This window comes from Flavobacterium sp. (assembly GCF_965277525.1).
Classification (GTDB): domain Bacteria; phylum Bacteroidota; class Bacteroidia; order Flavobacteriales; family Flavobacteriaceae; genus Flavobacterium.
Genome location: NZ_CBDIDC010000005.1, coordinates 1209568 through 1267238, shown reverse-complemented (window position 1 = coordinate 1267238; position 57671 = coordinate 1209568). Strand labels below are relative to the sequence as shown.

General features: G+C 34.7%; 56 protein-coding genes (1 of these 56 running past the window's edge). 25 read left to right on the top strand and 31 right to left on the bottom strand.

Annotated elements, in window-relative coordinates; all coding sequences use genetic code 11:
* Positions 1–9: 9 nt before the first annotated feature.
* The 7 genes from ACQY44_RS13865 to ACQY44_RS13835 all read right to left on the bottom strand — a co-directional run bounded on the left by ACQY44_RS13865 (position 10) and on the right by ACQY44_RS13835 (position 11182).
* The gene (locus ACQY44_RS13865) at positions 10–291 is read right to left on the bottom strand and encodes a F0F1 ATP synthase subunit epsilon (RefSeq protein WP_428230919.1); all 282 of its coding nucleotides are present in this window, start codon (positions 289–291) and stop codon (positions 10–12) included.
* 83 nt (positions 292–374) lie between these two features.
* Positions 375–1886: a F0F1 ATP synthase subunit beta gene (gene atpD, locus ACQY44_RS13860; RefSeq protein WP_099709938.1), complete on the bottom strand. Its 1512-nt coding sequence runs from the start codon at positions 1884–1886 to the stop codon at positions 375–377.
* Positions 1887–2118: 232 nt separating this feature from the next.
* A complete protein-coding gene (locus tag ACQY44_RS13855) occupies positions 2119–3588 on the bottom strand; it encodes an SGNH/GDSL hydrolase family protein (protein ID WP_428230918.1) in 1470 nt (489 codons plus the stop codon).
* Between the two features lie 93 nt (positions 3589–3681).
* A complete protein-coding gene (locus tag ACQY44_RS13850; protein ID WP_428230917.1) occupies positions 3682–6474 on the bottom strand; it encodes a TonB-dependent receptor in 2793 nt (930 codons plus the stop codon).
* A gap of 306 nt (positions 6475–6780) precedes the next feature.
* Complete coding sequence (gene glmS, locus ACQY44_RS13845; RefSeq protein ID WP_428230916.1) at positions 6781–8631, bottom strand: glutamine--fructose-6-phosphate transaminase (isomerizing); 1851 nt, start codon at positions 8629–8631, stop codon at positions 6781–6783.
* A gap of 10 nt (positions 8632–8641) precedes the next feature.
* Entirely contained in the window at positions 8642–10354 is a 1713-nt protein-coding gene (locus tag ACQY44_RS13840) for a DUF4270 domain-containing protein (RefSeq protein ID WP_428230915.1), read from the bottom strand.
* A gap of 21 nt (positions 10355–10375) precedes the next feature.
* Complete coding sequence (locus ACQY44_RS13835) at positions 10376–11182, bottom strand: glycogen/starch synthase (protein WP_428230914.1); 807 nt, start codon at positions 11180–11182, stop codon at positions 10376–10378.
* Between the two features lie 78 nt (positions 11183–11260).
* Here ACQY44_RS13835 and panC point away from each other — a divergent pair, with 78 nt between their 5' ends.
* From panC to ACQY44_RS13810, 5 genes are all read left to right on the top strand, one after another.
* A complete protein-coding gene (panC, locus tag ACQY44_RS13830) occupies positions 11261–12139 on the top strand; it encodes a pantoate--beta-alanine ligase (protein ID WP_428230913.1) in 879 nt (292 codons plus the stop codon).
* A gap of 14 nt (positions 12140–12153) precedes the next feature.
* Entirely contained in the window at positions 12154–12504 is a 351-nt protein-coding gene (gene panD / locus ACQY44_RS13825; RefSeq protein WP_026727479.1) for an aspartate 1-decarboxylase, read from the top strand.
* 206 nt (positions 12505–12710) lie between these two features.
* The gene (locus ACQY44_RS13820) at positions 12711–13865 is read left to right on the top strand and encodes an alpha/beta hydrolase (protein ID WP_428230912.1); all 1155 of its coding nucleotides are present in this window, start codon (positions 12711–12713) and stop codon (positions 13863–13865) included.
* Complete coding sequence (gene radA, locus ACQY44_RS13815) at positions 13865–15226, top strand: DNA repair protein RadA (protein ID WP_428230911.1); 1362 nt, start codon at positions 13865–13867, stop codon at positions 15224–15226. The genes ACQY44_RS13820 and radA overlap by 1 nt, the downstream gene beginning before the upstream one ends.
* A gap of 194 nt (positions 15227–15420) precedes the next feature.
* Positions 15421–17385, top strand: a complete 1965-nt coding sequence (locus ACQY44_RS13810; protein ID WP_428230910.1) for a transglycosylase domain-containing protein — start codon at positions 15421–15423, stop codon at positions 17383–17385.
* Positions 17386–17486: 101 nt separating this feature from the next.
* Here ACQY44_RS13810 and ACQY44_RS13805 read toward each other — a convergent pair whose 3' ends face one another.
* From ACQY44_RS13805 to ACQY44_RS13795, 3 genes are all read right to left on the bottom strand, one after another.
* The gene (locus ACQY44_RS13805; RefSeq protein ID WP_428230909.1) at positions 17487–18524 is read right to left on the bottom strand and encodes an aldo/keto reductase; all 1038 of its coding nucleotides are present in this window, start codon (positions 18522–18524) and stop codon (positions 17487–17489) included.
* A gap of 202 nt (positions 18525–18726) precedes the next feature.
* Complete coding sequence (locus ACQY44_RS13800) at positions 18727–19671, bottom strand: OmpA family protein (RefSeq protein ID WP_428230908.1); 945 nt, start codon at positions 19669–19671, stop codon at positions 18727–18729.
* A gap of 134 nt (positions 19672–19805) precedes the next feature.
* Positions 19806–20567, bottom strand: a complete 762-nt coding sequence (locus tag ACQY44_RS13795; protein WP_428230907.1) for an exodeoxyribonuclease III — start codon at positions 20565–20567, stop codon at positions 19806–19808.
* Positions 20568–20685: 118 nt separating this feature from the next.
* On the opposite strand from ACQY44_RS13795, the gene ACQY44_RS13790 reads away from it, so the two are divergent.
* Positions 20686–22497 (top strand): GNAT family N-acyltransferase, encoded by a 1812-nt coding sequence (locus ACQY44_RS13790; protein WP_428230906.1) that lies wholly within the window; start codon positions 20686–20688, stop codon positions 22495–22497.
* 81 nt (positions 22498–22578) lie between these two features.
* Here ACQY44_RS13790 and ACQY44_RS13785 read toward each other — a convergent pair whose 3' ends face one another.
* From ACQY44_RS13785 to ACQY44_RS13760, 6 genes are all read right to left on the bottom strand, one after another.
* Positions 22579–22956, bottom strand: coding sequence for a DUF805 domain-containing protein (locus tag ACQY44_RS13785; protein ID WP_428230905.1), 378 nt, complete (start codon positions 22954–22956; stop codon positions 22579–22581).
* A gap of 224 nt (positions 22957–23180) precedes the next feature.
* Entirely contained in the window at positions 23181–23456 is a 276-nt protein-coding gene (locus ACQY44_RS13780) for a TM2 domain-containing protein (RefSeq protein ID WP_428230904.1), read from the bottom strand.
* 52 nt (positions 23457–23508) lie between these two features.
* Entirely contained in the window at positions 23509–23820 is a 312-nt protein-coding gene (locus tag ACQY44_RS13775) for a DUF2752 domain-containing protein (RefSeq protein WP_428231200.1), read from the bottom strand.
* A gap of 127 nt (positions 23821–23947) precedes the next feature.
* On the bottom strand, positions 23948–24331 hold the full coding sequence (locus ACQY44_RS13770) for a DUF4234 domain-containing protein (RefSeq protein WP_428230903.1): 384 nt from the start codon (positions 24329–24331) through the stop codon (positions 23948–23950).
* A gap of 18 nt (positions 24332–24349) precedes the next feature.
* Complete coding sequence (locus ACQY44_RS13765; protein WP_428230902.1) at positions 24350–24721, bottom strand: DUF805 domain-containing protein; 372 nt, start codon at positions 24719–24721, stop codon at positions 24350–24352.
* Between the two features lie 180 nt (positions 24722–24901).
* The gene (locus ACQY44_RS13760; protein WP_428230901.1) at positions 24902–25846 is read right to left on the bottom strand and encodes a 2-hydroxyacid dehydrogenase; all 945 of its coding nucleotides are present in this window, start codon (positions 25844–25846) and stop codon (positions 24902–24904) included.
* A gap of 106 nt (positions 25847–25952) precedes the next feature.
* Here ACQY44_RS13760 and ACQY44_RS13755 point away from each other — a divergent pair, with 106 nt between their 5' ends.
* The 4 genes from ACQY44_RS13755 to ACQY44_RS13740 are packed head-to-tail and all read left to right on the top strand — an operon-like array spanning position 25953 to position 28344.
* Positions 25953–26093 (top strand): hypothetical protein, encoded by a 141-nt coding sequence (locus ACQY44_RS13755; protein WP_428230900.1) that lies wholly within the window; start codon positions 25953–25955, stop codon positions 26091–26093.
* Positions 26094–26645, top strand: coding sequence for an aspartate/glutamate racemase family protein (locus tag ACQY44_RS13750; protein ID WP_428231199.1), 552 nt, complete (start codon positions 26094–26096; stop codon positions 26643–26645).
* A 15-nt stretch (positions 26646–26660) separates the two neighbouring features.
* Positions 26661–27806 carry a Na+/H+ antiporter NhaA gene (nhaA, locus tag ACQY44_RS13745; protein ID WP_428230899.1) on the top strand — a complete coding sequence of 382 codons (1146 nt, stop codon included), beginning with the start codon at positions 26661–26663 and terminating at the stop codon, positions 27804–27806.
* Between the two features lie 4 nt (positions 27807–27810).
* Positions 27811–28344, top strand: coding sequence for a hypothetical protein (locus tag ACQY44_RS13740; protein WP_428230898.1), 534 nt, complete (start codon positions 27811–27813; stop codon positions 28342–28344).
* Positions 28345–28583: 239 nt separating this feature from the next.
* Here ACQY44_RS13740 and proC read toward each other — a convergent pair whose 3' ends face one another.
* The 9 genes from proC to ACQY44_RS13695 all read right to left on the bottom strand — a co-directional run bounded on the left by proC (position 28584) and on the right by ACQY44_RS13695 (position 38303).
* Positions 28584–29360 carry a pyrroline-5-carboxylate reductase gene (gene proC, locus ACQY44_RS13735; protein ID WP_428230897.1) on the bottom strand — a complete coding sequence of 259 codons (777 nt, stop codon included), beginning with the start codon at positions 29358–29360 and terminating at the stop codon, positions 28584–28586.
* 341 nt (positions 29361–29701) lie between these two features.
* Complete coding sequence (gene mgtE, locus ACQY44_RS13730; RefSeq protein WP_089353730.1) at positions 29702–31108, bottom strand: magnesium transporter; 1407 nt, start codon at positions 31106–31108, stop codon at positions 29702–29704.
* On the bottom strand, positions 31098–31877 hold the full coding sequence (gene rsmA, locus ACQY44_RS13725; RefSeq protein WP_230033791.1) for a 16S rRNA (adenine(1518)-N(6)/adenine(1519)-N(6))-dimethyltransferase RsmA: 780 nt from the start codon (positions 31875–31877) through the stop codon (positions 31098–31100). The genes mgtE and rsmA overlap by 11 nt, the downstream gene beginning before the upstream one ends.
* 121 nt (positions 31878–31998) lie before the next feature.
* Complete coding sequence (locus ACQY44_RS13720) at positions 31999–32193, bottom strand: hypothetical protein (protein ID WP_428230896.1); 195 nt, start codon at positions 32191–32193, stop codon at positions 31999–32001.
* Positions 32194–32230: 37 nt separating this feature from the next.
* Complete coding sequence (locus ACQY44_RS13715; RefSeq protein WP_428230895.1) at positions 32231–32542, bottom strand: DUF4286 family protein; 312 nt, start codon at positions 32540–32542, stop codon at positions 32231–32233.
* Positions 32543–32604: 62 nt separating this feature from the next.
* On the bottom strand, positions 32605–34386 hold the full coding sequence (locus ACQY44_RS13710; RefSeq protein ID WP_428230894.1) for a tetratricopeptide repeat protein: 1782 nt from the start codon (positions 34384–34386) through the stop codon (positions 32605–32607).
* A gap of 94 nt (positions 34387–34480) precedes the next feature.
* Positions 34481–35305 carry a prolipoprotein diacylglyceryl transferase gene (gene lgt, locus ACQY44_RS13705; RefSeq protein ID WP_428230893.1) on the bottom strand — a complete coding sequence of 275 codons (825 nt, stop codon included), beginning with the start codon at positions 35303–35305 and terminating at the stop codon, positions 34481–34483.
* Positions 35306–35403: 98 nt separating this feature from the next.
* A complete protein-coding gene (gene serS, locus ACQY44_RS13700) occupies positions 35404–36675 on the bottom strand; it encodes a serine--tRNA ligase (protein ID WP_428230892.1) in 1272 nt (423 codons plus the stop codon).
* A 218-nt stretch (positions 36676–36893) separates the two neighbouring features.
* Complete coding sequence (locus ACQY44_RS13695) at positions 36894–38303, bottom strand: tetratricopeptide repeat protein (protein ID WP_428231198.1); 1410 nt, start codon at positions 38301–38303, stop codon at positions 36894–36896.
* 192 nt (positions 38304–38495) lie between these two features.
* On the opposite strand from ACQY44_RS13695, the gene ACQY44_RS13690 reads away from it, so the two are divergent.
* The 3 genes from ACQY44_RS13690 to ACQY44_RS13680 are packed head-to-tail and all read left to right on the top strand — an operon-like array spanning position 38496 to position 40777.
* A complete protein-coding gene (locus ACQY44_RS13690) occupies positions 38496–38924 on the top strand; it encodes a MarR family winged helix-turn-helix transcriptional regulator (RefSeq protein ID WP_428230891.1) in 429 nt (142 codons plus the stop codon).
* A gap of 12 nt (positions 38925–38936) precedes the next feature.
* Positions 38937–40217 carry an MFS transporter gene (locus tag ACQY44_RS13685; protein WP_428230890.1) on the top strand — a complete coding sequence of 427 codons (1281 nt, stop codon included), beginning with the start codon at positions 38937–38939 and terminating at the stop codon, positions 40215–40217.
* 5 nt (positions 40218–40222) lie between these two features.
* Positions 40223–40777 carry a cysteine hydrolase family protein gene (locus ACQY44_RS13680; RefSeq protein ID WP_428230889.1) on the top strand — a complete coding sequence of 185 codons (555 nt, stop codon included), beginning with the start codon at positions 40223–40225 and terminating at the stop codon, positions 40775–40777.
* Positions 40778–40873: 96 nt separating this feature from the next.
* Here ACQY44_RS13680 and ACQY44_RS13675 read toward each other — a convergent pair whose 3' ends face one another.
* From ACQY44_RS13675 to ACQY44_RS13665, 3 genes are all read right to left on the bottom strand, one after another.
* Positions 40874–42418, bottom strand: coding sequence for a patatin-like phospholipase family protein (locus ACQY44_RS13675; protein WP_428230888.1), 1545 nt, complete (start codon positions 42416–42418; stop codon positions 40874–40876).
* Between the two features lie 357 nt (positions 42419–42775).
* Positions 42776–43318, bottom strand: coding sequence for a DMP19 family protein (locus ACQY44_RS13670; protein ID WP_428230887.1), 543 nt, complete (start codon positions 43316–43318; stop codon positions 42776–42778).
* A gap of 68 nt (positions 43319–43386) precedes the next feature.
* Positions 43387–43557 carry a hypothetical protein gene (locus tag ACQY44_RS13665; RefSeq protein ID WP_428230886.1) on the bottom strand — a complete coding sequence of 57 codons (171 nt, stop codon included), beginning with the start codon at positions 43555–43557 and terminating at the stop codon, positions 43387–43389.
* A gap of 345 nt (positions 43558–43902) precedes the next feature.
* On the opposite strand from ACQY44_RS13665, the gene ACQY44_RS13660 reads away from it, so the two are divergent.
* Positions 43903–44301, top strand: coding sequence for a hypothetical protein (locus tag ACQY44_RS13660; protein ID WP_428230885.1), 399 nt, complete (start codon positions 43903–43905; stop codon positions 44299–44301).
* Positions 44302–44418: 117 nt separating this feature from the next.
* Positions 44419–45396, top strand: coding sequence for a DUF6414 family protein (locus ACQY44_RS13655; RefSeq protein WP_428230884.1), 978 nt, complete (start codon positions 44419–44421; stop codon positions 45394–45396).
* A gap of 57 nt (positions 45397–45453) precedes the next feature.
* Here ACQY44_RS13655 and ACQY44_RS13650 read toward each other — a convergent pair whose 3' ends face one another.
* The gene (locus ACQY44_RS13650; RefSeq protein WP_428230883.1) at positions 45454–45795 is read right to left on the bottom strand and encodes a hypothetical protein; all 342 of its coding nucleotides are present in this window, start codon (positions 45793–45795) and stop codon (positions 45454–45456) included.
* A gap of 175 nt (positions 45796–45970) precedes the next feature.
* Between ACQY44_RS13650 and ACQY44_RS13645 the strand changes: the two genes are divergently transcribed.
* The 6 genes from ACQY44_RS13645 (at position 45971) to ACQY44_RS13620 (ending at position 49805) form a co-directional block, all read left to right on the top strand.
* A complete protein-coding gene (locus ACQY44_RS13645) occupies positions 45971–46372 on the top strand; it encodes a helix-turn-helix domain-containing protein (protein ID WP_428230882.1) in 402 nt (133 codons plus the stop codon).
* An 88-nt stretch (positions 46373–46460) separates the two neighbouring features.
* Positions 46461–47222, top strand: a complete 762-nt coding sequence (locus tag ACQY44_RS13640) for an MBL fold metallo-hydrolase (RefSeq protein WP_428230881.1) — start codon at positions 46461–46463, stop codon at positions 47220–47222.
* 26 nt (positions 47223–47248) lie between these two features.
* Positions 47249–47701, top strand: a complete 453-nt coding sequence (locus ACQY44_RS13635; protein ID WP_428230880.1) for a hypothetical protein — start codon at positions 47249–47251, stop codon at positions 47699–47701.
* Positions 47702–47742: 41 nt separating this feature from the next.
* Positions 47743–48264 carry a hypothetical protein gene (locus ACQY44_RS13630; protein WP_428230879.1) on the top strand — a complete coding sequence of 174 codons (522 nt, stop codon included), beginning with the start codon at positions 47743–47745 and terminating at the stop codon, positions 48262–48264.
* The gene (locus tag ACQY44_RS13625; RefSeq protein ID WP_428230878.1) at positions 48261–48818 is read left to right on the top strand and encodes a YdeI/OmpD-associated family protein; all 558 of its coding nucleotides are present in this window, start codon (positions 48261–48263) and stop codon (positions 48816–48818) included. The genes ACQY44_RS13630 and ACQY44_RS13625 overlap by 4 nt, the downstream gene beginning before the upstream one ends.
* Positions 48819–48905: 87 nt before the next feature.
* On the top strand, positions 48906–49805 hold the full coding sequence (locus ACQY44_RS13620; protein ID WP_428230877.1) for a PhzF family phenazine biosynthesis protein: 900 nt from the start codon (positions 48906–48908) through the stop codon (positions 49803–49805).
* A gap of 32 nt (positions 49806–49837) precedes the next feature.
* Here ACQY44_RS13620 and ACQY44_RS13615 read toward each other — a convergent pair whose 3' ends face one another.
* Both ACQY44_RS13615 and ACQY44_RS13610 read right to left on the bottom strand, forming a co-directional pair.
* On the bottom strand, positions 49838–50968 hold the full coding sequence (locus ACQY44_RS13615; protein ID WP_428230876.1) for a DUF664 domain-containing protein: 1131 nt from the start codon (positions 50966–50968) through the stop codon (positions 49838–49840).
* Between the two features lie 143 nt (positions 50969–51111).
* Positions 51112–51339 carry a CDGSH iron-sulfur domain-containing protein gene (locus ACQY44_RS13610; RefSeq protein WP_056248078.1) on the bottom strand — a complete coding sequence of 76 codons (228 nt, stop codon included), beginning with the start codon at positions 51337–51339 and terminating at the stop codon, positions 51112–51114.
* A 612-nt stretch (positions 51340–51951) separates the two neighbouring features.
* On the opposite strand from ACQY44_RS13610, the gene metG reads away from it, so the two are divergent.
* From metG to ACQY44_RS13590, 4 genes are all read left to right on the top strand, one after another.
* Positions 51952–54009, top strand: a complete 2058-nt coding sequence (gene metG / locus ACQY44_RS13605) for a methionine--tRNA ligase (protein ID WP_428230875.1) — start codon at positions 51952–51954, stop codon at positions 54007–54009.
* Positions 54010–54146: 137 nt separating this feature from the next.
* Positions 54147–55595 (top strand): T9SS type A sorting domain-containing protein, encoded by a 1449-nt coding sequence (locus ACQY44_RS13600; RefSeq protein WP_428230874.1) that lies wholly within the window; start codon positions 54147–54149, stop codon positions 55593–55595.
* Positions 55596–55905: 310 nt separating this feature from the next.
* Complete coding sequence (locus tag ACQY44_RS13595; protein ID WP_428230873.1) at positions 55906–56793, top strand: DMT family transporter; 888 nt, start codon at positions 55906–55908, stop codon at positions 56791–56793.
* A gap of 233 nt (positions 56794–57026) precedes the next feature.
* Positions 57027–57671, top strand: the 5' portion of a protein-coding gene (locus ACQY44_RS13590; RefSeq protein WP_428230872.1) for an HAD family hydrolase. The gene runs 63 nt beyond the window's last position; only the first 645 of its 708 coding nucleotides appear in the window; its start codon is at positions 57027–57029; the stop codon falls past the right edge of the window.

Sequence of the window (57671 nt, the reverse complement as noted above, 5' to 3'; positions counted from 1 at the left end):
TTAATCGTCTTAGTCAACTAAAACAATTACTTTATTGTCTTTCATTTCGATAGTACCTGACTCAATTTCTAATGTATAAGTTTGGTCATTTACTCTAGTAAATTTACTCGCTATTTCTTTAGAAAAATTAAAACCCGGAGCTGCAATTTTTACAGTTCCTTTTTCAAGAATAGAAACAATAGGAGCGTGATTATTCAATATTTGAAAGCTTCCATCAACTCCAGGCAATGTAACGGATGTTACTTCTCCTGAAAATAATTTTGCCTCTGGTGATACTATTTCTAAAATCATTTTTCTTTTAGTTATGAGTTATAAGTTATGAGTTATAAGTGAGCAGAAACTCAAAAACTTATAACTCACAATTCATAATTATATTAAGCTTCAGCTAACATTTTTTCTCCAGCTTCGATAGCATCCTGAATAGAACCTTTCAAGTTGAAAGCTGCTTCAGGAAGATGATCTAACTCACCGTCGATAATCATGTTGAATCCTTTGATGGTATCTTTAATATCAACCAAAACTCCAGGAATCCCTGTAAATTGCTCCGCTACGTGGAAAGGTTGAGATAAGAAACGTTGAACACGACGTGCTCTTGATACTGATAATTTATCTTCTTCAGATAATTCCTCCATACCTAAGATCGCAATAATATCCTGCAATTGTTTGTATTTTTGAAGAATCTCTTTTACTCTTTGTGCACAGTCATAATGCTCATTTCCTAAGATTTGAGGAGTCAAAATTCTTGAAGTAGAATCTAACGGGTCAACCGCAGGATAAATACCTAACTCAGCAATTTTACGAGACAATACAGTTGTAGCATCTAAGTGAGCAAACGTTGTTGCAGGAGCAGGGTCAGTTAAATCATCCGCAGGAACGTAAACCGCCTGTACAGATGTAATAGATCCTTTGTTTGTAGAAGTAATACGCTCTTGCATAGCTCCCATCTCTGTTGCCAAAGTTGGTTGGTATCCTACTGCAGAAGGCATACGTCCTAAAAGTGCTGATACCTCAGAACCTGCTTGTGTAAAACGGAAGATATTATCAACGAAAAACAATACGTCTTTACCTTGATCAGTTCCTGCTCCATCACGGAAATATTCCGCGATAGATAATCCTGAAAGTGCTACACGGGCACGAGCTCCAGGAGGCTCATTCATTTGTCCGAAAACGAAAGTAGCTTTAGACTCTCTCATTCCTGGCATATCTACTTTAGATAAATCCCATCCTCCATTTTCCATAGAGTGCATGAAATCATCACCATATTTTATAATTCCTGACTCTAACATCTCACGAAGCAAGTCATTTCCTTCACGTGTTCTTTCACCTACTCCTGCGAATACTGAAAGTCCACCGTGACCTTTTGCGATATTGTTGATCAACTCCTGAATCAATACTGTTTTACCAACACCGGCACCACCAAACAATCCAATTTTTCCTCCTTTTGCATAAGGCTCAATCAAATCGATTACTTTGATACCTGTAAATAAAACTTCTGATGAAGTTGAAAGATCTTCAAATCTAGGTGCTTGTCTGTGAATAGACAAACCATTTTCTCCTGTTTTTGGCAAGTTTCCTAAACCATCAATTGCATCTCCAATTACATTGAATAATCTTCCATATACATCCGGACCTATTGGCATTTGGATTGGATTACCCGTTCCAACTACTTCATATCCTCTGCTTAAACCGTCTGTTGAGTCCATAGAAATGGTACGCACAGTGTTTTCACCGATGTGAGATTGTACTTCTAGAACTAACAATGTTCCGTCTTTTTTAGTGATTTCTAGTGAATCATAAATTTTTGGAAGTTCAACATCTTTACCGTTGAAAACTACGTCAACTACTGGTCCAATGATTTGAGCAACTTTTCCTATTACTTTTGACATTACTTATGTATTTATTAAATAGCTATTTAGGTTTATCGAAAATACCTCTTTTTTCAGAGCGCAAAGATAATTTTTTAAAATATAAAATCAATATTTTTTTTATAAAAAATACTACGATTTTGTTTGATTCCTAAAAGGAAGGCTTCAAATACCGAAAACAGTAATTTTTATTTAAATAAAAAAAGCCACTACATTTTAGAAATGAGTGACTTTCGTACTAAAAAAATGGGCATTACTGAATCGTTGCCGGATATTGAATTGGATATAATCCCAAATCAACATGACGCAACGTAGATTCATATTTTGCATTAATGGCATCTATAAAAATATTGGCTATTAAACCATAGCCTCTTGCACTTGGATGCACTCCATCTAAAGAAAAAGCTCCACCCGTTACATAAGTAGACGACATGGTAAAGTTCCCAAAACGAACCCCTCCGCTGGACAACTGTGTCATCACAGCACCTGTATCTACAAAAGCCAAACCTTTTTCATCTGCAATTTTTTTAATTGTTACATTATAAGCATCTGTCGCTTTTTTTACTTCGGCAATTTCGTCTTTGGTCAACACCCAATTATCAGCCAATGGTACTGAAAGCCCATTTACTTTTGTTGCATCTCCTCCAACTGTGGTTCCAATAAATGTTCTGGCTGACAAAATTACCAAATCCTCTTTAGTTGCTTGTCTATAAGAAGGAAGACCGTAAGCCGCAAGATTCGTTAAATAACTATCCACAACAACCACAGCATTATTTCCCGCTATAAAATTTATTGTTCTCCTTGTTGCTTCTTCCTGAGTTAATAATTTATTGGCAACCATTTGTTTTAAGCCTCCATTATAAACCGCATAACCTGCATTTAATTGAGTAGCCAAAGCAGCCGTAAGCGGAGCCGGATTAAAAGGAACTGTAGTAAAATAAGGCAAAGTTGTAATGTAAGGCAAATTAGCCACCACTCCTTTTGCTCCTTTTGCCGTCAGACTCGTAACCAAATTGGAATAAACACTTGCAAAAACAGTTGGATCTGTAATATCACTACTTCCATAAGTAGCCGGATTCATATTTCCTGTCTGATCTTTTCCAATTCCTCCTGAAGTTGCATAAGCTAAAACATCATTCCCTCCAATAAACAAAGAGAAGAATGTTGGATTTTGCACTAACGCATCGGCTAAAATTGTAGTTGAAGGCGAACTGGCAAAACGAGCAAAATATGGGTTTGCAGCACCGCTCGCAACTCCCGCAACATTTCCGTAACCAGGCGCTATCAAATGAAAACTTTTTGCTCCGGGAACTCCCAAATTGCCAAATGTACCCGTAAGATGTGCTGTTACTTCTGTCGTTGGCTTTCCGGAAACATTAACCGGAGCCTGGCCGTTAAAATACAAACGTGTTGCAGCTACAACATTCCCGCCCAGGAGCAATCCGCCCAGATTGTCGTTCATCAACGGAGTAGCAAAAGCGCCCCCTCCGGCAGCAACAAACTGTTGCGCCATAATATTCGTATAAGACCCTTCCTGTCCTTTTTTGAAAAGAGCGTTATCACTATAACCTGCTGCAAAAGAATCGCCAAGCGCAATGTATTTCGTAAAAACCGCGGACCCGGGAACAACCGGCACTTCTGCCGGAGTATCACTACTATCATCATTATTACACGCTACCAAGGTTAAGGAAACCAATAATAGCCATTTCATATTTTTTATCATGTTATTAAGTTTAAAATTATTACCTCTTTCTGATTATTTTATTTAGAAAAAATTAAAAAGAAAGAACCTGCTTCATCTCACTACTTCGTATGATTATGGATTAATTGTCCAGGAAACAAACCATTGCTGACCAATTGCTCCGGCTCCAATTACCTGAATATAATCTGATCCAAAAAGATTCGTTGCCCCAACTTTAATAACTGATTTCAGTTTTGGAAAAGCATAATTCACCTGAGCATCAAGAACTGTGTTTTCCGGAACGATTCCATCCCCGAAGGAAGATTGCCATAAGTACTCCGTATTCCATCTCACATTAACATTAAAACCTAAATTTTTAATCACTTTAGCATTTCCAAGAGACGCTTTGATTCTATGTTTCGGTGTATTAAAACCTGCTATGAAACTTGGATCATCCGCTTGATTAAACTCAAATTGAGCATAATTATAATTTACCCCTAATTCAAAATCTTTATAAATCTTTTTAGACACACCAACTCCAAAACCTAGTGAAGAAACCTGAGCAGTTGTATTGGTATAAACCTGATACACTCTTCTGTCTCCAAACGCTAATGCCTGATAGGTTTGTTGTACAGCAGGATTAGAAGAATCCGTTCCTACAGTTCCATAGTATGGAGATATTACTCTCGCAGTATTCATAAAATCATTATAAATATTATAATATACATTTAGATCTATCGATAAATCATTTTGAACAACGGAACGATACCCAACTTCAAAAGCCTGAACCTGTTCCGGTTTCACCAATCCAATATTCGCCACCTGAAGATCACCAGGATTTGCGGAAGCTGCAAACGCCTGAACAGAAGCTACCGTATACGCATTATGATACGCATTTTGACCCGACATCCCTATTGTAGCAGGTTGCCCTGCTATTGCCTGACCTGCCGCACTCACATTTACTGTTTCCTGAAAACGATCTAAATTTTCCGGAGCCGAACCAATTAAAGCAAACGGCCCTAAATCTAAACCAATATATTGATCTTGTGTTGTTGGATTACGAAAACCCGTTTGATAAGACAATCTGAAATTATGTCTTCTGGATTCTCCTGCAGAATACACAAATGAAACTCTTGGAGAAACATTCCCATCAAAATTTTGACTTTTATCGTAACGCAAAGATCCGGTGAATTTTAATCTGTCATCCAGGAATTTTTTAGTCAATTGACCGTATGCACCGTATTCTCTATAACTAATCGGCCCATTATAATCTGTAAAAATTGTTCCTTCAGAATCCATTACATACTCTCTCCAGGAACCACCTACCTGAACTTCTGCCCATTTAATCATATCTCTAAAATTGTAATTCACATCAGAGTGATACAATTTTGAGTGATCGATAAATTTAGCTCCCTGAGTTAAATCCGGATTTGAAATAACCTTTGCAAGCGCACTATTAAATTGAGCGGATCCCGGCTCAAACCTAGCCGAACCTGTAGGTTTTGGGATAAATGAAATAGCAGCAGGAAGTACATTATAATCTGCAAAATTTCTGGCAATTGCAGCAGATTCATTTGCATTTGTTCCCATCACAGCACCAGATAACTGATACGCTGTTGCATAATTTGTAAACCACTCCTGATCTGACTTCGCAGCCCTGTTTACGTTCCAGGCAGCGAATCTCATATCATAAGAATTTCCGGCATCTTCATCAGTAGCGTATACTCTCGCAAAGAAATTTTTTCCTTTTACTTCGATTTTTCCTTGCTGCATCATGAAATCTTTTAAAGCATACCTATTGGCGCCTTGATAAATGGTACTCCCCAAACCAATTTTATATTGCATGATAATCTCAGTGTCATCAGCAAAAGGTTTTATATGAGCAGAAAAATCTGCTTTTACATTTTTTACTTTATTATCTGTCAAATCTTGCTCACGATATCCCGTTCTGCTTACCTGTCCTACATTTGGGATAAAAGTAGTTACCTCGTCACCGTAAATATTCAATCCATCATAGTTTTGATTATTGGCATGACCTACAGAACCACCAGTCATACTTCTTGTATCAGCAGCAATCCATTCTGTCGCCTCCATATATGTGAAGTTGGCTTTTAATGCAAAATGTTTTGTAAATGCTTTTGCCGCTCTTATCCCAAAATCATTATAGTCGTTAGTTCCTGCAGCTTTCTGGGTTGTTTGCCCATATTTATAATAAACACTAATTCCTTCATCCGTAAAAGGACTCTTACTATTCATAAACAAAATACCATTAAAAGCATTTGCACCATATAATGCAGAAGATGCCCCTGGCAAAAGTTCGACATTTGCTACATCTAAATCCGAGATCCCGATCAGATTTCCTAACACGAAGTTTAATGCCGGGGAAGAATTATCCATTCCGTCCACCAACTGCATAAAACGTGTATTGGCCACAGAGGCAAAACCGCGTGTATTTATAGATTTAAAAGAAATACTACTCGTATTGAAGTTTACTTCTTTTAAATTTTCTAAACCATCATAAAAAGTGGGAGCAGTGGTACTTCTAATTTCCTGAATTCCCATTCTTTCAATGGTAACAGGCGATTCAATTACCCTTTCAGGTGTTCTGGAAGCAGAAACTACAATTTCGTTTAGTTTGGTTTCTTCGTCTTTTAAAGTCACATTCACTTTTTGGCTGACCGATGTGACACTGATTGTTTTAGTTTCAAATCCAACTGCCGATACTTTAATTGTAAAAGGCAATTTAACAGCAGTACTCAATTTAAATGTACCGTCAAAATCGGTTGAAGTACCGCTTCGATCTCCTACAATACTAATATTAGCACCAGGAATAGATTGTTTGTTACCATCAGTAACAGAACCAGTAATTGTATTCTGCGCAAAGGATATTCCGCTGAACAACAACATAATTAGTAAATATACTCTCATTTAGGTTTGTTTTTGGTTAGTTTATCTAGCCAAAATACAAATATTTTTAATATTAATAAAAAAATGTTAAAAAAAATAAATATTCTATATAAAATTAGTTACAATTTTAACTATTCATCAATGGGTTTTGTTAGATTAAAATCAAATAACAAACTACAAAACCCAAAATACTATGCACACATATAATTTTTAATCAAAAAAAATGAGGATTTAATAAAAATATAACACAAAGAAAAAAAATCTGACAATAAAAAAAAGCGAGATATAAATCTCGCTTTTTTAACATATAAAATATTTTAATAAAATCTACTCTACAGTAACTGATTTTGCTAAGTTTCGCGGCTGATCAACATTACAGCCTCTCATCACAGCTATATGATAAGAAAGTAACTGTAATGGTATCGTCGTAATCAACGGTGATAATGCATCTGAAGTTTCAGGAATTTCAATTACATAATCCGCTAATTCACGAACCTGAGTATCGCCCTTAGTAACTACAGCGATAATTTTACCACTTCTTGATTTTATTTCCTGAATGTTACTTACAATTTTGTCGTAGTGCCCTTGCTTAGGTGCAATAACAATAACTGGCATATGCTCATCAATCAAAGCGATCGGCCCGTGTTTCATTTCTGCAGCAGGATATCCTTCAGCATGAATATAAGAGATCTCCTTAAGTTTTAAAGCTCCTTCTAATGCTACCGGGAAGTTATACCCACGACCTAAGTACAAACAGTTTGGCGCATCTTTGAAAGCTGCAGCAATCTCTTTTGCTCTCTCATTTGTTTCTAATGCTTCAGCTACTTTTTCCGGAATTAATTCTAATTCCTGTAAGTAAGCGTGAAAATCAGGATTTGACAAAGTCCCTTTTGCTTTCCCTAATCTCAGCGCAATCATCGTTAAAACTGTGATCTGAGTGGTAAAGGCCTTCGTTGAAGCTACACCAATTTCCGGACCTGCATGTGTATAAGCACCTGCATGACTTTCTCTTGAAATAGAAGAACCAACAACATTACAAACTCCAAAAACAAAAGCTCCGTTTTCTTTAGCCAACTTAATAGCCGCCATAGTATCAGCTGTTTCTCCAGATTGAGAAATTGCAATGACAACATCGTCTTTGTTGATAATTGGGTTTCTGTATCTAAACTCAGAAGCATATTCTACTTCTACCGGAATACGGGTAAATTCTTCAAAAATATACTCTGCTACCAAACCTGCATGCCATGATGTACCACAAGCAACGATTAAAATACGTTTGGCGTTTAAGAATTTTTCCAAATTATCCTCAACACCAGCCATCTGAACAATTCCCTGATTAGCGTGAAGCCTACCTCTGTAAGTGTCTTTTATAACACTTGGCTGTTCGTAGATTTCTTTAAGCATAAAATGATCATAACCCCCTTTTTCAATTTGCTCCAAATTCATTTGAAGCTCCTGAATATAAGGATCAACTAAAGAGTCATCTTTGATTTTTCTAACTTTAAGAGGCTTGTGCAATCTAATGTTTGCCATCTCACCATCTTCAAGATAAATAGCATTTGAAGTATATTCAATAAAAGGTGAAGCATCAGAAGCAATAAAATATTCTCCCTCACCAACACCAATTGCTAACGGACTACCTAATCGCGCGGCAACAATTTCGTTTGGATTTTTTTTATCAAAAACAGCAATTGCATAAGCACCCACTACCTGATTCAAAGCAATCTGAACAGCCTTACCTAATTTTAATCCTTCTTTCTTTTGAACTTCTTCAATTAAGTTCACTAAAACTTCAGTATCAGTATCTGATTTAAAAGTATACCCTCTTTTGATTAACTCTTCTTTAAGAGGGGCATAATTCTCAATAATTCCATTGTGAATGATGACCAATTCTCCAGAATTAGAAAGATGCGGATGAGAGTTTACATCATTTGGCACCCCGTGTGTCGCCCAACGTGTATGACCTATTCCTATAGTACCACTTGTATTAAAATTATCTTTGGCTTTAGCTTCAAGATCTGAAACTTTACCTTTTGTTTTACAAACTTTTACACCAGTTTCATCATCATATAACATGACACCGGCACTATCATAACCTCTGTATTCGAGTCGCTTTAGCCCTTTTATAACAATAGGATAAGCCTCTCTATGACCGATATATCCAACAATTCCACACATATATTATTTATTAATTTGGTTTCGTGTAGTAAACTTGCAACTGTAGTCTTTTAGCATAATTTGCATCAGTTGAAGGAATACTCCCTCCAAACAATATCGTCCCTAATGGACTCATTATTGAAGATCTTGGAGCATCTGAAAAGTATTCAGTTGGCTTATCAGAATCAATTAAGATTCTATTTTTCAATTTACCTGAAGTTATTGTATTAATATCTCCGGTCACCGCTAAACCTAATCTCACATTCTTTACAGTTGCATCTTTTATAAGATTACGAATATGACTCGTTAACCTAATTTTGTATGTTGTACCTCTTTTTGTAGTAGCATCTACATTAATGATCCCACTATAAATAACTTTAGTCATTTTAGCATCAGCTGTAATACTTGAAGTTCCATCTGATAAATAATCTGCAATCGGTAAATTATTATCTAAATCATATAGATAAATTCTTTTTGGCTCATAAGCCCCGGCCATCTTATCTGAATCAATAGAAAAAACAAAATTAGCTTCATTAACTAACCACTTTTTATATTTAATATTATTTCTAATTTCATCTAATTGATCAGGAACACCATTCGGACTATTTACTAAAACTCCGTCGTCACTATAACTTATTAAATCCGTTTGACCAAAAAGCTTAATCACAGCAAGCGAACCCTGACCTCCCTTTAAATAAAGTCTTTCATCTCCGGTTTTGTAATTTCTATTTGCTACTGCATTTGCATAAACAGGATTTTTATTATCCTGATACAAACTAGCCTGAGCTCCGTTTAAATTAATAACTAATGATTTATCCTCCATCGTTTCATCAGGATCTGTAGTAATAGCAGTCTTAGCTTTGTACTTAATCGTGATTTTACCATTAGAGGCAGCAAAATTTAATAATGCCAAATTTGACGGGCTGCTTCCGGATTTTTCTACTTTAAAATATATACCTCTAAAATATTCCTGAAAAATAGCAGCAGAAGAAAGTTTTGAAGCCGGGGCTTTTAGAATTTTGTTTAAAAAGAATGTTTTATTCAGATTCAAACGCATTTCCGGCGCTACATAAGTATAAGTATATGTTTTTACAGCAGCAGCTGCATCGACTACTGTTGAATCTTTTCTTTGTGCAGCACTAAAAAAGAAGGCATCATTTTGTGCCGGATCAGTATCATCATTTAATCTTGCTCCAATTTTACTTGTATCAAAATTGATAGCATCTGTACCTGAATCCTGATCTGTATAATACAATTGAGCAAATTGCGAACCTCCATCAAAATAAGAAGAGCGCATCTGAACTCCTGACTCGTAAACACTTAATTTAATTTTCCCCTTAGGATCTCCATAAATAGAATCTAACGCATAAACATTACCTCCTTTAGGATCTGCAGCAGTTATATGATAAAAATACGGAATACTAAGTACTACACTTTCTACTTCCGGAGCCTCACCAATAGTCGGTGCATCTACTGCCAAAGCAACCTGAGACACAAAATTCGATGTATTGGTTCCAAAAACTGAATTATCATAAATACCCAAACCATTAACTGTCAATCCGTTTGACTGAACCGGAGTTACTTCCTGATTATACGCTAAAACATCATATTTTTCAGACTCAAGACCAAAATGATCGTCCCCGATCAAACCATCTCCAATCGCATTAAAATCTTTATCACAAGAATATAAAAGGACAACTGTTGCTACTAATAGAATTTTCTTAATAAAAGAAGTATTATACATGTTTAATAATAATGTTAAATTTTAAAGACCCATCGTTTTATAGAAATTTGTATACGCTTCAGCGAACGCATCTTTCGTGGCGAAAGGTAAAAAAGGTTTTCCTGAAGATTCTATAAATTTTGTTAAACTTGGGGATACATTTTCAGACGCTATAATCACAGCATCAGAGTGTAATATGCTAGCTTTTAAGATATTTTCGTAATTAGGCGTTTCTAAATCCGAGATGGCTTCGTGAGGCACGCCATCAAATTTTACCTTATTTATCATTTCTAAATCGAGATTTTCATCAAAAGATTGCCCATAAACAGAGGTAACAATTTTAGTTTCAGAAAATAAAGCTTCATTCTTATAATAGTGCTTCATATAAATTGGCAACATTGCAGCTAACCAACCATGAACGTGAATGATATCCGGAACCCAATTTAGTTTTTTCACCGTTTCAACAACTCCTTTAGCAAAAAATATCGCTCTTTCGTCGTTATCAGGATATAGAACTCCTTCTTCGTCAGCAAAAGTTGCTTTACGTTTAAAATATTCATCGTTATCAATAAAATAAACCTGAATTCTTTCTTTTGGAATTGAAGCCACCTTGATAATCAACGGCATATCTAAGTCATTCACTACCAAATTCATTCCTGAAAGTCTAATAACTTCATGCAACTGGTGTCTTCTTTCGTTGATATTTCCATATCTTGGCATGAAAATTCTTATCTGGCCTCCCTGATCGTTGATCATTTTTGGAACGTCATAAGACATTAAAGAAACCTCATTTTCAGCCAAATAAGGCACGACTTCAGATGATACATATAATATCCTCTTATCTTTCATAATAGTATTTTACTTAATTTTTGGTAATAAAAACGTTGCAAAATTACAAAAATTTATGCAGTTTATAACTAATATATTATGTTTGCACTAAATTTTAATAATACTGCCATGCATATTTTCTACGGTAAAGTAGCTCTGATAGCCTATTTAAAAACTATCAAAACCACAAATTCAACCATCGGATTTGTACCAACAATGGGCGCTTTACACCAAGGTCATCTGGCGTTAATGCAAAGATCTATTAAAGAAAACGACGATACAGTTGTGAGTATTTTTGTCAATCCAACCCAATTTAACAATCCAGAAGATCTTGAAAAATATCCAAGAACGCTTGAAGAAGACGTAAAAAAAATGCGCAACTTAAGTGACAAAATGATTTTATACGCACCCTCTGTAGATGATATTTACGAAGGACATACCATTTCGCAGTCATTTGATTTCGACGGACTGGAAAATCAAATGGAAGGAAAATTCAGACCGGGACATTTTAACGGAGTTGGCACCATTGTAAAACGTTTGTTCGAGATTGTCACTCCAACAAATGCTTATTTTGGAGAAAAAGATTTTCAACAATTGCAAATTGTAAAGAAAATGGTCGAAAAAACCAACTTACCAGTAAATGTAGTGGGTTGTCCTATTTTCAGAGAAGACAATCAGTTGGCCATGAGCTCCCGAAACGAGCGATTGACTCCTGAAGAACGAAAAGAAGCTGCTATAATATATAAGACACTCACCGAAGCAAAAGAAATATTCAAAACCAGCAGTCCCGAAGAAACTATTAAATTCGTAGAAAATTCTTTCAAAGACAACGAGAGATTTGACCTTGAATATTTTGTAATTGCTGACGAATCTACATTATTACCGATTGATCATAAAAGTAAAGACAAAAACTACCGTGCATTTATTGCAGTATTTGTTAATAATATAAGGTTGATTGACACCATTTCATTAAATTAATTTACCTTTGCAACATGCAAATTCAAGTTATAAAATCAAAAATTCATCGAGTAAAAGTAACTGGAGCTGATTTAAATTATATTGGCAGTATTACTATTGATGAAACATTACTGGAAGCCTCAAATATTATTGAAGGTGAAAAGGTATCTATTGTAAATATCAATAATGGCGAGCGTTTTGAAACTTACGCCATAAAAGGAGAGAAAAATTCAGGCGAGATCACGCTGAATGGGCCTGCTGCCAGAAAAGTTCAAAAAGACGATATCATTATCATTATATCTTATGCAACCCTGGAATTTGAAGAAGCAAAAACCTTCAAACCATGGATCATTTTCCCTAATGAAAACGATAACTCACTGACCTAAGCTTTCATTTTACACCTTGTAATCCTCTTTTCTTTGTCAAAAATTATTTTTTGAACAAACAAATCCTCTTTTACCTAAATCAAAATAGATCTAAGGCCCCACAACTTCGTTGCTTTTTTTAAATTCCTACATAAACAAAAAAGCAAATAAAGTATTATATTGCTACACTATTTCAATACTTTTCAATTCACTGAAATGCCCAAATCATGAAAAAAGTTTACTTACTATTTATTTTAATTTCAATTTCTGCCTTTTCACAGAAAAAATTCGACAACATTCAATCTGTCAAACTGGGAGAAGAAAGAAGAATAACCATCGGACTTCCTGCTTCTTACGAAGCCAATCCTGAAAAAAAATATCCTGTTTTATACTTATTAGACGGAGATTATTTATTTGATCCCTTTTCAGGAGCCATAAGTTATGGAGTCTATTGGGACGATTTACCTGAAATGATTATCATAGGTGTTCATCAAAATAAAGACGGCGAACGTTTCGAAGATACTACCACTGACCAGAATAATGGATTGCCTTTTGAGAAAGGTGCACAATTTTTTGAGTTTATTGGAGCTGAATTGGTTCCCTATATTGAAAAGAAATACCGTACAACACCTTTCAGAATTATTGCCGGTCATGATATAACAGCAAGTTTTATCAACTTCTATTTGTATAAAGAAACACCTCTTTTTAACGCTTACATTTGTTTAAGTCCGGAATTGGCACCTAAAATGGAAGTTCGCATTCCGGAGAAATTCGCTAAAATCAAGGAGCCATTCTTTTACTACCTGTCTGCAGCAGATGGTGACATCAAAAAGATCAAAGAACCAATAGAAAAATTAGACAGCAATATTAAAATCGCTAATAATCCGTTAGTAAACTATAAATATGATTTATTTAAAGGTACAACGCATTATACAGAGGTTTTACATTCGATTCCAAGTGCCTTATATCATATTTTCGAAGTTTACAAACCTATTAATTCTGCTGAATACAATGACAAAATTGCGATTCTACAAACAGGATATGCTGATTATCTGGAAAATAAATACACCACTATGTCTAAAGTTATGGGAGTTAAGATTCCGGTTAGAATGAGTGATTTTAAAGTAATCGAAAACATCATCCTAAGAAACAAAGCTTATGATGAATTAGGTAAAATGGCAGAAATTGGAAATGTTAATTATCCAAAAGCCATGTTAGGTGAATATGAGCTGGGATTGATGTATGAAAAAATGGGAGATCCGAAAAGGGCTTCAAAAAAATACCAAAATGCTTCTCAAATGGAGCCTATTGGCGATTTGAACAAAGACTTGATGTACGAGAAAATCGACCAGATGAATACACTTGCAAAAACCGGTAAATAATGTCAAAAGTTAAAACTTCCTTTTTCTGCCAGAACTGCGGAACCCAATATGCCAAATGGCAAGGGCAATGCAATGCCTGCAAAGAATGGAATACTATTGCTGAAGAAATCATTCAGAAGCAGGAAAAAGTAGCCTGGAAAAGCGAACCGACTTCAAACGGAAAAGCTCCGCGCCCTTTAAAAATCAATGAGATCGATTCTGCTCAGGAAATCCGTATGGATACAACTGATGGCGAATTAAATCGTGTTTTAGGGGGTGGAATCGTTCCGGGATCTTTAACCCTTTTGGGGGGTGAACCTGGAATTGGAAAGAGCACACTTTTACTTCAGATATCTTTAAAATTACCTTACAAAACTTTATACGTTTCCGGAGAAGAAAGTCAGAAACAAATAAAAATGCGTGCCGAAAGAATCACGCCCAACAGCGACAATTGTTATATTTTGACAGAAACTAAAACGCAAAATATTTTCAAACAAATTGAAGCGATTCAGCCTGAGATTGTTATTATCGACTCGATCCAGACTTTACACACAGATTATATCGAATCAACAGCCGGAAGTATTTCCCAAATCAGAGAAACTACTGCCGAACTCATCAAGTTTGCCAAAGAAACAAACATTCCGGTTATTTTAATCGGACATATTACCAAAGACGGAAACATCGCGGGACCAAAGATCCTGGAACATATGGTCGATACCGTTTTACAATTTGAAGGCGACCGAAACCACGTTTACCGAATTTTACGTTCTCTAAAAAACCGTTTTGGCTCAACAGCAGAACTTGGAATTTACGAAATGTTAGGCAGCGGTTTGCGAGAAGTAAGCAATCCCTCAGAAATTTTGATTTCGCACAAAGACGAAGAAATGTCGGGAACCGCGATTGCTACAACCATGGAGGGCATGCGTCCGTTGATGATCGAAATTCAATCGCTGGTAAGTACCGCAGTTTATGGAACTCCGCAACGAAGCACAACAGGGTATAATGCCAAACGCTTAAACATGATTTTGGCAGTTTTAGAAAAAAGAGCCGGATTTCGTTTAGGCGCAAAAGATGTCTTTTTGAATGTAACCGGAGGAATTTCTGTTGATGATCCTGCAATTGATCTGGCTGTTGTTGCCGCCATTTTATCTTCAAATGAAGATATTCCGGTAACAAAAGGCTTCTGTTTTGCTGGCGAAGTTGGGCTTTCCGGAGAAATTCGACCTGTAAATCGCGTGGATCAACGTATTCAGGAAGCCGAGAAACTAGGTTTCACTACTATCTTTGTATCTAAGTACAACAAAATTGCTTTAAAAAACACCGGAATCAAAATTGAGCTTGTAGCTAAAATTGAAGATGTAGCAGGCATTCTTTTTGGGTAATCTTATTTTTTTGCCACGACTCGAGCGATAGCGAACAGGTGAAGCAATTACACAAATTAAAAACGAATTTTTATTTAAATTTAATTCAAATTCATATGTTAATGCTACGTATAATTCGGGAAATTAGTAAAATTCGTAGTAAAAACTAATGTTCACAAAGCGAACATTCCTTAATTTTTTATGAAATTAACTTTATGAAATTTCCAAAACAAAAAATATACAAAGCACTTCTAATACTCGTAATAGTATTGGTAGTGCTTTTTTTAGGTTTCTACTTTTTTCGTGATGCACTTTTAAAACAGGCTATTTCGAAAGTAAAATCTAAAATGAACACCGAATACAACAGTACTTTTTCTGTAAAATCAGCCTCGTTTGATGGTTTGTCAGGCATTAAACTGACCGACGTAATTTTGGTTCCTAATAATGCCGACACACTATGCCACATTCAGAAAATAGAAACCAGCATTAGTTTGTCTAATTTATTGATTGGCAATGTTCAGATAGGAACTTTAAAAGTCAACAACGGTTATATACAATTGGTCAAAAAAGGAAACATCCGTAATTTTGATGCTTTTCTGAAAAAAGACAAAGCCGACTCTGATAAAAATGAAAAACGCAAATATGCTACTTTTGCGTATCGAATTATTTCAAAATTACTGAATCTGGTTCCAACAGACATGAAACTGGAGCATCTGAATTTCAGGATCGATGATAATGGTAAAAAGACTTCTATTGCTGTAAATAAACTCGTTTTAGACAACAAACAACTCGAAACCAATCTTCATGTTCAAAGCAAAGATTTTGATCAGCGCTGGAATATTAAAGGATTTGCAGACCCGAGAAATAAAAAAGCAGATATTCGTTTCTTCAATTTGGATACAGGTGCAATCCGGGTTCCGTATTTAGACGAACGTTATAATTTAAAAGCCAGTTTTGATTCCATTCGCCTGAATGTTCAAAACATAGAGAAAGACGGAAGCGAATTGCATATTGATGGCTTTACCTCCATCACCAATTTAAAAATCAATCACTCAAAAATTGCAAGCAAAGATGTCGTTATTAAAAATGCCCGTTTTGATTATCGCTTTTTATTAGGTGATAACTTCATCTCGATAGACAGTACTTCGACAATGCAGCTGAATAAGATAAAAGTGAAACCTTATATTTCGTACAGTACTGAAAAAGATACGATTTACACGTTGAAAGTGGATATCCCGAAAATGAAAGCGCAGGACTTTATCGTTTCATTGCCTGATGGTCTGTTTACGCATTTTCAGGGAATGCAAGCAACCGGAAATTTTGACTACAAACTGGATTTCAAATTCAATAAAAACAAACCGAATACGTTAGTTTTTGATAGTAAACTGAACAAAGAAGATTTAAAAATCACCAAATACGGAGAAGCTGACCTTAATAAATTAAACGGTGAATTTGTATATCGTGCTATCATCCAGAACGTATTACAACGCCCGGTTTTGGTTGGAAATGCGAATCCGAATTACACACCATTAGATCAGATTTCGCCTTATTTACGAAAATGTGTCCTAACAACAGAAGATCCGTCTTTCTTCTCACATCGCGGGTTCATCAATGAAGCTTTCAAGCAATCTATTTTAAAGAATATAAGAACCAAAAAATTCTCGCGCGGGGCTAGTACTATCAGTATGCAGCTGATTAAAAATGTATTCCTGACCAGAGAAAAAACTCTTTCGCGTAAGCTGGAAGAAATTTTACTGGTTTATATTCTGGAGAATAATCGTGTGGTAAGCAAAGAAAGAATGCTCGAAGTATATTTCAACATTATCGAATGGGGACCAAATGTATACGGAATTGGTGAAGCAAGTCATTTTTATTTCCAGAAAAATCCTTCTGCTTTAAATGTAGACGAATGTTTATATTTGGCCACTATTATCCCAAAGCCCCGAAAATTCATGTATCAATTTAATGATGAAGGAAATTTGAAGGATTATGCATTGAAGAATCAAAAATTCTTAAAGAATTTAATGTTTCGCAGAGGACTTTTAGTTCCTGAAGATACTCTTGGGCAACTTCCGGTTTATATTTCAGGAAATGCCCGTTCGTTAATACGAATTAAAGCTCCGGACTCTACAGCAGTTCCTGCAGATTCTTTAGCTATTGGAGATGAATTTGATTTGTAAACACAGATTTTACATAAAACGTTTATAAAAAAATTCCACAAACTTTCACATTTTAGATTAGTGAAAATTTGTGGAATTTGTGTTTATTCTAAACCTGTTAATTAAGGAGCCGGATCAGGAATAATAGCCTGAACTGCCGCAATTTCGGTTAAAATCTCTTTTGATAAAAACACATCAATGGTATCAATATTTTCTTTTAATTGTTCCATTGTTGTTGCGCCGATAATGGCACTGGTTAAAAAGGGCTGTTGCAATACAAATCCCATTGCCAGTTCTGTCAATGTCAAGCCGTGTTTTTTAGCGATTTCGTGATACAACTTAGTCGCTTGCGTACATTGTTCACTATTGTAACGTGTGTATTGCGGGAAAAGATTGATTCTTGCATTTGGATGTGCTTCTCCGGTTAAAAATTTACCGGTTAGAACGCCAAACGCTAAAGGCGAATACGCCAGTAAACCTACATTTTCATATTTACATACTTCAGCAGAACCAACTTCAAAAAGGCGATTCAATAAATTATATGGATTCTGAATTGTTTTGATTCTTGGCAGGTTTTGATATTTACTTTCTTCCAAAAGGCGCATCATTCCCCATGCATTCTCATTAGAAACACCAATGTGTTTTATTTTTCCTTCTTTTATTAAACCATCAAAAGTTTCAAGGATTTCTCTAAAATTATCTTCCCATACAGCATCGTAATCTTTAAAACCACGTTGTCCAAAATAATTCGTTTCCCTTTCCGGCCAATGCATCTGATATAAGTCGATATAATCTGTCTGAAGGCGTTTTAAACTGTTTTCTAAAGCATATTTAATACTTTCAGGAGAGAAATCCGGTTTTTCACGCATATAGGTAAAATTAGGATTTGGACCTGCAATTTTAGAGGCCAATACTACTTTTTCGCGATTTCCGGTTTTCTTAAACCAGGTACCTATAATTTTTTCAGTACTTCCGTAAGTTTCTTCACGAGCCGGCACTGAATACATTTCGGCAGTATCAAAAAAATTGATTCCTCTTTCAAGGGCATAATCCATTTGCTGATGTCCTTCTGCTTCCGTGTTTTGCTGCCCGAAAGTCATTGTTCCGAGGTTTATTTTACTAACTTTTATGTCGGTGTTGGGTAGTGTCGTGTATTTCATTTCTTCTTTTTAAGGTTCAAAGTTGCAGAGGTTCAAAGATACAAAGGCAATAACCAATGCAGAATAGCACAAAAGTTAAAAAAGTTACAAAATTGTTTCCATTTGGTTCTAAACTGCAGATATCTTTTAGCAAATTAAACAACAAAAGCCCAAAGTTAAAAAACTCTGAGCCTTTGTTCCTTTGAACCTTTGTTCCTAAAAACTAGTTTATACTATTCAACATTTCAGCAATTTCATCTAATCTTGGTGTTAGGATGATTTCGATTCTACGGTTTTTAGCTTTCCCTTCCGGAGTTGCATTGCTTGCAAGTGGAGAAAATTCGCTGCGACCGGCTGCTGTTAATTTTTGTTTGTTGATTTTTGTATTTTCACTTAAGATATTTACAATTGCTGTAGCTCTTTTGGTAGACAAGTCCCAGTTATTTGCAATTGGTCCTGAACCTGCATACGGATCATCATCTGTATGCCCTTCGATAAGAACTGAAAGATCAGGATTATCACCCAATACTTTTCCTAATTCTACAACTGCTCTTCTACCTTCAGTTCCAACAGCCCAGCTTCCTGAGTTAAAAAGTAATTTGTTTTCCATCGAAACATATACTTTTCCGTTTTTCTGTTCAACTGTCAAACCCTTACCTTCAAAACCGTTTAGGGCTTTAGATAAAGTCTCTTTTAGTTTGCGCATTGCTTCTTCTTTTGCGGCAATCATAGCCTCAAGTTCGTTTAAGCGACTTGCCGTTTTATCAAGACTCGCTTGTTCTTCGGCTAATTTTTTAGATTTTGCTTCTAACTGCGCTAACAATTCGCGGTTTTTAGCCATGTTTTTCTCCAATGCATCATTACTGTTTTTTTCCAGTGCATTGTATGAATCCTGCAAAACTTTAAATTTGTTTTGCGCTGCAGCTAAATCAGCTTTTTGTTTCGCTAATTCATCTTTTGTCGCATTTAAATCTTTGGTTAGATTATCGCGCTCTAATTCTAACTGATTTTTTGATTTTTGCAAATCGGTGTTTTGATCTGCAATTGAACGATTTTCTTTTTTAAGATCTGAATATTTTGTTTCAAGATCGTTGTAAATTTTCTTGGATACACAAGAAGTCATAGACATGGCTATGACTAATAATCCGATGGAGGCCTTTTTAATCATTTTACTTTTTGGGTTTTATTGGGGCGCATTAATAATACAAATTCCAAATACTCAGGATTTAGAAAAAATTCCAAATCCCAACTGTATCGTAATTTTCAAACTTGCTATTCCGTCAACAAGAACAATACCAAACTTTACTCAATTTCGACTAAAACCGGGCAATGATCTGAATGTACGGCATCCGGAAGAATCACGGCACGTTTTAATCTGTGCTGCAAAGAGTCACTTACCAGATTATAATCGATACGCCAGCCTTTATTATTTCCTCGGGCTCCGGCGCGGTAACTCCACCACGAATAATGATGCGGATCTTTGTTGAAATGGCGGAAACTGTCAATAAAACCGGATTTCATAAAACCGTCAAGCCAGGCACGTTCTGCAGGCAAAAATCCTGAAATGGTTTTGTTTCGAACGGGATCGTGAATATCGATAGCTTCATGGCAAATATTATAATCACCACAAATAATCAAATTAGGTATTGTTAGCTTTAGCTCGTTAACATAAGTTTGAAAGTCATCCATAAACATAAATTTATGATCTAATCTTTCGATATTGGTTCCTGACGGAAGATATAAACTCATTACAGAGCAATCGTCAAAATCAGCACGAAGGTTACGACCTTCAAAATCCATGTGCTGAATTCCGGTTCCGTAAACCACATTATTCGGTTTTATTTTAGATAAAATAGCTACACCACTGTAGCCTTTTTTGGTAGCCGGGTAATAATATTGATACGGATAACCGGCAGCGGTAATAGCATCAACGGGAATTTGTTCCTCCGTTGCTTTTATTTCCTGAAGGCAAATAACATCAGGATTAGCATGTTGCAGCCATTCGATAAAGCCTTTGGTTATTGCGGCGCGGATTCCGTTTACATTATAAGAAATAATTTTCATCAGTGTTTTTTTAAGGATTCCAAATGTAATAAAAAAGTGGAAAGTTTGTGTTTGAAACAACGAAAAGTAGAGTTTTTTGTTATCTTTGTTCGCTGCTCTAATAAATTAAAAATAGTACATGGGTTTAGTTACCGCGAAAGAAGTTGCAAAGGCAATAAATGTTGATAAGTACGGGGTTCTTGGTACTTTTTCAGGTTGGATTCTTATGAAGGTCCTTAAGATCTCTACCCTTAATAAAATTTATGATCATAATAAACATTTAGAAGATCTTGCGTTTTTAAACGGAGTATTAGACGAATTGCAAATTAAGTTTGAAATTCCGGAAGAAGATTTAAAACGTTTACCGAAAGATGGCGCTTACATTACCATTTCAAATCATCCGCTTGGAGGAATTGATGGTATTTTGCTTTTGAAATTAATGCTGGAAAGAGAACCTAATTTCAAGATTATCGCCAACTTTTTATTACACCGAATTGTTCCGCTTAAAAAATACATCATGCCGGTTAATCCTTTTGAGAATCACAAGGATGCTAAATCGAGTGTGGTTGGAATAAAAGAAACTTTACGTCATTTAAGCGACGGAAAACCGTTAGGGATTTTCCCTGCCGGGGAAGTTTCGACTTACAGAGATGGAAAATTAGTAGTCGACAAACCTTGGGAAGAAGGCGCTTTGAAATTGATCAGAAAAGCTAAAGTTCCAGTTGTACCTATCTATTTTCATGCTAAAAACAGCAAATTGTTTTATTGGCTTTCTAAAATCGATGATACTTTACGTACGGCAAAATTACCATCAGAATTACTAACGCAGAAAGATCGCGTGATTAAAGTTCGGATTGGAAAACCAATTTCTGTAAACGAGCAAAACGAATTTGAAACGTTTGAAGATTACTCAGAATTCTTAAGAAAGAAAACCTATATGCTGGCAAATCCTTTTGAAAAGGATACCAAATTATTGGATACAGCAAGTTTAAAAATCCCAAAAGCACCTAAAAAGATCGTAACACCTGCAAGTGAATCAAAAATGATTGACGAGGTGAACATGTTGAGAAATAGCGATTGTCGTTTATTGCAAAGTAAAAACTATGAGGTATTTTTTGCAAGAGCAAAATCTATCCCGAATGTCCTGCATGAAATTGGCCGTTTGCGTGAAATCACTTTCCGCGAAGTGGGGGAAGGAACGAATGAATCTATCGACTTAGACAAATTTGACCAATATTACCATCATATGTTTTTATGGGATGATGAAACCAAAAAGATCGCAGGTGCCTATCGAATGGGATTAGGTTCTGAAATCTACCCAAAATACGGTATTGAAGGTTTTTACCTGAATGATTTATTTAGATTCGAACCTGAATTGCATGATATGATGCACAAATCGATCGAAATGGGTCGTGCTTTTATCATCAAAGAATACCAGCAAAAACCAATGCCTTTGTTCTTGTTATGGAAAGGTATTATCCATACAACATTACGTTATCCTGAACATAAATATTTACTAGGCGGCGTAAGTATCAGCAATCAATTCTCTGATTTTTCAAAATCATTGATGATTGAGTTTATGAAGTCTAATTATTATGATCCTTATATCGCACAATACATTCATCCGAAGAAAGCGTATAAGGTAAAACTAAAAGATGCTGACAAGGACTTTATCTTCGATGAAGCAGAATCTGACCTGAATAAATTTGATAAAATCATTGACGAATTAGAACCAGGGAATTTACGTTTGCCAGTTTTAATCAAAAAGTACATCAAGCAAAATGCACGTGTTGTAGCTTTCAACGTCGATCCTTTGTTCAACAATGCCGTAGATGGTTTAATGTACATCAGAATCGCTGATATTCCTGAAAGCACCATGAAACCTGTTATCGAAGAGTTTCAAATAGAATTAGAGCGTAAATTATCCGAGAAAGAAGATATTAATTCATAATCAGATTTAAATATACAAAAACCCCATCTGCAGCTGCAGATGGGGTTTTTCATTTTTAATACCCTCAAAAAAGTAAGTCTGTTATTCCTTACCAATCTGATCTAATTCGTTTTCATTTTTAGGATCTGCACCATATTCGTTCACTCCTTTATCACCTTCTGTACATGCTAATATCAAATTATAAATTGGAATAAAAATAAACCATCCGCTTTTACCAACATCGTGCATTCTTCTCACAGAGACTGCAATAGAAGGAGCAATAACCCCCAGACTATACACTAGTCCCAATATTCCGGTTTCAGCTGCACCAAAAGTTAAACCTGATACACCATCTACAATACCCAAAACAATTGATATAATTGCATTCGCTAAAAAGAACATCCAATATTCTTTTCTTCTTGCTCTTCCTTTAAAATTTGTATAGTTTTCAAAAACCACTTTTTTGTACCACTCAATCATAATTACTTATTTACAAAATTATTCCCTACTCTTTTGGATTTTCAGTTCCTCCTTTTAGAAGCCTTGCTTCAAAATACAAGATTAATCAGTCTAAAATAAATGAATTGATGCTAAAAGTTTTTTTTATAATAAGAAAAGACAATCCTGAAGCTGGAGAAACACAATGAAATATAGTGAAAAACGCTGTAAAAAAAATCCCATATGCGTATGGGATTTTCTATGTTTTAAAACCAGCCTTTTTTACCAACCTGATAGGTTTGATAAAACTCTTCATCAGATCTCGTTAGGTAAATTATTCCTTCTATAATACCTATTAAACCTCCTATGCCGAATACAAACCCAAGAATCAGCTGAATAATTCCTTCTTTATTGTATCCCAAATAAAATTTATGAATACCCAAATAGCCTAATAAAATAGCTAAAATTCCGGCAACTATCTTTTTATTCTCCTGACGACGAACGGGAGGATTATTCCAATGTTCTGTTTTGGTATTTTCCATTTTTATAAAGTTTTAGTTATTGAATTCAATTTTGGTATTACGCATTTACATCTTAAAACCAGATCGACTGATGTAAGATAGCGTCAAAAGAATTATTCCGTACAAAAAAAATCAATCGTACGAAATGATAAAAGGCTAAAAAATAAGCCATATTACAGGCTAGTTTTCTATTGTATAAAAGGCTTGTAAAGTATTCTTTTTTGGTAATAATTTCTGTTATCAATATAATGATGGTTAGCCAGCAAAATACAATAACAAAAGGCCCTAAAATATGATAACTGACCGATTTGTAGATATCACCTTCGTAAAAGTACACCAATGATTTTGTTATACCGCAACCCGGGCACGGAAAACCGGTAACCATTTTAAAAGGACAAAAGGACTGATCCGATTCTAAATGGTCGTTGTGATTGTTAAGCATTAAAAAAAACGGAACTATCAGTGTAATTGCTGCACCGATAATTCCGTAAATTTTACGTTTTATTCTGTTATTATTTGTATAATCTGTTGATATCACCTTGTACTATCATTGCAGCTGCAAAAGGAAAAAAGAATCCTAAAACAATTAATAAAGTTGACTGGTCTTTTTGAAGCTCTCCTGTTCTTTCGTAAACTTTTGGTAACGCCTCTTTTCCCGCCAGGTAATAAAAATAAATATTTACCGGTGTACAGCATCCCGCAAAAATTGCAATAGGCTGCGAAATAACTTCTTTTCCCGCAACAGCATTCAAAACCTCAGAAACTTTAATGTTCCAATAAATTAAATATAATCCGCAGGTTAAAAAACCAAAAAGCAAAACCATAATAGGATCTACCTTAAATACCGGAATTGGCTCATTAAAATTATTAGACGTCTCTTGAAAATTGTTTTCCATTTCTTATCATTTAGTTATTTATGATTCAACGTTTCCTATCTCGTTGATTTCATCGAATTCGTTTTTAGGATCCGGACCATATTCATTTGCGCCTTTATCACCTTCTGTACAAGCTAATATTAAATTGTATATCGGAATAATAAGAAACCATCCGCTTTTACCCACGTCGTGCATTCTTCTGACACCAACTGCAATTCCCGGAATCAAAACTGCCAGACTATAAACATTTCCAACTAACCCTAAAGTAGGTGAAACTAATCCAAGGACGAAACCGAGAACAAAACTGATAAGAATGTTTGCCAAGAAAAACATCCAATATTCTTTTCTTCTTGCTCTTCCGTTAAAATTCGCGTAGTTTTCAAAAACCACTTTTTTGTACCATTCAATCATAATTATATAATTAGTTCGTTAATACCTACTCTTTTAGGATTTTCGGCTACTCCTTAATCTTTAAAATTTTGTTAAAATTCAAAACAATATTAAAAAAAAATACTTATAAAAACTAATTCTAAATAACTTTATTCTACAGAAAACACTTGTTATAAGTATCCAAACAAATTTACTTTGATTTTAAAGAAATACCTTTTTGATTTTATCAACGATCACTTGTGCCAGTCGTTCATGACTTTCAAACGTCCAACCTGCAATATGAGGCGTCAGAAGAACATTTTTAGCTTGTAATAAATATTGAAAAGCTTCCGGAGTATTTTTATCCTGAAAAAGCGTTTCAAAAGACAATTTCTCATACTCCAAAACATCCAAACCTGCACCCAGGACCTTTTTATTCTTCATCGCTTCAACTAAATCTGCCGTGACAATGTTTTTGCCGCGTGAAGTATTTATGATCCAAAATGGCTTTGTAAATGCGTTTATAAAGCCGGCATTAACCATTTTATCCGTTTCAGGAGTCCACGGAAGATGCAAACTCAAAACATCAGCTTTTTGCTGTAATTCCTGCAATGAAACTTGTCTGGCATTTTCATCACCAATATTTTCTAAAATATCATGAAACAAAACCTCGACTTCAAAACCGCGCAGTTTTTTCGCAAACGCTTTTCCCATGTTTCCGTAACCAATAATCCCAACAGTTTTACCGTCTAACTCATGTCCCCGATTACTTTCGCGATTCCAGTGTCCCGCCCTAATTTCGGCGTCGGCCTGATTTAGATTATTAAACAAGGATAAGATTACACCAAGCGAATGTTCGGCAACGGCATTACGATTTCCTTCCGGTGCTGCGATCAAATGAATTCTTTTTGCTTCGGCATAATCACAATCAATACTTTCCAAACCCGCTCCTACTCTGGCAATAAATTTCAGGTTGACAGCTTTATCCAAAAAGGTTTTGTCAATTTTAAACCGGCTTCGGATTACGATTCCGTTATAATCCTGAATTTTAGCTTCAATTTCTTCTTTTGAAGATTTAAAATCGGCATGATTTTCAAAACCTGCTTCTTCTAATTGTTGCCATAAAATGGGGTGATTGCTATCGATATGAAGAATTTTAATTGACATGAAATTATAACTTAAATTAGAAAAACAAAGTAACAAAAAAAATACGGCTTTCTGTTTTAATCCAAAAAATCGCTAATAAATGTGTAAATTCGCATAAAACGGTTTTATGAAAACAATTGGTTTAATAGGAGGCATGTCATGGGAAAGTTCTACATTATATTATCAGGTAATAAATAGAACCGTTCAGGAAAAACTAGGAGGTGTTCATTCTTGCGAATCCATAATGTATTCTTTTGATTTTAATTAAATTGCAGCTTTACAAAAAAATGGAGAATGGGATAAACTAGGGATTTTAATGACCGGAGCAGCTCAAAGACTTGAAAAAAGCGGAGCAGATTTTATTGTATTATGTACCAATACTATGCATAAATTATCTGATGAGATAGAAAAAAACATATCAATTCCTTTAATTCATATTGTCGATGCAACTGCCGAAAAGATTAACGAAGAAAATTTTAAAAAAATAGGATTGTTAGAAACCTCTTTTACAATGGAACAAGATTTTTTTAAAGGCAGATTGCTAAACAAATACAACATAGAAACTATAATTCCTGACCAAAAACAAAGACATGAGATTCATAGAATTATATACGAAGAGCTCGTAAAAGGAATAATAAGCAGCAATTCAAGAAAGATCTTTTTAGAAATAATAACCGATTTAATCCATCAGGGAGCTGAAGGAATTATATTAGGATGTACAGAAATAGAATTATTAATTACTAATGAATATACTAATGCTAAATTGTTTAAAACAGCCGAAATTCATGCACGAAAAGCTGTCGAATTTGCATTAGAATAAATACCAAATTTGAAAATGAAACTAACCAAAACTTTTAAAGCCTTTTTTAACAACGAGAAATCAGGAGGATTGCTCTTGCTTTTTGTTACGATTATATCACTTTATCTGGCTAACTCTTCTTTTCAGACAGAATATATTGCTTTTTGGGAAAAGGATTTAAACGGGCATTCGATCACACACTGGATCAATGATGGCCTAATGGCGATATTCTTTTTACTAATTGGTTTAGAATTAGAACGGGAAATTTATCACGGTGAACTCTCTAACATCAAAAATGCCTCATTACCTATTATGGCGGCTCTTGGCGGAATGCTGGTTCCGGCGGCGATCTTTCTGGCTTTAAATTTTGGAACTTCTACTCAAAACGGGGCAGGAATCCCGATGGCAACTGATATTGCTTTTGCCATTGGAATTTTATCGCTTTTAGGCAAAAAAGTCCCTTCATCCTTAAAAGTATTTCTAACAGCACTGGCAGTTATAGATGATTTAGGGGCCATAATTGTTATTGCTATATTTTACACCACATCAATCGCGTTTGTAAATCTAGCTATTGCGTTAGGAATCTGGGGACTGTTATTTATTTTAAACCGTATGAAAGTTCACAACTTGATTCCGTACTTAATTGGCGGTGTAGTGATGTGGTATTTCATGCTAAATTCAGGTGTTCATGCCACAATTACCGGAGTTATACTGGCATTTGTAATTCCGTTTGGCGATGGTGGAAAAAATTCTTCTTCGTATAAATTACAACATTTTCTACACAAACCTGTTGCATTCATTATTTTACCCTTGTTTGCCATTGCCAACACTTGCATTGCCATTCAATCAGACTGGCATGAAGGTTTGAGTCACCCTAATACTATCGGAATTATTCTGGGACTGGTTGTTGGGAAACCTCTTGGAATCGTACTTTTCTCTTCTATTGGTGTCAGTGCAGGATTGTGCTCGTTGCCTAAAAACCTCAAATGGGCGCATATTCTAGGTGCCGGAATGTTAGGCGGAATTGGTTTTACAATGTCCATCTTCATTACTATCCTGGCTTTTAAAGACCCCGAAACTATTGTTTTTTCTAAGATCGCCATTTTAATTGCTTCAATACTTTCAGGTACTTTTGGATTAATTTATCTCAAATATACTTTAGCGAAGAAAAAAAGAAACTAATATCATGAACTACATTCATAAAATCATAATTGTATTCTTCTCTGCGATGCTAATTTCAGCTTGTAGCAATAAGCCAAAAACTGTTGTCGACGAAAGGAAACCTGAAAAAATTGCTATTGATTCAACAATCAAAAAGAAAGAATCAATCGAAGGGTTTTACGAAACACAACCGGACCCAAACAGTACGGAAGAATGTGCAATTTCTGTTGAAATATTGAAAGCTAAAAATGGATATAGCTATGTCCTAAAAACAAAGCTCAGAAAACTAAAAGGCATTGCAAGTTTTACCAAAAATGAATCCGGAGAAAAATATATCACTTTAGAGGGTATAAAATGGGATGAATTTGAGGGAGACATCAGCCGTGAAGAAGAATCCGATTCTACCGAAACTGATCATAAAGAGTTAGAAATACCTGTTGGAATTGATGCCAGTTATGTCAAAGACACCCTGACGATTCAGAATTACGGGAATTCGATGAATTCATATACTAAGATTTCTGAATGTGGGAGGAAATATATCCAACTTATAAAAAAGTAAATTCCAATATTTAAATTCTAAATTCCAATTATCACAATATTGTCATTTCGACAGAAGGGAGAAATCGCATTATAAATGCTGTAAAGAAAATCATTAATCTTTGTCGAATAACCGTGACTTCTCCTCCGTTGAAGTGACAAAAAAGCGGGTTTACATTCTGCTAAAAAACAAGAAATCCCAAACCCCACACTTAAAAGTTGGAATTTGGAATTTTAAAATATTGGGTTTTAATATAGTATCTAACCTTTAATCTGTTTCAATGAAGTCTTAATACCTTTAATCAATGAAGAACTGAAACCATTGTGTTCCATTTCGTTTAATCCAACAATGGTACAGCCTTGTGGCGTTGTTACACGGTCGATTAATTGTTCCGGATGTACTTTTTCTTCTAACAGCATTTTTGCAGCTCCTTTTACGGTTTGTGCAGCAATAGCTAATGCGGTTTGAGAATCAAATCCTATTTCGATTCCGGCCTGCATTGAGGCACGAATGTATCTTAAGGCATATGCTGTTCCACATGCTCCAAGAACTGTTGCGGCATCCATTAATTTTTCATCGATTACCGGAGCAGTTCCTAAATCCTGAAACAAGTCAACGATTGGTAATGCTTTTTCTCTGTCTTTTTCAGGGAAAGAAATACAAGTCGCTGATTCCCCAAATTGTGCTGCGATATTGGGCATAATTCGTATAACCGGATATTCGTTATTCGTTTTTTCCTGAAGCATATCCAGCGATAATCCACTTACTGCCGAAGCAATGGTTTTTCCCTTAATTACCGGCAGAATTTCAGCCAAAACAATATCAACCTGATACGGTTTTATGGTTAAAATCACCACATCGGCTTCCTGAATGGTATGTTTATTATCTGATGAAACCGTGATTCCGTATTCTGATAAATACTGAATACTAGCCGTGTTTCTTCTTGTAACGGTAACCTGATTGTTTTTCGAGAACTTGGCAATTCCTAAGGCAATAGAAACACCAAGGTTTCCTCCTCCTATTATATGTACTTTCATTCTGGTTGGTTTTTGATTTATTTTTGGTTGTTTAACAGCCCATTTTTCGACGTGTAAATTACGCAGATTTTACAGATTTTAAATCACTGCAATGGATCAATTTGTGGCAAAAATCTAAAAGTCAAGAATCATTCTGGCTATTCCAAAAGCGTTATTCTATCTAACTCATTGCGAAAGGAACGCGGATGATACGGATTTTCAAAAATAATAGATGAAAAATCCGTTTAACCCGTGTTTTCGCGATAGCGAATCCGTTTAATCTGCGTTCCTCTATAGACAATTTAAGATTTGTGGTCGTAATGAACAAACCTTGCAAAAAATTTAGCAGATCTATTTTATTCTTACAACAACTTCCCTTTTAACAATAAAGAAGCAATTGTAAAATAAATGACTAATCCTGTCACATCGACCAAAGTAGCCACAAATGGTGCCGATGAAGTCGCGGGATCGAGTTTAAGTCTCTTCAGTAAAAAGGGTATCATAGATCCTGAAAGCGTTCCCCATAAAACAATAAAAACCAACGAAAGTGAAACTGTAGCCCCAATTGCTAACCAGTGTTCTCCATATTCATAAAGACCAGTTTGCTGCCAAACCATAATCCTGATAAAACCAACAATTCCCAAAATAGCACCCAATAAAAAACCTGATGCAATTTCTTTTTTCATTACATACCACCAGTCTTTTAGTGTAAGTTCTTTCAATGCCATGGCACGAATGATAAGGGTTGCGGCCTGAGATCCAGAATTTCCTCCACTCGAAATAATAAGCGGAACAAATAATGCCAAAACTACTGCTTTTTCAATTTCGCCTTCAAAAAATCCCATTGCCGAGGCAGTGAACATTTCTCCTATAAAAAGAACGACTAACCATGTGGCTCTCTTTTTAACCATCTCGCCCAGACGGGTTTGAACGTAAGGTAATTCTAATGCTTCAAGACCCCCAAATTTCTGAATGTCTTCGGTATCTCTCTTTTCTATTTCATCTTTTATGACATCGATAATATCATCAATTGTAATGCGGCCTACCAAACGTCCTAATTCATCTACGACAGGAATGGCTTCCAAATCGTATTTATCCATCATTCTGGCTACCTCAACATCAGGTGTTTCAACATTTACATGATATAATTTTCTAATATAGATATCAGAAATTTGTGTTTTGGTCGAAGTGGTCAGTAAATCCTTAAGCGACAATCTGCCCTTCAATCTGTTTTCATCATCAACAACGTAGATAGAATGTACTCTTGAAACATTTTCGGCCTGAATACGCATTTCTTTTACGCAAGTAAGTACGTTCCAGTTTTCGTTGACTTTCACCAACTCTTTGTGCATGATACCTCCGGCAGTATCTTCGTCGTAGCGCAATAAATCAACGATTCCTTTTGCGTGTTCAACGTCCTGAAGTTCAGAAATTACTTCAGCTTTTCTGTCTTTCGAAAGTTCACCAATAATATCCGCCGCATCATTGGTTTCAAGTTCATCCAGCTCCTCAGCGATTTCTTTAGGCGAAAGTCTATTTAAGATTTGTTCACGCAAATCATCCTCTAATTCCAGAAGAATTTCGGCTGTTTTTTCGCTATCTAATACCTTAAATATATAAGTTGCTTCATCAATGTCAATTTCATCAAGGATTTCAGCGAAATCGGCATGGTGCATGTCATTTAATAAAACCTCCAGCTCTTTATTATTTTTAGCTTGAATGAGTTGAGCTATTTCTTTAATTAGCTCTTTGCTGATTTTAAACTCCATCGGCTTCTATTTTTTGAGTCAAAACAATAAATTCCTCCACGCTTAATTGCTCCGGACGCTTATCAAAGATAGTGTCTAATCGCAATTCATCTGATAAATTTAATGTTTTCAAACTGTTACGTAATGTTTTTCGTCTTTGCTGAAAAGCCGTTTTTACAACCGTAAAAAACAACTTTTCTCCACACGGAAGGCTATAATCTTCCTTTCGGGTCATTTTCATCACACCCGACTTGACCTTGGGCGGAGGAATAAAAACGTTTTCATCTACCGTAAACAGGTACTCAGTATCATAGAAAGCCTGGGCTAATACAGATAAGATTCCGTACGCTTTTGAGCCCTTTTTCTCGCAAATTCTTTCGGCCACTTCTTTTTGAAACATCCCCGAAAATTCCGGAATCTGATGTTTGAATTCTAAAGTTCTAAAAACGATTTGCGTAGAAATGTTATAGGGAAAATTCCCAATAATAGCGAATTGTTTATTTTCGTAAACTTCGTTTATATTGTATTTCAGGAAATCCTGAGAGATAATTTTATCTTTTAGTTTTGGATAATTCTCACCCAAATACACCACAGATTCTCCATCAATTTCGATCACGTGTGTATTAATTGGTTTGTCAAGCAAATACTTAGTCAACACACCCATCCCCGGTCCTATTTCTAAAACCTCATCGTATCCTTTTAAACTTAAAGTATCTGCAATTGCTTTGGCGATACTTTCGTCTTTCAGGAAATGTTGTCCTAAATGTTTTTTGGCTTTTACTTTTTCCATTTTCTTTTTTATTAGCCACAAAGGCACTAAGGTTTTTTTGCCACGAAGACGCTAAGACGCAAAGTTTTATTTTTATTTCTGTTTTGCTCAATTTGCCACAAAGGCACGAAGGCACAAAGTTTTATTTTTTCTTTTCCAAATCAATTACAATCTGGAAATTATCTTTATTTTTATCGACCTTATTCTTCACAGGAAATCTGCTTATTCTCTCACTTAAGCGTAAAAAACTATAAAACCTTTCAACTTTAGACAACTTCAAAAAATCTTCTTGTTGTTGTTTATTACTTTCTTCTTTAGTTTGAAATCGAATTTCCATAATTTTCTATTTTTAACTGAGACTGAAAAACTTAATCTTAATGCTCAGAAATCACTTCTAATTCGGTTCTGAAAGAAAGCATCTTATCAGCAAATAAACTTAAAGCTTCCTGATGAAAAGCGGGTTCGTCTTCGATATAATACTGATCTAAAGTTTCTTTGCTGTCCGTAACATATTGTACTGAATAGGTGATTCCACCCATTTCTTCTTCAATTAAAACCCTGACAATTCTTGCCGAAGAAAACTTATTAGTAGCCAGAATCTCCGGTATGTGCTTTTCCTGCATCCATTTTAACCATTGGTCATGAACGCTTTCGTGTATATTTGTGGTAACGTTGTAAATAATCATTTCTATTCTTGTTTAATCGTTTATTCGGTTAAACGTTTAACCGAATAAACGGTTCAACCAAACTATAAATTCTTGTCTCCTCTTAACTCGCGGTATTTTTTTCTAGCATCAACAAAGTAAATACTGTCCTGATGGTTAAAAATTACCTTTTCATACAAAGGTTTTGCCTTTTCTGTATCATGCAATTCATCGTTGTAAATTTCTGCTGAAAAAAACAGTGCTTCATCTACATATATTCCGTCGCTGTGATTGTCAATGATCTGCTGGTATTGACTTAAAGCCGAATTAAAATCTTTCTGACTTTCATAAATTTTACCTAAACGCAACAATGTTACAGCTTCTATTTCCTGTCCCTTAAAGGTTTTTAAAATATTCTGAAACTGAGCAATTGCTTCCGGTTTTTTATTCTGATAGATTAAAAAATCGCCTTTTGCAAATTGTTTTAATGCTGTTTGTGTCGAATCAGCAACCGTATTGTCATTTATCAGTAAAAAATATTCCAGCGCATCATTTGCTATTAATTGTGTATTTGCGGCTTTCAACTCTTTAAACTGTTTCAGAGCCCACTCAAAATCGCCTTTGTAATAACTTGTTTTCGCGGCTTTTAAACTTGCTTCGTGTGCCATTACATCATTCTTTAAATCCAATTGAATTTGCGAATAATAAATCAACGCCTGATTGAACTTTTCTTCTAAAAGCAAGATGTCAGCCAGCTCCATCTTTGCATCTGCTCTTTGATAATCATTCAAATTTAATTCTAATGCTTTTTTAATAATTGTCTTGGCTTCTTCAGTCTTTTTAAGATTAAAAGCCAGGAAATGCGCCTGAATTATTTGCAAAGATAAGGTAAAAGGAGTTATTTCATAGGTTGCAAGCAATTGTTGTAACTCTGTATTGATAATTGAATAATCTTTTTCCTGCGCTTTATCTATTTTAATTTGCATTAAATACGAATTCGTCTGAATCAGTAAATCTAAGTTTTTGGTGTTTTGAAGTATAAAATTCAGAATTTCTGTTGCAGTTTCGGTGTCATCTTCATTCAGTGCAAACTGACTTAGATTGACAATACTCGAAAGCGATTCCGGATCTCGTTTATAGATAGCTTTTTCCTGAATAAACGCTTTTCCAAATTCTTTCTGCTGCACATAAAACCAGCTTAAATAGTGGTTCCAAAACACATCCTGATCTTTTTGAGTTCTTAAAATCAAGGCTTTACGCATTGCATCTTTAAAAGCTGTATTATCGGTTTCACCATTCATGAAACGCGATAATTGTGTCTGGATTAAATTTGCATTCTGTTGGTTATTGTATGATTCCGTCAGTAAAAGATCAATCATCTGATCCGTCTTTCCTAATTGGCCGTACAACATCCCTATCTGGAAATTAAAATTATAATTAGGCTGCACCTGCATCGCAGTCTGATACGATTTTAAAGCATATTCGAGCAGTACTTTTTTCTCGAAAGAATTTCCAATTCCGTAAACATCATTCGGGTTGGTTTTGATTTTCGCGATAGCCTGTTCATAGTAATTTTTGGCTTTGGTATCGTTTTTCTGTAATTGAAAATTATATCCCAATTCTACCAAAAAAACGCCCTGCTTGTATCTGTTATAACGATCTTCAATAACTTTTTGAGCCACATCAAACTGTTGCAATTGCTGATAACAATCGATCGTTCTTAAAAAATATTGGGTATTGGATGGTGAGCTTTTTAAAAGCTCTTCATAACTGATTTTAGCTTTTTCGAAATCGCCTTTATCGTAGTAATATTGAGCCAATTGCTCATTTTGTGCTGATGCAAAAACAGACCACAACAAAACGATATAGATAAAGATGTTTTTCATATTTTCAGTTTTTTTTCAGTTTTCAGTTTCTCCCGATAGCTATCGGGATCAGTCTCAGTGTTCAGCACAATTCACTATAACCTGCGACTGTCAATTAAACTACAACTTGTTTCTTCGATTTCCAGATAATAAGGGCTAAACCAATTAAAATAAAAGGAATACTTAATATCTGTCCCATATTAATAATCATATCATTCTCGAAGGCTTCCTGATTTTCCTTGAAAAATTCGATTATAAATCGGGCTACAAACATTAAAGTTAAGAAACTTCCAAAGATAAACCCGTCTGCTTTTTTGATTGTTTCTGATTTATAAAGATAAAGAACAATTATGAAAATCAATAAATAAGCAAAAGCTTCGTACAATTGCGTTGGATGCCTTGGAATCATGTCCTCTCTTTGAAAAACAACTCCCCAGTTTCCGTTTGTTGGTTTTCCGTAGATTTCAGAATTCATAAAATTACCAAATCTTATAAAAGCCCCTGTAACCGGAACTCCAATGGCCATTTTATCTAAAATCCATAAGAACTTTACCTTGTATTTTCGGCAATATAAGATCATGGCGATCAAAACACCAATCGATCCTCCGTGACTTGCCAAACCCTGATAACCCACAAATTTATAAACTCCTGCAATTTTTTGAATTGGCAAAAGAATTTCTATTGGGTGCTGAAGGAAATAAGATGGTTCATAAAAAAAACAATGCCCCAATCGCGCCCCTAAAATTGTCCCAACGATTACATATACCAATAAACTATCCAGATTATCAAGCGAAAGATGTTCTTTCTTGTAAATACTTCTTACGATATAATAGCCTAATAATAACCCGCAGGCAAAAAGAGCACCATAATATTTTAAAGGAAAACTATCTGTTATCATGAAAATAACCGGATCTACATTCCAATTTAAAATTCCATTCATCTCTTGTTTTATTTTTGTTGAAGTTCTTAGCTAAAATTAAGAAACCTAACAGGTTTTAAAAACCTGTTAGGTTGACTATAAGAACTGTAAAAGTTAATCTAATTTATAATATCAAATCCGCAGTACGGACGTAAAACTTCCGGAATTACGATTCCTTCCGGAGTTTGGTAATTTTCTAATATTCCTGCCAAAACTCTTGGTAATGCCAATGAACTTCCGTTTAAGGTGTGTGCCAAATGGTTTTTTCCGTCTTTGTCTTTAAAACGCAATTTCAAGCGATTTGCCTGAAAAGTTTCAAAATTAGAAACTGAACTAATTTCCAACCAACGATCCTGCGCTGTAGAAAATACTTCAAAATCATAGGTTAAAGCCGATGTGAAACCCATATCGCCACCACATAAACGTAAAACTCTGTATGGCAATTTCAATTCTTTCAAAATATCTTTTACGTGTTCTACCATTCCGTCAAGCGCTTCATAAGACTTATCAGGATGTTCAACACGTACAATTTCTACTTTATCAAATTGATGCAAACGGTTTAATCCACGCACGTGCGCCCCGTAAGAACCTGCTTCACGACGGAAACATGGTGTATAAGCCGTATATAAAACCGGTAATTCCGTTTCAGTTAAAAGGACATCGCGGAATAAATTCGTAACAGGAACCTCAGCCGTTGGAATCAAATATAAATCATCAATTGTTGAGTGATACATTTGTCCTTCTTTGTCCGGCAATTGTCCCGTTCCGTAACCTGAAGCTTCATTTACCAAATGCGGCACCTGAACTTCATTATAACCTGCTGCAGTGTTTTTATCCAGGAAATAATTGATTAAAGCACGTTGCAAACGAGCTCCTTTCCCTTTGTAAACCGGAAAACCTGCACCCGCAATTTTTACACCCAATTCGAAATCAATGATATCGTATTTCTTTACCAATTCCCAGTGAGGTTGTGCGCCTTCATGTAGAACCGGAATATCACCTTCCTGAAAAACGTTTAAATTGTCGTCCGGAGTTTTTCCTTCAGGAACAATATCAGCCGGAAGGTTTGGTAATGTGTATAATTTATTCGTCAATTCAGTTGCCAAAGCTTCTGCTTTTTCGCCTAATTCTTTACTTTTTTCTTTTAATGAAACCGTTTTTTCTTTTAAGATTGCTGCTTTAGCTTTCTCTCCCGCTTTCATTAATTCCCCAATATCTTTGGATAATTTATTAGATTCGGATAAAGTATTGTCTAATTCAACTTGTGTTGCACGACGGTTTTCGTCTAATTGCACGACTTCTTCAACAACGCTTTTAGCATCGATATTTCGTTTTGCTAAAGCCTTGATTACTTTCTCCTGATTCTCTCTAATAAATGCGATTTGTAACATAGCTTGATTTTTATAACTATTGTATTTTTTTATAACGGAAGCAAATTTAAGGAAATGTTTTATAAGATCACGACAAAGTTGATTCTAAAGTTATTTCCGGGGTGTTCCGCAGAGAGGTTACACAGAGATGCGCGAAGTTTTTTTGATATTCTTTCGCGAAGCTTTGTGAAATACTTTGTGTATCTCTGTAAAATTTACTTCATGAATGCAAATTCCTTTTATTCTTTAATCACTCTAAAAATCTCTGTTGAATTTGCTGTAGAAACTTTTAGTACATAAAAACCAGAGGATAATGTAGAAACATCGATTTTCCCATCGCTGCTTTTTCCTTTTAAAACCGAAATCGATTCGAAACTAAAAAACTCATAATCAAAACTGGCATTAAAATTCTCAATTGAAACAACCGCAGCAACAGGATTCGGTAAGACGAAAGGCTTTTTATGATCAACAACTTTTGGCTCGACATTATTACAGGCGCTTTCTAATAACGACGTTAAATCAACCTCATCATAAACCAAAGCATAATTGAGCTCTTTTGCCTTCTGAAACAGCTCACAGGCTTTTTTGTATTTGTGTTGATCAAGATAGATAATGCCTAGATTTTTCATGGCATATGAATTATTCTTATCCCTTTTTAATGCCTCTTTCAAATCGGCAATTCCTTTATCTGATGCTCCTAATTTATGATAAAGCAAACCTCTGGTTGTTCGTAAATCCCTGCCTCCATTAGCCCTATTATCGATTATTGCTTTTTCATATTTAAAAGCAATCGTAATATTATCCATTGCTTTTTGATAGTCGCCTGTATCAGTATACAATCTGGCGAGTGCCCATCTTGAATTGGCATCATCCGGTTTTTGAATTACGATTTTTTCTAAATAATAAGCTGCTAAATCATACGATTTTCGTTCTTGCAACAGATTTGCAAAGTTGTATAAAATGCGCAGATCTTCAGGAGCATTTTTTATGGCTTTGTAATAATAATTAAACGCAAAATTGTCCATATCGAGTGAGGCATAAATACTCGCCAGCCTATCGTAAAGCTTGCTTCTCAATACATCTTTCTTTTCTGCCAAAGAATCGGACAGCGCTTTATTCTTAGGATCTTTATCTACAGAATATTCAACCTTTTTTAAATCTTCAAGTGCCAATGTCGTGTTGCCCAAACTAATGCTTAAAACACCTCGATTGAATAAATCATTGACTGTTGTAGGATTGTAATTGGTTTTGGTATTAATATCAGTCAATAACTTAAGCGCTTTTTTTACTGATTCTTCCCTGTCTTTACCAAACGGCAATTTATGATCGGTTCTGCTGACTAACTTTCCGTGCGAATAATTCCAGGTAACCAGTTTTTCTCCTTGTTTGTTGTACTGAAACGAATCGGCATTTTTTAAACCTTTATCATCATAATAAAAAATCTCATTGAGCTTTCCATTCGGATAATAGGTTTTGGTACTGTCCGGTTTTTTATCCGGTCCGTACCAAATTTCGACAGAAACGACATGATCATTATAAAAATAGCGGGAAACATCCTCCTTGTTTCCATTGTCTTTTTCCTGAGCAGATAGCAAAACAGGTAAAAACAACAATAGAAATACTATTTTTTTATATCGGATAATTGGCACTGTCAAAATTTTAAGGATTAAATAGAAATTCAAATTTCGGATAAAAATATTTAAGCTTCATCTATAAATTTTTCAAATCCTTATTTTTTGATTTTGTGAAACTTTTCATAAAAATCAGAATCACCGATTAAGGGAAACAAATTTGTTTTAATTTTGTAAGGTTACCTAACAAGTTTAACTTTATAAAAAAAAATGGAAATAAAAGAATTAGCTCCATCCTTGCGAACTGTAATATCCCTTTTGCACAAAAGTTTACGCAAACAAATGTATTCTATCAATACACTTTCATTGACCGAAATGGAAACCATTGGTCACCTGATTCGAAACACCAACTTACTTCCTTCTGAACTGGCCAATTTGACTCGTGTAAAAACCCAGTCGATGTCACAAATCATTAAAAAACTCGAAGGGTTGGAGATCATCACCAGAACTCCTTCTACTGAAGATGGCCGCAAAGTCTACATTTCCTTAACCGAATATGGAAAACAGGCCATTGAAAAAACAAGATTCGATCGTGATGAATGGCTTACCGAAGCCATCACCCAAAACTTAACAAAAGAAGAAAAGGAATTACTGGAAAAAGCAATTCCTGTTTTAAATAAACTTGTTCCGATTAATTAAAATCGAAAATCAATGTCAAAGATTTTAAACCTCAGAACCTTCAAAGCTTTTCAAAGCCGAAATTATGCTTTGTTTTTTGGCGGACAATTGATTTCGAGAATCGGAATGTGGATGCAGAGAACCGCCGTAGTGTGGATCGTTTACAGCATGACCCATTCTACTTTTATGCTGGGATTGACGGTTTTTGCAGAACAATTTCCTTCGTTTTTGTTCTCGCTTCTTGGCGGAGTTGTTGCCGATAGAAACAATCGTTACAAAGTTTTAATGATTACTCAAATTATATCTGCATTGCAGGCAGTTCTTCTTACTGTTTTGGTATTTATGGAACATTACGTCATTTGGGAAATATTGAGTTTAAGCGTGCTGCTTGGGATCGTAAATGCTTTTGATATTCCGGCCCGACAACCTTTGGTTCACGACATTATCAAGAAAAAAGAAGATCTCCCAAATGCCATTGCTTTAAATTCAACACTCAATAACCTGGCAAGATTAATTGGTCCGTCATTATCCGGAATTGTACTCACGCAATTTGGGGCCGGAAACTGTTTTTTACTAAATGCGATAAGTTTTATTGCTGTCATTATATCCTTACTATTAATGAAATTACCGCCTTATAAACCAAATCCAATAAAAAAGAAAATCTATACAGACCTGAAAGACGGTTTGCTATACCTTAAAAACACACCAAAGATTAGCGTTATCCTTTTGATGTTATCCCTTTTGTGTTTACTTGTCATTCCGTACAACACGCTTTTGCCGGTTTATGCCAAAATCATCTTTAAAGGAAATGCAGCCACTTTTGGTTACATCAACAGTTTTATTGGTTTGGGAGCGGTTATCGCAGCGATATATTTAGCCTCTTTAAAATCAAGTACCAATCTTAAAAGAGTATTATTTATAAACACGATAATTTTAGGAATCAGCTTAATTATTTTTTCGCATTTAAATATTTTTCCAATTGCAATGGCTGTTGCTATTGTTTGCGGATTTGGCACTATGTCGCTTATCCCCATTTGCAACACCATTTTGCAACTCGAAGCAGAGGAAGCCATGAGAGGAAGAGTCATAAGCTTTTTTGCCATGGCTGCTTTTGGAATGATCCCGATAGGAAGCCTTTTCATCGGAATGGTTTCTAAATATATTGGCGCACCAAACAGCTTAATGATTCAGGGTATTATAGCTCTTATCATTGCAATTTCGTTTTATGTATTTTTTAAAAGAAAGAAAAAAACTCAGGAAATAGCAATCCCGATACACACTGAAGAAGCAGATACTATCAACAATCAAATCTAAAAAAAATGGAACAAAACACCGCCCTACTTGTCATGGACATGCAACTTGGAATATTATCCAATTTTCCAAATCCTGAAAACATTATCAGGAATGTAGCTCAGGCAATAGAAAATGCCCGAAGCAAAAACATTCCTGTTATCTATGCAACACTTGGTTTTAAAAACGGAGCCTCAGAAATTAGTTCAAACAACAAAGTTTTTGCCGCTACAAAAGAGCATATTAGCAACATTGACCTAAAAGAGTTTTCGAAAATTCATCCCGAATTAGCCCCTCAGGAAAATGACATACACGTTATCAAACGTAGGGTAAGTGCTTTTACGGGAAGTGAACTTGAAATTATTTTAAGATCAAAAGAAATTAAACACATTGTTCTTTCGGGCGTTGCTACTAGTGGAATAGTATTATCTACTACAACTGAAGCCAGCGACAAAGATTATAAAATCAGTATTTTATCTGATGCCTGTGCTGATCGTGATGAAGAAGTACATCGTGTGCTGACAACAAAAGTATTCTTACGTCATGCAAATGTATTGACTATTGAAGAATGGAAGAACTCGTAATCATGGGAGTCCTAGCCCAGATAGAAGCGGTATCCTTTGCTTGCCTTCTTTAGGCAAGCAAAGATAAAGCGGATAGCTGGAAACAGCTCCTGAAAATTATTTATATTCTACCAATAGTTCTTTTAATTCCTTGGTTTTTAAATAAGCCGCAAAACGTCCGGACAATAATAACATTTCTCTTTCTTCAGGAGTAATTCTAAGTTTAGTTTCTACGTGCGAGGCATATTCGTATAACATCAGCACTTGTCTGGCTGCTAAATCTTTGAATTTTTCTTTGTTTAAAGTAGCAACAATTATTTCGCCTTCTTTATCTTTTTTAAAGGAATCTTCACCAAATTTCATGATCAGTTCCTGCTTGAAGTTTGCATACAATTTTGTCCAACTACCCGATTCATCATTGGTGTTTTTTAATTCAAACACCAAATCCTCATAAGGGTAATCTTTTTGCATCTTTACCAAATAATCCCTGATCGTTGTAAAACCAATAATCTGATAATTGGTAACGGGTATTTTATAACGTTCAAAAGTACTTTCGACATCTTTATCAAAAGTCATATATCGGGTTTGAACCGTATATAAAGAAGCGGTTTCAAACAACGAAATCAATCTTATTTTGGCATCGGTTATATAAGGTGTTTTTTTTCCTTGTCCCAGGCAATCAATAAAAAGCGCTTTCTTATTTTTATCATTCACCCTTGTATCGTTATGAAGCAACTCGACCAAAGTTTTATACCCCATATTGTCTGAAGCACCGCCATCGACAATACACAATATTTTATCCTGGTTCTTTACGCCAAATTTTACTTTAGGCAAAACTCCCGGAAAAGCAGAACTCGCTGTAATAGCATAGGTTACCGGAAAATTATAGCCGTCATTTATTTGATTTTCATTCAGGGCAATTTCAGCTTTATTAGGAGCCAAAGACGAATTTAGGTTTAAACCCCGAATAATATGTGGCATAAACGGAATACGTTCTCCATTATTAAAAGCAGTTCCGTTGGCCACAAACATCGGCAAAGAAGGAGTTGCTTTACTGTCTTTTGGAATAAAAAAGTCCGACAGCAACATTTGAGAATCAAACTTATCGGTATTATTAGGATTCATAGCATCGTATTGCAAAATATCCGAATCGATGCGTTGCGTCATCGATATTTTATCCCCTTTTTCGTTTCGGTTATTGTTCAGTAAAGACAAAATATTAACCGATTTATCGACATAATCTTTATAAGCATCGGCTTTAGAAAAATAGAATTCGTTGAAGGAACAATTATCCTGAAACAATTTGTTTTTCAGGATCGTTAAGTAATATCCTGCCGAAAAACAGCCTCCTGAAACCGTAGAGAAATAATCTATTTCGTTCAGAAAATTGCGTTGCGAATTGTCTCCTTTAATTTCTTCCAGTCCTAAAAGTACGCCCATACTAAAAAACTGCGCTCTCGAACCTCCGCCCGAAATACCGATTCCCAAAGCGATATTAGGGTTCTGAAACTTTTTATCACGATCCTGAACCGACTTATAATCGTCCAGCGAAACTGAAGGAATTGAACTATAATTAATTTCCGAAAAAAGGTTTATTTTATTCTGAGAAAATCCTGTTTGAAGAAAAAGCAACAGCAATATTAGGCAGTATCTATATCTCATTTCGGGTTTTTTTTAATCGCTAAATCGCTTAAGGCTAAATTAATAAAGTTATTTCACAAAGTAACACGAAGACTTCACAAAGATTCGCCAAGATTTTTTTAAAGAAATTTTATTTTAATCCTGTGAAATTATATTTCCCGCAAAGTTTTTTTAAGCCACTGATTAGAATGATTAAAATGATTTTTTAAAATCGGCTTAAATCTGGGTGAACAAAATAATCCACTAGAGTTTATTAATCGCGCAAAGACGCAGAGTCGCAAAGAAAATAAAACTTTGCGCCTTTGCGTCTTTGCGCGAAATTCTCTAGACATTAATCAAAAAACTTTGTGCAACTCTGTGGTAGATTGCAGCAAAAATTTAAGCCCTTTTTATCTCATGCCCAACATATTCCTCTAAAGCAGCAAACATATCATCTACAGAAAGCACTTCGAAATCAGGATGATTTTTCAGGAAATTGGCATTCAGTGTAATCAGGTTTTCCTCCAGTTCAAAGAAAGTATCATTATTCAAAGAATCACGAACCGGATTTACACCTTCCAGTTTTCCGCTTACGAATTTATTCAGCTTTACGCTGCTCATTAGTTTTACCTTTTTGCTTTGTTGCTGAAACAATTCAAGATGTTTTTCGGCACCAATCAAAGCCAAACCTTCTTCGATAAGTTCGTTCAGTTCTTTATTCCAACCCGATTTATAAACAAACTGAGCAAAATTTCCCTCAGCATATTGCGAATAGTAATAATCAAGATAATAACTCATCAACGCATCTTCATGAATAAATTCGTCATCGACACCTTCCTCGCGCATTAAATTAATTACCGAAATATTAGAGTGAATCACATCCTGAAGATTTTCACTATTCATTGCCGTTTCAGAAACTAGTATTCTACCGAACTCCTCCATTTTGATATTTTTTAAGATTGATTTGCAAATTTCAGTTAAATAAAAACAGAAAAGAAATACATTTTGATTTAAATAACATCAGATTCGTCGTTATTCTTTTTTTCGTTCATTTTTGCCACCAAAGCTTTCAAACGCAAGGCATGTGCTTTTTTCTCTTCCTGAATTTTGGCTTTTTTCTTATTGAGCAATTTGGTATGCAAAGCCTTATTTTTGGTGTTTTTTTGAGGTCCTTTTGCCATGATTTTCTTTCTTTAATTTACGTTTACAAAGATAGGAAATTGAATGAGAATAATTTTTTGGGCGTTCCCTCCGGTCGGGCTATTCGCTGCAAGTCCTCGCACTTCCTTCGTCAGGCTGTGGGCTTTTCACTGCTATCCCTAACGCTATCCTATTCTAAGAAGTCTTCCGATTTTATAACTACAATCAGGTAAAAAACAAGTATGTATACTTGATATCAAGTATTGTTTTTTTATTAATCTTGTTTAAATAATTACAATTACGGATTTCCATAATAAAATTAAAAAACTAAATCGTAATATTTGCATTACAGAAATAATTATTAAAAGCTTTCTAATATTTTTTTCATGATAAAAACTAAATGGCTTATATACACTGTTGTAATTGGACTAATGCCTTTTTTCATAAGAACATTTATTGCATTATTTGACAAAACCGGAACTCTAGAATACTGGATTAATGAAACAGATTTTATTGGATTAGGGCTTGTTTTAAATTTATCCATAATAAATGAATTAGAGGACAAGGATTTTGAAGATAAAATTTGGAAAACTAGAAACATTGGTTTTTCAGTAGTCTCAATTGTATTATTCTCATCAATCCTTGCAATTGTCACTTATTCTGACTTTAAATTAAACAAGGATATTAATAAAACAACTGTAAAAATATGTTCAATTGTTTTAGCTATTGTATCATTTATATTTAGCTATTCAATCTATAATCGTCTTAATACATTAAAGAAATGAACACTATAATAATAATCTTGACAATTGTTTTTTCTATCATAGGCTTATTTCTTTCAATACATACTATAATAGAAACTCGAAAAAAATATTACAACGATTATATAAAAAGAAAAAGAAATGAAAAAACTTAGATCATTCGTATACTTAGATAATTATAAAATGTATTCGATGTCCTCACAATTATTTGAAGGCTTAACAGAATACATAGTTAAATCAGAAACCACAAACAAACGAGAAGAAGAGAGCCAAAAAGGCCCCATTGGAAGTGGCCGAATTTTAGCAGATATAATCGAAAAAGATACAAATCAAACTGAAAAAAAATTTTTACATGATTTTTCATATAATTTGTTTGAAGACGCATTATTAAAACAAAACAGAGTTTTAGAATTAAATAAAGAAAATATTGAAGAAAATATTTTAAAAATTAATGATTTTAGTTTTGTAAAAATATCAGGAAATGTAGTTTTCAACGATCTAAAAATCATAGAAGAAACAATTGCAAACTTTAATAAAATTGGCGAAGCTCTTGGATATGTAACTCAAAAAGCTAAATATGACGAAGAAATGGCTGAAGCTAAAAAAGCACTTAACTCAATTACGGATAGAAATCAAAAAGCGAAAGCAGCCTCAATGATTAAATCTCAAATAGATTTCAAAAAATATCTGAAAGAAAATGGACTTAATATGGATGATGCTTTTCTAAAAAATTTAGCATATGTTCTTGACTTTGGCTACAATCAACAATTTGAAGTTCAAATGCCTATAAGATCCGAAAACGAAACTTTCCAATTATTTAGTGCACAATTACAGAGAGAAAATCTAAAGGAAAATGAATTTTCAATAATAAAAAAATATTCAAGAGAAACAGAAAAAGAGTTTCAATTATTTGGAATACTAACGCAAAAACTTACAGCTGATAGTAAACAACGAATTTTTGAAGAATTAAAAATAAACAGTGATGAAATAGAAAGTCCTAACATGAAAGAAGCCCTAATGAATATGGTAAGTATACTTACAAATTTAGAAAATACTTTTACTGGAAAATTAAATTACGAATACGTGATTGATCCTATAGCATTATATTTAGAAATCTAAAACCCGAAATTACAAATTTGCAACCCATACCCATAAAGAGAAATCACAAAAAATCAATCATTCCTCAACACCTTGAAAATCCCCAACAAGTATTTCATTAATTTCACTTAGCATTTCAAACTCATCCAAAGGAAACATTTTGAGTACGGTTTCTAAAATGAGACTCACATTAATAGATGAATCTTTATCTGTTTCTGAAATTCTATGCGTGTCGTTTTCCAGCGCCAAAACGCATAATTTTAGCATGTTGGTAATAATGCAGCCCAGTTCGTAATAATCTAATAACTCAATTTTAGCGGTGTAAAACTTTGTCTTATCTTTAGACGGATTTAAAGTGGTACAATATCGGGCAGTTAATTTTCTAAGGTTTTCCAGGCTTTTAATTTCATTTGGCTTCATGACAACTTGATTTTTTTTGGCTTTAATTATGAGAAAAATAGTACTTTTACTTAATAAACCGCAAGAAAGTAATCGAAAGTCTTGTTACGAACCATTATCAATAGTATTTTACAAATGCTGTTTTGTATTTTACCAAAACAAGAAAAATTAAAAGAATTTTAAATATCTTTGAACTATGAGCACAGCAACAAAACCAAAACATATTGGCCGAAATATTAGCCGAATCAGAGAGCTTCGAGGAATGAAACAAGAAGCGCTTGCTTTTGCAATTGGCATAAGTCAGCAAACTATTTCTAATATCGAAGGGAGCGAAAATGTTGATGAAGAAAAGCTAAACGCAATTGCTGAAGTTTTAGGCGTTTCTGCTGAAGCAATTAAAAATTATAGTGACGAAACAGTATTGAATATTATTAGTAACACTTTTACCAATACTAGTCACGATAGTTCAACAATAAACTCAATTAGCATTCAGCCTACTTTTAATCCACTCGATAAAGTGGTTGAACTTTTTGAAAGGTTAGTTCAATCCGAAAAAGAAAAAGTCGAGTATTTAGAAAAATTATTAAAAGGCAAATAACCTTTATAAAAATTATAATGATTGCAAAAAGAGACTCGTGGGTCTCTTTTTAGTTTTAAAAGAAGTTCAAAAGTCAAGACAAATCGCCATGATAAAAATTCACCACCTCAACTGCGTAAAAATTGTTTCACCCGTAAACGATAATGTTTGCGGACATTGCTTATTGATTCAGGAAAACGACAAACTTATTTTAGTCGATACCGGAATTGGGCTTTTAGACATTCAAAACCCCGAAGAAAGAATCGGTCAACAACTCATTGATATGGTTGGGTACCGTTTTGATGAAAATCAAACCGCGATAAAACAAATCGAAAAACTGGGACTTGATCCCAAAAACGTAACCGATTGTATTATTTCGCATCTCGATAATGATCATATTGGCGGTTTGGCAGATTTCCCGAACGCAACGGTTCATGTTGGGATTGAAGAATATCAAAACTTCCTTTCCGGAAATCCCAGATATTTAAAAACACCTTTGTCACACAATCCAACAATTAAAACTTACGAAAAATCAGATCTTGATTGGTTCGGGTTTAAAGCCAGAAAAGTCGATACAAATACTGAATTAGAGATTTTTCTAATTCCACTTTTCGGACATACATTAGGGCATTGCGGCGTTGCTTTAAAAACAGAAAAAGGACGGTTGTTTTATATTGCAGATGCTTATTATATGCGAGTTGAACTTACTGACAGCAAACATCCCGTAAATCAACTGGCACAAATGAGAGCCGAAGACAACGATTTAAGATTGAACACTTTGGACAAAATCAGAAATTTAATAAATGAGCATCCTGAAATTGAAGTTTTCGGATATCATGATATCGAAGAATTCAATTTTTATCAGAACTAAACAAATTCCACTTAAAAAAATACAAATTGAACATAATAACGAATTCAGATTTTGACGAAACTTTTTCTTCTTTAAAAAGAATGGGAGAAAGATTCCCACCTGCAAAAAATGCTTTCGAATTATTAAAAAAATTAAGTCGGGAAACGACAACTTCAGAATCTGATATTCTGGTTTATGAAGTCGATAAAATCCAATATCAGTCGAATACCAATAGTTATTTTTATTTCTATTTTCCAATTGTCAGTCACATTCTGTATTATAAACCTGAATACGAAACAGTTCTTTTAAAATATTTAGTCGGTCCAAATTTTGCAAACGGAACATCCGAAATCAATGAAATGATTTCGATTATCAATGGAGCAATGGAGTTTAAACTTCAAGAAAACAAATTATATTTGACCAAAGAAAGCCAGTTTTGGGTTGTCAATGAACTTCCTAAATTAGAAAAAGAGATTCAAAGGGAAATTGACGTTTGCTAGAAAGAGCTTGATGAATAAAAATGCATAATTAAACAGTTATTATGAAAGTAAAAATAATATTTATTTCATCCATTTTATTATTTATTTCTTGTTCTAAAAAAGAAGAAACAAAAGAATTCCCGTTTGAATCTTTCATTTTTTCATATGCGGGTTTACATCATGATAATTCGCTTAAGTTTACCAATAGTGATACGGTATTTATGCAGAGGAGATTTCCCAAACCAACGGAGAATTTCTATGCTATAATTCCAGCTGATAAAAAAATCAAGCTGAATAAGCATCTTCGCTCTTTAAACCTCAACAAATTTGAATCAGATTATGCACAAGATAATTTGTGCGATGGCGGAAGCTATCTGATAAATGCATCAACTAAGGGTAAAAACAAATCCATTTTTATATATGGAGGTATTGCACCAAAAGAACTTTATAATTGTGCCGATTCTTTAATGAGCCTTAAAGAAAATTTAAAGTTTGTCCCAACAAAACAAATCATTGACTTTGGAGATTTAGGTCCCATTTTACCGCCGCCGCCACCTCCTCCATTAAAACTGAAAACTAAATGAACCCAACTTTCTTTCCAACCCAAAACGAATTCAGAGAATGGCTAGAAAAGCATCACCAAAACGAAACCGAGCTTTTAGTAGGTTTTTATAAAGTGAATAGCAAAAAACCGTCGATGTCGTGGTCAGAATCTGTAGATCAGGCGCTTTGTTTTGGCTGGATCGATGGCGTTCGAAGATCTATAGATGAAGAAAGTTATTCGATACGGTTTACACCAAGAAAGAAATCCAGTATTTGGAGCGCGATCAACATCAAAAAAATCGAAGATCTCACCAAAGCCGGATTGATGAAAGAAGCCGGAATAAAAGCTTTCGAATTAAGATCTGAAGAAAGATCCGGAATTTATTCGCACGAAAAGAAACCATCTATTCTTGATCCCGAGTTTGAGAAACAATTTAAAACCAATAAGGTGGCTTGGGAATACTTCGACAAACAAGCTCCATCGTACAAAAAAGTCATGATTCATTGGATTATGACTGCCAAACAAGAAAAAACCAGAATTTCAAGACTTGAAAAAGCGATAAACATTAGTGCCGAGCAAAAACGAATGTTGTAAAAGAAAATCAAATGATTGTAACTGAGATCAAATGACAATCAGTAACTTTATTCTTCGAAAATAATTTTCATCTAAAAAGAATAAATAATGAACGAAAGAACCGCATTAGAATACTACGTGTTAGATGTATTCTCTAATAAAAGTTACAAAGGAAATCCGTTGTCTGTTGTTTTTACTGATGACGATTTAGCATTAGAATCTTATCATAACATTGCGAAAGAATTTGGTTATTCTGAAACTTCGTTTGTTTATTATTCATCGGCTCAAAAAGCGCTCCATGTTCGTTCTTTTACCCCTACCGGTTTTGAGGTCGACGGCGCCGGGCACAATTTATTAGGTGCAGTTTGCGCGGCATTATTCAAAAAAATTTCCATATTTCAGGAACAAGATGAAACCAGTCATTTTGTAATCATGAAAGATAGTCCGATACGATTAACAACAAGTTTTGATCCTGTTACGGAATATCCAATAGTACAAATGCATCAAAAACCGGCTTTTATTGGGCAGGAAATCCCGGCTTCGTTAATAGCAAAAGCTCTTGGTTTAACTATTGATGATTTGACTTTGGGAGAACTTTTACCAACAATTGTTCAAACCGAAGTTGCGCATGTAATGGTTCCCATCAAAAACAGGAGATTTCTGCACGATTGCATTCCGGACAACAAACGCTTAATCGAAATCTCTAAAGAATATGGATTTGAAGGATTTTATTGTTTTACAACTTCAGAAAATCAAGATTATATAGCCGAAGCCAGATTCTTTAATCCCCTAATTGGTATCGACGAAGATGCCGCCACAGGAACAGCGGCCGGACCTTTAATTGGCTTTTTAACACAAAATAAATACACAAAACCCAACACCGAATATAAAATCCTGCAAGGCGTAAAACTAAATCAGCCTTCGCTTATTGAAGTAATGTCCCGTGAAAATGATATTTTGGTTGGAGGTTCTGCGGTTATTACGATGCGTGGGGAAATTTATCTATAAAAAAAGCTGCATCACGCAGCTTTTTTTATAGTTTACTTTTTAATTTCCTGTGGTAAAGTTTTTTGTTGTTCTGGCGGAATTCTTTTCTGTAAAAACAAAATTTGTCCCAAATGACTTGACTGATGTTCCATAACATGAAACCAGCAATACTGATTACTCATATCATATTTTGTTTGAACTTGGGTAAACCATGCATCATCTCTTTTCTTTAATTCTGATATGGTTTTTGCTCTTACTTCATTATAAATATCCAGATAATATTGAATTTCATGCCCTTTAAATTCATCTCGCCCAGCCTGATCAAGATTCAAAGCAGCCCCCCATTTTTTCTTTTCTTCTTCGTTAAATTCTCTATTTTCAAAAGTAATAACCTGATAGTCTTTTTCGGCTGCAGCCAAATGCATTACAAGTGCTCCAATTCGGTTGGCATTTTCATCATGCAAATAATCAATTTCATATTGGTTCATATTCTGAACCGCGTATTCAACACGATCTTTAAGATCTTCCAGCATCGAAATCATGTCGGCAATTTTTGGTGAAGCACCTTCAACGTTTCCTATTTTTCCGGTTTCTTTTACTATTATACCACTTCCTTCAAGTAATAATGAGTATTTTCCATCTACACTTGATTTATCCGAAGAAATCTTAAATTCCTTAACCTTAACATTTTTTTGTTTAGCATTGCCCAGATTCCATTTTGGAATATCTGTATTTGTTGCAGGGGTTTCAAAACTTGAATTTAAAATTGTTACAGGTTCAAAAACACCTTTTGCATTTTCGATAAACAATTGAAATTTATCAAAATAAAACTTTCCGTTTAGCTCACAAATTCCTCCAAAAACCAATGTTTTACTATTCTCATCAATTGTTCCTTCGATAGTATAAGATTGCCATTCTTTTGATTTTATTGGTCTGTCATGCATATTATCAGCAAAGCCTGGTTCCTCATCTTTATTAAAAACTCTTGCAAAAACGCCACACCACGCTCCTGGGTCGGCAGACTCTACTTTTGCCGAAGCAATTACTCTAAATTTTTTCTTTACCGGAGTCTGGATATTTATTGTTTGACGAAAAGCCATCCATTGGCTGGAAATAATTCTTTGAGTTTGAGCTTTTGCCGACACTAAGCTTAAAAATAATAATAGTAAAGCTATTTTTTTCATTCTCTATATTTTAAAAATTTTCGTAAATATAATATACTTCTTTAAGGAAAGAACTTATTATAATTTAAAAATTAGTACAAAAAACAGAATAAAAAAAGCTGCATCAAAAAATGCAGCTTTCATATCATAACCAGAATATTTTCTTAGTTCGTTTTCATTGGTGGCAAATCGAATGCGATAGAATCGTGTTCGAAATTATTACGGTGTCCTCCATCGCAAAAAGGTTTATTTGCAGATAATCCGCAACGGCAAAGTCCTAATGCAGCTCTTCCTTGTAATCCGTAAACTGTTCCTTCTGAATCCATGATTTCGAAATCACCTTCGATTTTGATAGATCCGTTTTTATTGATGATTAATTTTGTCTTGCTCATAACTTGTTTTTGTTTTTTTCAGGGCAAAGATTGCAAAATAAATTTTGAAGATTTTAATGCGGATGCTAGTTTAAACTGGTTCTATTTTAAGTTTTACCACAGAGATTCGCAGAGGTTCTCACAGAGATTCGCTAAGTTTTTTTTAAAGAAATGAGAATTAATCTCGCAAAGTCGCGAAGTCGCAAAGTTTTTGTACTTTGTTTATTATCAACAATATTGTCAGACTGAGCGAAGTCGAAGTCCCGCAAAGTGATTTAGCAAACATGGCTTGGACTTCGCTCAGCCTGACAATTGTAGATGTTTTTGGTTGTTCTAAATGACAAATGGATATCACTAGCCCCGATAGAAGTGGAAATCCTTTTACTTTTTTCTTTAAAAAGTAAAAGATCGTAACGGATAGCGGGATTAGCTCCTAAAAAAACTTATTATAAAGGGTTTACTTAGAAATGACAAACAATGGGAAAAAACTTTGCGCCTCTGCGCCTTTGCGCGATTATTTCAACCCAACAAAAAAAAACTTCCGTGAAACTCTGCGCTTTTTCTTTGTGAAACTCCGTGAAATAACAAATTCTCAATTCTATTGCTTATTTTTGCACTCAATAAAATTGAGTTATGATACAAAATCCAAAGAGATATACTATTACGGCGGCATTGCCTTACACCAACGGACCTATTCATATTGGGCATTTGGCGGGGGTTTACGTGCCTGCAGATATTTATTCGAGATATTTACGTTTGCAAGGAAAAGACGTTGCGTTTATTTGCGGAAGTGATGAACATGGGGTTGCAATTTCGATGAAAGCCAAAAAAGAAGGAATTACACCACAAGAAGTTATTGATAAATATGACGGAATTATCAGAAAATCATTCGCTGATTTCGGAATTTCGTTTGATAATTATTCCAGAACTTCAGCTAAAATTCATCATGATACGGCTCAGGAATTTTTTAGAAAACTGTATGATAATGGTGATTTTATTGAAGAAACAACAGAGCAATTGTACGATGCAAAAGCAGATCAGTTTTTAGCAGATCGTTTTGTGGTGGGAACTTGCCCAAGATGCGGTAATGACGGAGCTTATGGTGATCAGTGCGAAAATTGCGGATCTACATTGAATGCGACGGATTTAATAAACCCAAAATCGACCATTACCGGAGAAACTCCGATATTGAAATCGACTAAACACTGGTTTTTGCCTTTGGACAGATATACTAATTTCCTTACCGAATGGATTTTAGTTGGACATAAAAACGACTGGAAACCGAATGTTTACGGTCAGGTAAAATCATGGATCGATGGCGGATTGGAGCCTCGCGCCGTAACGCGTGACCTTGATTGGGGAATTGATGTTCCGGTTGAAGGTGCCGAAGGGAAAAAATTATATGTTTGGTTTGATGCGCCTATCGGATATATTTCATCGACTAAAGAATGGGCACTTCGCGAAGGAAAAGACTGGGAACCGTACTGGAAAGATGAAGACACAAAACTGGTTCATTTTATCGGGAAAGACAATATTGTTTTTCACTGTGTCATTTTCCCAGCGATGCTTAAAGCCGAAGGAAGTTATATTTTGCCGGACAATGTTCCTGCAAATGAATTTTTGAATCTGGAAGGAAACAAACTTTCGACTTCTAAAAACTGGGCGGTTTGGTTGCACGAATATTTAGAAGAATTTCCGGAGAAACAAGATGTTTTGCGTTATGCATTGACATCAAACGCTCCTGAAACTAAGGATAATGATTTTACCTGGAAAGATTTTCAGGCAAGAAACAACAACGAATTGGTTGCCATTTTTGGGAATTTTATTAATCGTGTGGTTGTTCTAACGAACAAATATTACGACGGATTTATCCCAATTCCAAACGAATTGTCTGAAGTTGACGAAAATACTTTGGCAGAATTAAAAGCGTATCCAGCCGTAATTTCAAGTTCGGTAGAGCGTTATAGATTCCGCGAAGCTTTGGGCGAATTGATGAATGTTGCCCGTTTAGGAAATAAATATCTTGCCGATGAAGAGCCTTGGAAAGTAATGAAAGACAATCCGGAGCGTGTAAAAACTCAAATGTATGTTGCGCTTCAAATTGCTGCTGCGCTGAGTATTTTGGCTGAACCGTTCTTGCCTTTTACTGCAGCAAAATTATCAAGAATCCTGAAAAATGAAGGTAAATTGAAATGGAATGATGTTGCTGAAAATTCAGAATTGATTCCGGAAGGGCACCAAATTGGTGAAGCCGAATTATTATTCGCAAAAATCGAAGACGAAGAAATACAAAAACAAATAGATAAATTGGAAGCTACAAAAACCGCTAATATCGCTGAAAACAAACAAGCAGAACCTCAAAAAGATTTGATTCAGTATGAAGATTTTGCCAAAATGGATTTGCGTGTAGGAACGATCATCGAAGCAGAAAAAATGCCAAAAGCAAACAAACTTTTGGTCCTTAAAATCGATACCGGAATTGATGTTCGCACAATAGTTTCCGGAATTGCCGAAAGCTTTTCGCCTGAAGAAATCATTGGTAAACGTGTTACGGTTTTGGCAAATTTAGCGCCAAGAGCTTTACGCGGAGTTGAAAGTCAAGGTATGATTTTAATGACAACAAATGCAGAAGGTAAACTGGTTTTTGTAAATCCTGATACGGATGCACCAAATGGTGAAACGATAAACTAAAAAAATCTTACTTTTATAATACCCCTTCAGAGTTTGAAATTCTGAAGGGGTATTTTTATTTACTATTTTTAGCAATAAAAAAATTTGCCGAATTCAAAAAACATAGATATCTTCATATCAAATTTTAAAAGATAATTATGAAACAAAATTACATTACTACATTTTTATTAAGTTTATTTATACTAAATGGTCTAAATGCCCAAAATCAAAATTATTTAATGGATGCCTCTTTCGGGAATAGTGGTTATACAATTTTACCAACTACTATGCCCAGAGTTCTATCTATTGATCTTTTTTCGGGTTCTAAAATCAGAATTACTGGCTTCAATTCTAGTGTATCAAGCGATGATGGACATAAAACAGTACAATTATTAAGTACGGGTTTATTAGACACTGGTTTTTCGAGTGACGGAATCGAAAGTGGTACGCCAACTTTTTTTAGAAAAAAAAGTGCAACAGCAATAAATAACAATACCGAGGTATTGATTATGGGTAGAGATTACACCCCTGAATTTAAATACAAAATAATAAAATTAAAAAATAACGGATCATCAGATTTAAATTTTGGTAACTCTGGGGTAGTCATGTCACCAAAAGACGGTTTAGATGAAGATCCAGGTTTTATAGTACAACTTTTAGACGGAAGTTTTATTTTTTCAAATAAATCTAGTTACACCACTTCTATAAAAAGCTTATCATCAAATGGATCTATAACTAATACATTACATAATTCATACGCTGGATCTGCAAATGAATTTCAGAGTTATTGCAAAACAAAAACAGGTAAAATATTATTTGCAGGAACCAGCTTCAGTACTAAAAGTAACAGCACCACAAACATGTACCATTTTCTCAACGCCGATGCATCGAGTTTAAGACTTGTTTATCAAGATGACAAGCAGGACATAGGTAGTCAGGCAATAATATCAGCTACATACGATGAAGTTAATCAAATTTTTGTTGTACTTGAAAATTATTATTCTTCAACATCAGATGCCAGATATCATTTAAAGACATTCGACTCTGAAGGTGTCTTTATTTCAAAATATACTTATCGTGAAGCTGATTTTGGTTGTGCTCCTATAAAAACAATAACATTTGGAGGCTTTACTTATGTTGTAGGTGTTGATCTTTCATTTAATCTTAAAATAGCAAAAATGGATCAAAATGGAGAATTTAACTCCTCTTTTGGAAATAATGGTATTGCTACTATCGACATCAAAGAAAACATTACTAACATTGATGCTATTACAAGCGATAATTTAAATAGTATTTTTGTAGCTTCTGGAAATTCATCGACGAATGTTGCATTGGCAATGAAGATAAATGTGAGCAATACTTTAGGAATTGATGACCATACGGTAAATAATTTAAATTATTTCGTTTTTCCAAATCCTACAAAAGGCGTTATTAATTTTAAAGAAAAAGTCGATAAAGCCGTGTTATTTGATATAAATGGAAAAGTAATAAAAGACTTTAAAGATGTAAATGATGCAGATTTATCTCAATTTCAAAATGGAATGTATTTTATAAACCTGACAACAGATGGTAAATCATCAACTAAAAAAATTATTTTAAAAAAATAATCTTATTTATACATTTTATTAAAAAACCTATCCGGAACCTTTTTATGTTTCCCCAATTCAAATCTATCAATTTGAAAAACATAAAAGTAGATTTGTCTTACCTCTTGCTTTTTGGTTATAGGTTTGTCTTGATAATATGTTTAAAGGCCTTAATTAAAAATAAACGAACCCTCGCTAAGATGTTAAAAACAGGAAACTGCCCTAAATTTATCCTTTGGATATTTAGTCACACTCAACGCGAGGGTTATGTGTGTTTTATATTTTCTTTTTTTGCTAAAGAAAAAACAAGAACTTCGCTAAAAATATCATAATGAAACTCACCAAACCAAGATTAGCCTTAATCTGCGGAATACTTTGTATTTCGATATTCCCAATATTGGTTAAACTAAAATTAGCGTCGGGATTAATCTCGGCTTTTTATCGCATGGCTATTGCCCTTGCTTTACTTTTGCCTTATGTGCTGATTACTAAAAATTTTAAACTTCCAAAGACAAAACTAGTTCTTTTAGCAGCACTTTGCGGCATTTTATTTGCCTCAGATGTTGCGGTTTGGAATATCGCCATTCAGGATTCAAGTGCCACTCAGGCTTCTTTATTAACAAATTTATCTCCAGTTTGGGTTGGGATTGGTTCTTTTTTCTTTTTGAAAGCCCGACCGGCAACCAATTTCTGGATCGGTACCCTGGTTTCCTTATTCGGCATGATCACGTTGGTTGGTTTTAGCTTTTTTCTGGAATTAAATTTCAATCAGGCCTTTTTGTTTGCCGTTTTATCCGGAATTCTTTATTCTGTTTATCTTTTGGTAAGCAAAAAAGTACTTTCAGAAATTGATGTTTTATCGTTTATGACGATTAATTTAATAGCTTCAAGTATCTATCTAGGAATTCTCTGTTATGCCTTAAACGAGCCTTTTACAGGATTCTCAGATACAGGTTGGTTTGTATTTGTACTTCAGGCAGTAATGTGTCAATTGTGTGCCTGGCTTTCGATTAGTTATGCCACACAACACATGCGTGCGACGAGAGTTTCACTAAGTTTATTGAGTCAGGCCGTAATTACATCCATATTAGCTTGGTTGTTCTTAGAAGAACAAATAACTTTACAAATGGTTTTTGGCGGAATCATTTTACTATTCGGAATCAGGATTACTTTTTACGATAAAACGATATCATTTAAAAAGCTATTTTCTAAGAGTTAGGATTGAGAAATGGCCGACGGATGACATGGATTTACACAGATTCGTTTTAAAATAATTCGTGAATTGCTTCGCCTATTTAAAATCGCTTGAAAAGGTTTCACGCAGATTTAGCAGATCAAGCAGATTTTTTTTTTAAATAATTCGTGAATTCGTGGCGAAAAAACTTGAAACAAATTTTTCCATAAGACAAAAACCTGAAACCTGAAACAAAACAAACTTGAAACAAAAAACACATGTTACATAGAAACAAAATACCAAATTTAAAAGTAATCGCATTTGATGCTGATGATACTTTGTTTGTCAACGAACCTTACTTTCAGGAAACTGAGCACAAATTTTGTGCCCTGATGGAAGATTATCTTTCGCATCAGGGAATTTCGCAGGAATTATTCAAGATCGAAATTCAAAATTTACCGTTATACGGTTACGGGATCAAAGGATACATTCTTTCGATGATTGAAGCTGCGATGAACATTTCGAACAACACAATCCCTATTGAAGCAATCGCAAAAATCATTCAATACGGAAAAGAATTACTCGAAAAACCTATCGAACTTCTGGATGGAGTCGAAGATACTTTGAAATCTTTGCACGGAAAATATAAATTGGTTGTGGCCACAAAAGGCGACCTGAAAGACCAACATAGTAAATTGCATCGCTCAGGTCTGGGACATTACTTTCATCATATCGAAGTCATGTCAGACAAACAAGAAGTTGATTACGAAAAACTGTTGGGACGTTTAGACATTCAGCCTAATGAATTTCTTATGATCGGGAATTCATTAAAATCTGATGTTTTACCGGTTTTAGGAATTGGAGGTTATGCCGTTCATATTCCGTTTCATACCACTTGGGAACACGAAAAAATTAGTCACAAA

What these genes read in the sequence shown, in the direction of transcription:
- ACQY44_RS13865 (WP_428230919.1), bottom strand. Translation starts at nt 291, where the DNA reads ATGATTTTAGAAATAGTATCACCAGAGGCAAAATTATTTTCAGGAGAA.
- atpD (WP_099709938.1), bottom strand. Translation starts at nt 1,886, where the DNA reads ATGTCAAAAGTAATAGGAAAAGTTGCTCAAATCATTGGACCAGTAGTT.
- ACQY44_RS13855 (WP_428230918.1), bottom strand. Translation starts at nt 3,588, where the DNA reads ATGATAAAAAATATGAAATGGCTATTATTGGTTTCCTTAACCTTGGTA.
- ACQY44_RS13850 (WP_428230917.1), bottom strand. Translation starts at nt 6,474, where the DNA reads ATGAGAGTATATTTACTAATTATGTTGTTGTTCAGCGGAATATCCTTT.
- glmS (WP_428230916.1), bottom strand. Translation starts at nt 8,631, where the DNA reads ATGTGTGGAATTGTTGGATATATCGGTCATAGAGAGGCTTATCCTATT.
- ACQY44_RS13840 (WP_428230915.1), bottom strand. Translation starts at nt 10,354, where the DNA reads ATGTATAATACTTCTTTTATTAAGAAAATTCTATTAGTAGCAACAGTT.
- ACQY44_RS13835 (WP_428230914.1), bottom strand. Translation starts at nt 11,182, where the DNA reads ATGAAAGATAAGAGGATATTATATGTATCATCTGAAGTCGTGCCTTAT.
- panC (WP_428230913.1), top strand. Translation starts at nt 11,261, where the DNA reads ATGTTTGCACTAAATTTTAATAATACTGCCATGCATATTTTCTACGGT.
- panD (WP_026727479.1), top strand. Translation starts at nt 12,154, where the DNA reads ATGCAAATTCAAGTTATAAAATCAAAAATTCATCGAGTAAAAGTAACT.
- ACQY44_RS13820 (WP_428230912.1), top strand. Translation starts at nt 12,711, where the DNA reads ATGAAAAAAGTTTACTTACTATTTATTTTAATTTCAATTTCTGCCTTT.
- radA (WP_428230911.1), top strand. Translation starts at nt 13,865, where the DNA reads ATGTCAAAAGTTAAAACTTCCTTTTTCTGCCAGAACTGCGGAACCCAA.
- ACQY44_RS13810 (WP_428230910.1), top strand. Translation starts at nt 15,421, where the DNA reads ATGAAATTTCCAAAACAAAAAATATACAAAGCACTTCTAATACTCGTA.
- ACQY44_RS13805 (WP_428230909.1), bottom strand. Translation starts at nt 18,524, where the DNA reads ATGAAATACACGACACTACCCAACACCGACATAAAAGTTAGTAAAATA.
- ACQY44_RS13800 (WP_428230908.1), bottom strand. Translation starts at nt 19,671, where the DNA reads ATGATTAAAAAGGCCTCCATCGGATTATTAGTCATAGCCATGTCTATG.
- ACQY44_RS13795 (WP_428230907.1), bottom strand. Translation starts at nt 20,567, where the DNA reads ATGAAAATTATTTCTTATAATGTAAACGGAATCCGCGCCGCAATAACC.
- ACQY44_RS13790 (WP_428230906.1), top strand. Translation starts at nt 20,686, where the DNA reads ATGGGTTTAGTTACCGCGAAAGAAGTTGCAAAGGCAATAAATGTTGAT.
- ACQY44_RS13785 (WP_428230905.1), bottom strand. Translation starts at nt 22,956, where the DNA reads ATGATTGAGTGGTACAAAAAAGTGGTTTTTGAAAACTATACAAATTTT.
- ACQY44_RS13780 (WP_428230904.1), bottom strand. Translation starts at nt 23,456, where the DNA reads ATGGAAAATACCAAAACAGAACATTGGAATAATCCTCCCGTTCGTCGT.
- ACQY44_RS13775 (WP_428231200.1), bottom strand. Translation starts at nt 23,820, where the DNA reads ATGGTTACCGGTTTTCCGTGCCCGGGTTGCGGTATAACAAAATCATTG.
- ACQY44_RS13770 (WP_428230903.1), bottom strand. Translation starts at nt 24,331, where the DNA reads ATGGAAAACAATTTTCAAGAGACGTCTAATAATTTTAATGAGCCAATT.
- ACQY44_RS13765 (WP_428230902.1), bottom strand. Translation starts at nt 24,721, where the DNA reads ATGATTGAATGGTACAAAAAAGTGGTTTTTGAAAACTACGCGAATTTT.
- ACQY44_RS13760 (WP_428230901.1), bottom strand. Translation starts at nt 25,846, where the DNA reads ATGTCAATTAAAATTCTTCATATCGATAGCAATCACCCCATTTTATGG.
- ACQY44_RS13755 (WP_428230900.1), top strand. Translation starts at nt 25,953, where the DNA reads ATGAAAACAATTGGTTTAATAGGAGGCATGTCATGGGAAAGTTCTACA.
- nhaA (WP_428230899.1), top strand. Translation starts at nt 26,661, where the DNA reads ATGAAACTAACCAAAACTTTTAAAGCCTTTTTTAACAACGAGAAATCA.
- ACQY44_RS13740 (WP_428230898.1), top strand. Translation starts at nt 27,811, where the DNA reads ATGAACTACATTCATAAAATCATAATTGTATTCTTCTCTGCGATGCTA.
- proC (WP_428230897.1), bottom strand. Translation starts at nt 29,360, where the DNA reads ATGAAAGTACATATAATAGGAGGAGGAAACCTTGGTGTTTCTATTGCC.
- mgtE (WP_089353730.1), bottom strand. Translation starts at nt 31,108, where the DNA reads ATGGAGTTTAAAATCAGCAAAGAGCTAATTAAAGAAATAGCTCAACTC.
- rsmA (WP_230033791.1), bottom strand. Translation starts at nt 31,877, where the DNA reads ATGGAAAAAGTAAAAGCCAAAAAACATTTAGGACAACATTTCCTGAAA.
- ACQY44_RS13720 (WP_428230896.1), bottom strand. Translation starts at nt 32,193, where the DNA reads ATGGAAATTCGATTTCAAACTAAAGAAGAAAGTAATAAACAACAACAA.
- ACQY44_RS13715 (WP_428230895.1), bottom strand. Translation starts at nt 32,542, where the DNA reads ATGATTATTTACAACGTTACCACAAATATACACGAAAGCGTTCATGAC.
- ACQY44_RS13710 (WP_428230894.1), bottom strand. Translation starts at nt 34,386, where the DNA reads ATGAAAAACATCTTTATCTATATCGTTTTGTTGTGGTCTGTTTTTGCA.
- lgt (WP_428230893.1), bottom strand. Translation starts at nt 35,305, where the DNA reads ATGAATGGAATTTTAAATTGGAATGTAGATCCGGTTATTTTCATGATA.
- serS (WP_428230892.1), bottom strand. Translation starts at nt 36,675, where the DNA reads ATGTTACAAATCGCATTTATTAGAGAGAATCAGGAGAAAGTAATCAAG.
- ACQY44_RS13690 (WP_428230891.1), top strand. Translation starts at nt 38,496, where the DNA reads ATGGAAATAAAAGAATTAGCTCCATCCTTGCGAACTGTAATATCCCTT.
- ACQY44_RS13685 (WP_428230890.1), top strand. Translation starts at nt 38,937, where the DNA reads ATGTCAAAGATTTTAAACCTCAGAACCTTCAAAGCTTTTCAAAGCCGA.
- ACQY44_RS13680 (WP_428230889.1), top strand. Translation starts at nt 40,223, where the DNA reads ATGGAACAAAACACCGCCCTACTTGTCATGGACATGCAACTTGGAATA.
- ACQY44_RS13675 (WP_428230888.1), bottom strand. Translation starts at nt 42,418, where the DNA reads ATGAGATATAGATACTGCCTAATATTGCTGTTGCTTTTTCTTCAAACA.
- ACQY44_RS13670 (WP_428230887.1), bottom strand. Translation starts at nt 43,318, where the DNA reads ATGGAGGAGTTCGGTAGAATACTAGTTTCTGAAACGGCAATGAATAGT.
- ACQY44_RS13665 (WP_428230886.1), bottom strand. Translation starts at nt 43,557, where the DNA reads ATGGCAAAAGGACCTCAAAAAAACACCAAAAATAAGGCTTTGCATACC.
- ACQY44_RS13660 (WP_428230885.1), top strand. Translation starts at nt 43,903, where the DNA reads ATGATAAAAACTAAATGGCTTATATACACTGTTGTAATTGGACTAATG.
- ACQY44_RS13655 (WP_428230884.1), top strand. Translation starts at nt 44,419, where the DNA reads ATGAAAAAACTTAGATCATTCGTATACTTAGATAATTATAAAATGTAT.
- ACQY44_RS13650 (WP_428230883.1), bottom strand. Translation starts at nt 45,795, where the DNA reads ATGAAGCCAAATGAAATTAAAAGCCTGGAAAACCTTAGAAAATTAACT.
- ACQY44_RS13645 (WP_428230882.1), top strand. Translation starts at nt 45,971, where the DNA reads ATGAGCACAGCAACAAAACCAAAACATATTGGCCGAAATATTAGCCGA.
- ACQY44_RS13640 (WP_428230881.1), top strand. Translation starts at nt 46,461, where the DNA reads ATGATAAAAATTCACCACCTCAACTGCGTAAAAATTGTTTCACCCGTA.
- ACQY44_RS13630 (WP_428230879.1), top strand. Translation starts at nt 47,743, where the DNA reads ATGAAAGTAAAAATAATATTTATTTCATCCATTTTATTATTTATTTCT.
- ACQY44_RS13625 (WP_428230878.1), top strand. Translation starts at nt 48,261, where the DNA reads ATGAACCCAACTTTCTTTCCAACCCAAAACGAATTCAGAGAATGGCTA.
- ACQY44_RS13620 (WP_428230877.1), top strand. Translation starts at nt 48,906, where the DNA reads ATGAACGAAAGAACCGCATTAGAATACTACGTGTTAGATGTATTCTCT.
- ACQY44_RS13615 (WP_428230876.1), bottom strand. Translation starts at nt 50,968, where the DNA reads ATGAAAAAAATAGCTTTACTATTATTATTTTTAAGCTTAGTGTCGGCA.
- ACQY44_RS13610 (WP_056248078.1), bottom strand. Translation starts at nt 51,339, where the DNA reads ATGAGCAAGACAAAATTAATCATCAATAAAAACGGATCTATCAAAATC.
- metG (WP_428230875.1), top strand. Translation starts at nt 51,952, where the DNA reads ATGATACAAAATCCAAAGAGATATACTATTACGGCGGCATTGCCTTAC.
- ACQY44_RS13600 (WP_428230874.1), top strand. Translation starts at nt 54,147, where the DNA reads ATGAAACAAAATTACATTACTACATTTTTATTAAGTTTATTTATACTA.
- ACQY44_RS13595 (WP_428230873.1), top strand. Translation starts at nt 55,906, where the DNA reads ATGAAACTCACCAAACCAAGATTAGCCTTAATCTGCGGAATACTTTGT.